This is a genomic window from Pseudomonas sp. NPDC087029 (assembly GCF_044745345.1).
In the GTDB taxonomy this organism is placed as follows: Bacteria; Pseudomonadota; Gammaproteobacteria; order Pseudomonadales; family Pseudomonadaceae; genus Aquipseudomonas; species Aquipseudomonas faucium.
This window is the reverse complement of the sequence record NZ_JBIVAB010000014.1, coordinates 1-57,098: the sequence shown is the minus strand read 5'-3', so window position 1 is coordinate 57,098 and position 57,098 is coordinate 1. Positions and strand designations below refer to the sequence as shown.

The 57,098-nt window shown below is 66.3% G+C and carries 46 protein-coding genes (1 of these 46 running past the window's edge); 26 read left to right on the top strand and 20 right to left on the bottom strand.

The features are described from left to right. Window positions 1-506, bottom strand: partial view of a DUF692 domain-containing protein gene (locus ACIPG5_RS20160; RefSeq protein WP_176515574.1) — the 5' portion only. The gene continues 328 nt to the left of window position 1, outside the view; only the first 506 of its 834 coding nucleotides appear in the window; its start codon is at window positions 504-506; its stop codon lies off the left edge, out of view. Between the two features lie 16 nt (window positions 507-522). Then, complete coding sequence (locus ACIPG5_RS20155) at window positions 523-801, bottom strand: DUF2282 domain-containing protein (RefSeq protein WP_176515572.1); 279 nt, start codon at window positions 799-801, stop codon at window positions 523-525. Window positions 802-993: 192 nt separating this feature from the next. Here ACIPG5_RS20155 and ACIPG5_RS20150 point away from each other — a divergent pair, with 192 nt between their 5' ends. The 3 genes from ACIPG5_RS20150 (at window position 994) to nhaA (ending at window position 3,674) form a co-directional block, all read left to right on the top strand. Beyond that, a complete protein-coding gene (locus ACIPG5_RS20150) occupies window positions 994-1,581 on the top strand; it encodes a sigma-70 family RNA polymerase sigma factor (RefSeq protein WP_176515570.1) in 588 nt (195 codons plus the stop codon). Further along, window positions 1,568-2,209, top strand: a complete 642-nt coding sequence (locus ACIPG5_RS20145) for a DUF1109 domain-containing protein (protein WP_176515568.1) — start codon at window positions 1,568-1,570, stop codon at window positions 2,207-2,209. The genes ACIPG5_RS20150 and ACIPG5_RS20145 overlap by 14 nt, the downstream gene beginning before the upstream one ends. Window positions 2,210-2,321: 112 nt before the next feature. Beyond that, window positions 2,322-3,674, top strand: coding sequence for a Na+/H+ antiporter NhaA (nhaA, locus tag ACIPG5_RS20140; RefSeq protein WP_286915216.1), 1,353 nt, complete (start codon window positions 2,322-2,324; stop codon window positions 3,672-3,674). A gap of 58 nt (window positions 3,675-3,732) precedes the next feature. Here the strand turns inward: nhaA and ACIPG5_RS20135 are convergent, their stop codons facing one another. The 3 genes from ACIPG5_RS20135 to ACIPG5_RS20125 form a co-directional block, all read right to left on the bottom strand. Then, window positions 3,733-5,247, bottom strand: a complete 1,515-nt coding sequence (locus ACIPG5_RS20135) for a nucleobase:cation symporter-2 family protein (protein ID WP_236237065.1) — start codon at window positions 5,245-5,247, stop codon at window positions 3,733-3,735. Between the two features lie 127 nt (window positions 5,248-5,374). Continuing rightward, a complete protein-coding gene (locus ACIPG5_RS20130; RefSeq protein ID WP_176515564.1) occupies window positions 5,375-6,733 on the bottom strand; it encodes an 8-oxoguanine deaminase in 1,359 nt (452 codons plus the stop codon). A 634-nt stretch (window positions 6,734-7,367) separates the two neighbouring features. Then, entirely contained in the window at window positions 7,368-8,684 is a 1,317-nt protein-coding gene (locus tag ACIPG5_RS20125) for an MFS transporter (protein WP_401377507.1), read from the bottom strand. Window positions 8,685-8,942: 258 nt separating this feature from the next. On the opposite strand from ACIPG5_RS20125, the gene ACIPG5_RS20120 reads away from it, so the two are divergent. Genes ACIPG5_RS20120 through gltS form a run of 3 tightly spaced genes read left to right on the top strand, consistent with a single transcriptional unit; the run spans window position 8,943 to window position 11,878 of the window. Further along, window positions 8,943-9,668 (top strand): IclR family transcriptional regulator, encoded by a 726-nt coding sequence (locus tag ACIPG5_RS20120; RefSeq protein WP_176514023.1) that lies wholly within the window; start codon window positions 8,943-8,945, stop codon window positions 9,666-9,668. Between the two features lie 18 nt (window positions 9,669-9,686). Then, window positions 9,687-10,625: a formimidoylglutamase gene (gene hutG / locus ACIPG5_RS20115; protein ID WP_176514021.1), complete on the top strand. Its 939-nt coding sequence runs from the start codon at window positions 9,687-9,689 to the stop codon at window positions 10,623-10,625. 44 nt (window positions 10,626-10,669) lie between these two features. Beyond that, window positions 10,670-11,878 (top strand): sodium/glutamate symporter, encoded by a 1,209-nt coding sequence (gene gltS, locus ACIPG5_RS20110; protein ID WP_236237061.1) that lies wholly within the window; start codon window positions 10,670-10,672, stop codon window positions 11,876-11,878. A gap of 52 nt (window positions 11,879-11,930) precedes the next feature. On the opposite strand, the gene ACIPG5_RS20105 is transcribed toward gltS, so the two are convergent. After that, entirely contained in the window at window positions 11,931-13,157 is a 1,227-nt protein-coding gene (locus ACIPG5_RS20105) for an MFS transporter (protein WP_401377502.1), read from the bottom strand. A gap of 160 nt (window positions 13,158-13,317) precedes the next feature. After that, entirely contained in the window at window positions 13,318-14,817 is a 1,500-nt protein-coding gene (locus tag ACIPG5_RS20100; RefSeq protein WP_401377499.1) for a transglycosylase SLT domain-containing protein, read from the bottom strand. 196 nt (window positions 14,818-15,013) lie between these two features. On the opposite strand from ACIPG5_RS20100, the gene hflK (ACIPG5_RS20095) reads away from it, so the two are divergent. The 8 genes from hflK (ACIPG5_RS20095) to betI all read left to right on the top strand — a co-directional run bounded on the left by hflK (ACIPG5_RS20095) (window position 15,014) and on the right by betI (window position 26,175). Beyond that, window positions 15,014-16,996: a protease modulator HflK gene (gene hflK, locus ACIPG5_RS20095; protein ID WP_401377496.1), complete on the top strand. Its 1,983-nt coding sequence runs from the start codon at window positions 15,014-15,016 to the stop codon at window positions 16,994-16,996. Then, a complete protein-coding gene (hflC, locus tag ACIPG5_RS20090) occupies window positions 16,993-18,048 on the top strand; it encodes a protease modulator HflC (protein WP_401377494.1) in 1,056 nt (351 codons plus the stop codon). The genes hflK (ACIPG5_RS20095) and hflC overlap by 4 nt, the downstream gene beginning before the upstream one ends. Beyond that, window positions 18,035-19,060 carry a protease modulator HflK gene (gene hflK, locus ACIPG5_RS20085; protein ID WP_401377491.1) on the top strand — a complete coding sequence of 342 codons (1,026 nt, stop codon included), beginning with the start codon at window positions 18,035-18,037 and terminating at the stop codon, window positions 19,058-19,060. The genes hflC and hflK (ACIPG5_RS20085) overlap by 14 nt, the downstream gene beginning before the upstream one ends. Window positions 19,061-19,118: 58 nt before the next feature. After that, window positions 19,119-21,080, top strand: coding sequence for a heavy metal translocating P-type ATPase (locus ACIPG5_RS20080; RefSeq protein ID WP_401377488.1), 1,962 nt, complete (start codon window positions 19,119-19,121; stop codon window positions 21,078-21,080). Between the two features lie 157 nt (window positions 21,081-21,237). Continuing rightward, the gene (locus ACIPG5_RS20075; protein WP_401377485.1) at window positions 21,238-22,728 is read left to right on the top strand and encodes an aldehyde dehydrogenase; all 1,491 of its coding nucleotides are present in this window, start codon (window positions 21,238-21,240) and stop codon (window positions 22,726-22,728) included. Window positions 22,729-22,740: 12 nt separating this feature from the next. Continuing rightward, window positions 22,741-23,925 (top strand): iron-containing alcohol dehydrogenase, encoded by a 1,185-nt coding sequence (locus tag ACIPG5_RS20070; protein ID WP_401377482.1) that lies wholly within the window; start codon window positions 22,741-22,743, stop codon window positions 23,923-23,925. 57 nt (window positions 23,926-23,982) lie between these two features. Then, complete coding sequence (locus ACIPG5_RS20065; protein WP_401377479.1) at window positions 23,983-25,425, top strand: purine-cytosine permease family protein; 1,443 nt, start codon at window positions 23,983-23,985, stop codon at window positions 25,423-25,425. 111 nt (window positions 25,426-25,536) lie between these two features. Beyond that, window positions 25,537-26,175, top strand: a complete 639-nt coding sequence (betI, locus tag ACIPG5_RS20060; RefSeq protein WP_314618986.1) for a transcriptional regulator BetI — start codon at window positions 25,537-25,539, stop codon at window positions 26,173-26,175. 45 nt (window positions 26,176-26,220) lie between these two features. Here the strand turns inward: betI and ACIPG5_RS20055 are convergent, their stop codons facing one another. The 4 genes from ACIPG5_RS20055 to ACIPG5_RS20040 all read right to left on the bottom strand — a co-directional run bounded on the left by ACIPG5_RS20055 (window position 26,221) and on the right by ACIPG5_RS20040 (window position 31,203). Beyond that, on the bottom strand, window positions 26,221-28,620 hold the full coding sequence (locus tag ACIPG5_RS20055; protein WP_401377475.1) for a TonB-dependent siderophore receptor: 2,400 nt from the start codon (window positions 28,618-28,620) through the stop codon (window positions 26,221-26,223). Between the two features lie 81 nt (window positions 28,621-28,701). Then, window positions 28,702-29,634 (bottom strand): FecR domain-containing protein, encoded by a 933-nt coding sequence (locus ACIPG5_RS20050; protein ID WP_401377663.1) that lies wholly within the window; start codon window positions 29,632-29,634, stop codon window positions 28,702-28,704. Window positions 29,635-29,696: 62 nt separating this feature from the next. Then, a complete protein-coding gene (locus ACIPG5_RS20045; RefSeq protein ID WP_176514001.1) occupies window positions 29,697-30,203 on the bottom strand; it encodes a sigma-70 family RNA polymerase sigma factor in 507 nt (168 codons plus the stop codon). Between the two features lie 82 nt (window positions 30,204-30,285). Beyond that, window positions 30,286-31,203 carry a LysR substrate-binding domain-containing protein gene (locus ACIPG5_RS20040; RefSeq protein WP_401377471.1) on the bottom strand — a complete coding sequence of 306 codons (918 nt, stop codon included), beginning with the start codon at window positions 31,201-31,203 and terminating at the stop codon, window positions 30,286-30,288. 133 nt (window positions 31,204-31,336) lie between these two features. Here ACIPG5_RS20040 and ACIPG5_RS20035 point away from each other — a divergent pair, with 133 nt between their 5' ends. Both ACIPG5_RS20035 and ACIPG5_RS20030 read left to right on the top strand, forming a co-directional pair. Then, window positions 31,337-32,635: an NAD(P)/FAD-dependent oxidoreductase gene (locus ACIPG5_RS20035; protein WP_401377661.1), complete on the top strand. Its 1,299-nt coding sequence runs from the start codon at window positions 31,337-31,339 to the stop codon at window positions 32,633-32,635. A 43-nt stretch (window positions 32,636-32,678) separates the two neighbouring features. After that, a complete protein-coding gene (locus tag ACIPG5_RS20030) occupies window positions 32,679-33,767 on the top strand; it encodes a polyamine ABC transporter substrate-binding protein (RefSeq protein WP_401377468.1) in 1,089 nt (362 codons plus the stop codon). A 191-nt stretch (window positions 33,768-33,958) separates the two neighbouring features. On the opposite strand, the gene ACIPG5_RS20025 is transcribed toward ACIPG5_RS20030, so the two are convergent. Further along, the gene (locus tag ACIPG5_RS20025) at window positions 33,959-34,729 is read right to left on the bottom strand and encodes a class I SAM-dependent methyltransferase (RefSeq protein ID WP_401377465.1); all 771 of its coding nucleotides are present in this window, start codon (window positions 34,727-34,729) and stop codon (window positions 33,959-33,961) included. Window positions 34,730-34,841: 112 nt separating this feature from the next. Next, entirely contained in the window at window positions 34,842-36,548 is a 1,707-nt protein-coding gene (locus ACIPG5_RS20020; protein WP_401377463.1) for a murein L,D-transpeptidase, read from the bottom strand. A gap of 484 nt (window positions 36,549-37,032) precedes the next feature. Here ACIPG5_RS20020 and ACIPG5_RS20015 point away from each other — a divergent pair, with 484 nt between their 5' ends. The 10 genes from ACIPG5_RS20015 (at window position 37,033) to ACIPG5_RS19970 (ending at window position 44,981) form a co-directional block, all read left to right on the top strand. After that, window positions 37,033-37,425, top strand: a complete 393-nt coding sequence (locus ACIPG5_RS20015; protein ID WP_236237039.1) for a hypothetical protein — start codon at window positions 37,033-37,035, stop codon at window positions 37,423-37,425. A 405-nt stretch (window positions 37,426-37,830) separates the two neighbouring features. Beyond that, window positions 37,831-38,298: a hypothetical protein gene (locus ACIPG5_RS20010; RefSeq protein WP_401377459.1), complete on the top strand. Its 468-nt coding sequence runs from the start codon at window positions 37,831-37,833 to the stop codon at window positions 38,296-38,298. 41 nt (window positions 38,299-38,339) lie between these two features. After that, window positions 38,340-38,777 carry an NUDIX domain-containing protein gene (locus tag ACIPG5_RS20005; RefSeq protein WP_401377658.1) on the top strand — a complete coding sequence of 146 codons (438 nt, stop codon included), beginning with the start codon at window positions 38,340-38,342 and terminating at the stop codon, window positions 38,775-38,777. Between the two features lie 157 nt (window positions 38,778-38,934). Next, a complete protein-coding gene (locus ACIPG5_RS20000) occupies window positions 38,935-39,378 on the top strand; it encodes an acetyltransferase (protein WP_314619590.1) in 444 nt (147 codons plus the stop codon). A gap of 58 nt (window positions 39,379-39,436) precedes the next feature. Next, entirely contained in the window at window positions 39,437-40,201 is a 765-nt protein-coding gene (locus ACIPG5_RS19995; RefSeq protein ID WP_401377456.1) for a hypothetical protein, read from the top strand. Between the two features lie 29 nt (window positions 40,202-40,230). Next, a complete protein-coding gene (locus tag ACIPG5_RS19990) occupies window positions 40,231-40,653 on the top strand; it encodes a hypothetical protein (RefSeq protein ID WP_286915354.1) in 423 nt (140 codons plus the stop codon). A gap of 48 nt (window positions 40,654-40,701) precedes the next feature. Then, window positions 40,702-41,367, top strand: coding sequence for a response regulator (locus ACIPG5_RS19985; protein ID WP_401377453.1), 666 nt, complete (start codon window positions 40,702-40,704; stop codon window positions 41,365-41,367). Next, window positions 41,343-42,686, top strand: a complete 1,344-nt coding sequence (locus ACIPG5_RS19980; RefSeq protein ID WP_401377451.1) for a sensor histidine kinase — start codon at window positions 41,343-41,345, stop codon at window positions 42,684-42,686. The genes ACIPG5_RS19985 and ACIPG5_RS19980 overlap by 25 nt, the downstream gene beginning before the upstream one ends. Window positions 42,687-42,921: 235 nt before the next feature. Then, window positions 42,922-43,245 carry a hypothetical protein gene (locus tag ACIPG5_RS19975; RefSeq protein ID WP_176513981.1) on the top strand — a complete coding sequence of 108 codons (324 nt, stop codon included), beginning with the start codon at window positions 42,922-42,924 and terminating at the stop codon, window positions 43,243-43,245. Between the two features lie 38 nt (window positions 43,246-43,283). Next, a complete protein-coding gene (locus ACIPG5_RS19970; RefSeq protein WP_401377449.1) occupies window positions 43,284-44,981 on the top strand; it encodes a phosphoethanolamine transferase in 1,698 nt (565 codons plus the stop codon). On the opposite strand, the gene ACIPG5_RS19965 is transcribed toward ACIPG5_RS19970, so the two are convergent. The 7 genes from ACIPG5_RS19965 to ACIPG5_RS19935 all read right to left on the bottom strand — a co-directional run bounded on the left by ACIPG5_RS19965 (window position 44,956) and on the right by ACIPG5_RS19935 (window position 56,891). After that, window positions 44,956-46,335, bottom strand: coding sequence for a UDP-glucose dehydrogenase family protein (locus tag ACIPG5_RS19965; protein ID WP_401377446.1), 1,380 nt, complete (start codon window positions 46,333-46,335; stop codon window positions 44,956-44,958). The genes ACIPG5_RS19970 and ACIPG5_RS19965 overlap by 26 nt on opposite strands. Before the next feature lie 86 nt (window positions 46,336-46,421). Continuing rightward, the gene (prpR, locus tag ACIPG5_RS19960; RefSeq protein WP_401377443.1) at window positions 46,422-48,047 is read right to left on the bottom strand and encodes a propionate catabolism operon regulatory protein PrpR; all 1,626 of its coding nucleotides are present in this window, start codon (window positions 48,045-48,047) and stop codon (window positions 46,422-46,424) included. 27 nt (window positions 48,048-48,074) lie between these two features. Beyond that, the gene (locus ACIPG5_RS19955) at window positions 48,075-48,848 is read right to left on the bottom strand and encodes an SDR family NAD(P)-dependent oxidoreductase (RefSeq protein WP_401377440.1); all 774 of its coding nucleotides are present in this window, start codon (window positions 48,846-48,848) and stop codon (window positions 48,075-48,077) included. Between the two features lie 17 nt (window positions 48,849-48,865). Further along, window positions 48,866-50,050: an acetyl-CoA C-acyltransferase gene (locus ACIPG5_RS19950; protein WP_176518127.1), complete on the bottom strand. Its 1,185-nt coding sequence runs from the start codon at window positions 50,048-50,050 to the stop codon at window positions 48,866-48,868. Between the two features lie 34 nt (window positions 50,051-50,084). Further along, window positions 50,085-52,187, bottom strand: coding sequence for a 3-hydroxyacyl-CoA dehydrogenase NAD-binding domain-containing protein (locus tag ACIPG5_RS19945; RefSeq protein WP_401377436.1), 2,103 nt, complete (start codon window positions 52,185-52,187; stop codon window positions 50,085-50,087). A 156-nt stretch (window positions 52,188-52,343) separates the two neighbouring features. Further along, window positions 52,344-54,131, bottom strand: coding sequence for an acyl-CoA dehydrogenase C-terminal domain-containing protein (locus ACIPG5_RS19940; protein WP_401377434.1), 1,788 nt, complete (start codon window positions 54,129-54,131; stop codon window positions 52,344-52,346). A 111-nt stretch (window positions 54,132-54,242) separates the two neighbouring features. After that, on the bottom strand, window positions 54,243-56,891 hold the full coding sequence (locus tag ACIPG5_RS19935; protein WP_401377431.1) for a LuxR C-terminal-related transcriptional regulator: 2,649 nt from the start codon (window positions 56,889-56,891) through the stop codon (window positions 54,243-54,245). Window positions 56,892-57,098 lie beyond the last annotated feature (207 nt).

Below are 57,098 nucleotides of genomic sequence, written 5' to 3'. Positions count from 1 at the left end.
GTGCAGCCGGTGCGGCGTACCAGTTCGTCGAGAAAATCGATTTCGTCCCAGTCATGGCCTTCGAGGTGCAGGTAGTGGCTGGGGTTTTCCAGGGCAATGCTGCGCCCCAGGGCATCCTGGGTGCGCAGGACGTTTTCGCTGATGCGGTTCAAGGCTTCATGGCTGCGCGGAAACGGCAGCAGGTCGGGGTGGTACTGGCCACGCCAGGTGGACCAGGCCAGGTGCTCGGACACCAGCACCGGCCCGACCCGCTCGATCAGTGCGCGCAGGCGGCGCAGGTGGCCGGCATCCGGTTCGGCGTCGGCCGCCAGTGACAGCGCCACGCCGTGCAGCGACAGGGCATGGCGCTCGGCCATGCGTTCCAGCCAGGCCAGGCGCGGCCCGCCGACCATGTAGTTTTCCGGGTGCACCTCGTACCACAGGCCTTCGGCATCGCATGCCAGGGCCTGGGCATAGTGCTCGGCCTTGAGCCCGAGCCCGGCGCCGAGGGGGTTGTTCCGGTTCATGGTCGGCGGCCTCCACTCAGGACTTGGCTGGGGTCAGCGAGCCCATGCCGTTGGGGGTCTTGATCGAGGTGCAGGTGCCGGCCGGGACGTTCTTCCAGTGCATGGCGTCGTAGTCTTTCTTGGCGCTGCCCGCGCAGGTGGTGCCGGCGCCGGCCTTGCAGTCGTTCTGACCGGCCATGGCGACGCCGTAGCATTTTTCCATGGCAGCACCGGTGCTCGGGGCCGTGGCGGCAACGGCGACACCGGCCAGCGAAGCGAGGGCCAGGGCGGCGGCGGAAAGGGCGAGGTTGTTCATGGTGATGACTCCAGGGTAGGGGGCCGCGGCGAATTACCGGCGGCTCATCGAGTAGTTCGCGGGGTTTGCGGTTACGGTTACAGCGCCGCGAAAAATTTTTTTTTCGCCGCCAGGCCAATCTCTCGGTGCGCTTGGCGCAGCGTCTATGGTTGGATAAAAAGAAATGCTTCCAAGGTGTAACCCTGGCGCGCCATGCAACGAACTAACTCACAAGACCTGCTCCGTGCTCGCGAGACGCACCTGCAAGCGCTGCTGCTGCGCGGGCTGGCGGGCGATGCGCGGGCGTACCAGGCGTTTCTCGCGGCGCTGGCTGCGCACCTGCGCGGGTTTCTGCGGCGGCGCCTGGCACAGCGCCCGGCCGAAGTCGAAGACCTGCTGCAGGAGGTGCTGCTGGCCGTGCACAACGCCCGCGACACCTACCAGCCGCAGCAGCCGCTGACCGCCTGGGTGCAGGCCATCGCCCGCTACAAGCTGGTCGATTACCTGCGCCGCTACGGCCAGCGCGAGGCGCGGCACGACAGCCTGGAGGAGGACAGCGAGCTGTTCGCCGCCAGTGACGAGGCACCCGCCGAGGCCCGCCGCGACCTCGGCAAACTGCTGGGGCAATTGCCTGAGCGCCAGCGCCTGCCGATCGTCCACGTCAAGCTCGAGGGCTTGTCGGTGGAAGAAACCGCGCGCATCACCGGGCTGTCCAGCTCGGCGGTCAAGGTGGGCATACACCGTGGGCTCAAGGCCCTGGCCAGGCGGATTCGAGGTGGTAACGACGATGAAGACCGATGAACTGATTGCCCTGCTGGCCAGCGGGGAAGGGCCGGTAGACCGGCACGTGGCGGCCCGCCGCCTGGGCCGGGCGCTGCTGCTCGGCATGCTCGGCGCACTGCTGCTGGCGGCGACCCTGTACGGGGTGCGCAGCGACCTGGCCGAGGTGGCGCGCACGCCCTTGTTCTGGGCCAAGCTGGCGCTGCCGGGCAGCCTTGCGCTGCTCGGGCTGTGGCTGACCCAGCGGCTGGCCAGGCCCGGGGTGCAGGGCGGCGCGCTGTGGGGCCTGCTGGGCGTGCCGTTGCTGCTGGTGTGGCTGGGCGCGGCCATCAGCCTGGCCGGCGCCCCGGTCGATGCCCGCGCCGAGTTGATCTTCGGGCGCACCTGGCGCACCTGCGCGCTGAACATCACGCTGCTCTCGGCGCCGTTGTTCGTCGCCGTGTTCTGGGCCTTGCGCGGCCTTGCGCCAACACGCCTGCGCCAGGCCGGCGCGGCCGGCGGCCTGCTGGCGGGGGCGACGGCGACACTGGCCTACTGCGTGCACTGCCCGGAGATGCAAGTGCCGTTCTGGGGCGTGTGGTACCTGCTGGGCATGCTGTTGCCCACCGCCCTGGGCGCGGCGCTGGGCCCGCGCCTGCTACGCTGGTAGAACTGCGGGGAGGTTTTCCGCTAGAATGCCGCCCGGGTGCTAGCTGCATGAAGCAGTGAAGCAGGTTAAACAGCTACGCAGGTCGGGCCGCCTTGCGGGAGTGCTTGCGCCCATGCAAAAACATGTCTTGCCCCGTGCCCAGCGAATCGCCCAGCGCGCGTTCGCCAATCTAGAGCGTTTCCTGCATATCGAGGCGGTCAGCGGCATTGTCCTGCTGATCGCTGCCGTAGCGGCCCTGATCTGGGCGAATTCGCCCGCTGCCGACAGCTACGATGCCCTCTGGCATGCCCCGGTGACCTTCGGCATCGGCTCGATGGTGTTCTCCCAATCCCTGCACTTCTGGGTCAACGATGGCCTGATGACCATCTTCTTCCTGGTGGTGGGCATGGAAATCCGCCGTGAAATCCACGAAGGCGCGCTGTCGAGCCTGCGCCAGGCCACGCTGCCGATGGCCGCGGCGGTCGGCGGGGTGGTGGTGCCCGCGCTGATCTACCTGGCGTTCAGCCATGCGCCCGCCGAACAGCAAGGCTGGGCGGTGCCCACCGCCACCGACATTGCCTTCGCGGTCGGGGTGCTGGCCTTGCTCGGCAAGTCGATCCCCTCGAACGTGCGGGTGTTCCTGCTGGCCCTGGCGATCATCGATGACATCATCGCCGTGCTGATCATTGCCTTCTTCTACACCGGCGGCCTGGATTACAGCGGCCTGGCGGTGGCCGGCGTCGGCCTGCTGCTGGTGCTCGGCCTGCAGAAGATCGGCATCGGCTCGGCCTACGCCTACGTGGTGCCTGGCGCCATCGTCTGGCTCGGCGTGCTGATGACCGGCGCCCACCCAACCCTGGCCGGCGTGATCCTCGGCCTGATGACGCCGGTCCGTTCGATGCCCCTGGGCCAGCGCCCGGTGGAGGCGATTTCCCGCGTAACCGATGAACTGCTGGGCCGCGCCCAGGAAAGCGACAGCAGCAGCCTGAACCACCCGTTGAAGCAGCTGCGCCTGGCCCAGCGCGAGCTGGTACCACCGGTGACCCGCGTGCAAACCAGCCTGCACCCGTGGGTGGCCTACGGCATCATGCCTGTTTTCGCCCTGGCCAACGCCGGGGTGAGCCTGGCCGGGGTCGACCTGTCCGCGCCCGGGCCTTACTGGGTGATGGTTGCCGTGGCGGTGGCGCTGGTGCTGGGCAAGCCGGTGGGCATCGTCCTGGTCAGCTGGCTGATGGTGCGCCTGGGCTGGGGTGCGCTGCCGGCGGGGGTGACCTGGCGCAGCGTCACCTTGATCGGCCTGTTGGCGGGTATCGGCTTCACCATGTCGATCTTCATCGCCAACCTGGCCTTCGCCGACCCAGCCGCCCTGGGCGCCGCCAAGCTCGGCGTGCTCTCGGGCTCGGTGATCGCCGCGGTGCTGGGCCTGGCGTGGGGCACCCTGAGCCTGCGCAAGGCAAGCAAGGCCGTGCACGCCGAAGCGAGTTGACCGCGACCCAACGCGGCCAGGCAAAAAAAAAGCGACGCTCAGGCGTCGCTTTTTTTATTCAGTGCGCTTGCTCCAGGCGCCGCTTGCGTGGGGCCGGCACGTCGCCATGGCCGTCGTCCTCCGCCAGCACCGGCACTTCGTTGCCGTCGCAGTCGAACAGCTTGCCATCGCGGAAGAAGTCACCGTCATTGAGCCCGGCGATATCGCGGTAGCGCAGGGTGCGCTCGCTGGCGGCGACGAACACCGACTGCTGGTCGGAGTTGCCGGTGCGCATGTGGTTGAACAGCAGGTTGAGCAGGATCGCCATGATCGCCGCCGAGCTGATGCCGGAGTGGAAGATGGTTTCGACCCAGGCCGGGAAGTGGTGGTAGAACCCAGGGGCGGCGATCGGGACCATGCCGAAGCCGATCGAGGTGGCGACGATGATCAGGTTCATGTTGTTGCGGTAGTCCACCTGGGACAGGGTGCGGATACCACTGGCCGCCACGGTGCCGAACAGCACCACGCCGGCACCCCCGAGCACCGAGGTGGGCACGGCGGCAATCAGCCGGCCCATCACCGGCAGCAAGCCCAGGGTCAGCAGGATCAGCCCGGCGCTCGCCACCACATAGCGGCTCTTCACGCCGGTGACGGCCACCAGGCCGACGTTCTGGGCAAAGGCGCTCTGGGTGAACGAGCCGGCGAAGGGCGCCAGCACGCTGGAGATCATGTCGGCACGCAGGCCATTGCCCAGGCGCCTTGAGTCGACCTTGGTGCCGATGATCTCGCCCACGGCGAGAATGTCGGCCGAGGTTTCGACCATGGTCACCACGATCACGATCAGCATCGACAGGATCGCCGCCAGCTCGAAATGTGGCGCGCCCAGCGGCAGCACCTGAGGCAGCGCGACGATCGGGCCTTGCCAGACTTGGGAGAAGTCCGTCATGCCGAAGGCGGTGGCCACCAGCGTACCGATCACCATCGCCAGCAGGATCGACAGGCGCGAGATGCTGGCGTTGCCGAGCTTGCTCAGCAGCAGCACGGTGGCCAGGGTGAAGGCTGCCAGGGCGATGTTGGAGGTGCTGCCAAAATCAGCCGCCTGGCTGTTGCCGCCCATGGCCCAGCGCGCCGTCACCGGCATCAGGGTCAGGCCGATGGTGGTGATGACGATGCCCGTCACCAGCGGCGGGAAGAACTTGATGATGCGCGAGAACAGCGGCGTTATCAGCAGGCCGATCAGCGACGCGACGATCACCGCGCCGAACACCGAAGCCAGGCCGCCACGGCCATCGCTGCCGATGATCGCGACCATGGTCGCCACCCCCGCAAAGGACACACCCTGCACCAGCGGCAGCTGGCAGCCGAAGAAGGGGATGCCCAGGGTCTGCAGCAAGGTGGCCAGGCCACCGGCGAACAGCGAGGCGGCGATCAGCAGGCCGATTTCGGCAGGGGTGAGCCCCGCCGCCTGGCCGATGATCAGCGGAACGGCAACAATGCCACCATACATCGTCAGCACATGCTGGAGCCCGTAGGCCACGTTGGCACTGACGCCGAGGTTCTCGTCTTCCGGACGAGGTGTAGCGGGAGAAGTCATGGTGAGTAGCTCGCTTTTTTTATATTTGATGCGTCTAACAGCACGGTCTCAGTCGCGGTGGGTGAAGCGGGGTAGCAGATAGGGGCAGGCCGTTGCCTCAAGGCGACGGGCAACGGCCTGGGTTGGGTTACTCGCCGATCACCAGTTGGTGTGCCAGCTGGTTGTGGCGCTCCAGCACGCGCGGCAGGTCGACGGTGGTGATGCGGCCGTCCTTGACCACCACGCGGCCGTTGATGACGCTGGTGTCGACGTGGGTCGGGGTGCAGAACACCAGCGCGGCCAGCGGGTCGTGCAGGGCGCCGGCATAGGCCACGTGGTTGAGGTTGAAGGCCACCAGGTCTGCGACCATGCCCGGGGCGAGGGCGCCGATGTCGTTGCGGTTGAGCACCTTGGCGCCACCCAGGGTGGCGATTTCCAGGGCTTCGCGCGCGGTCATGGCGTCGGGGCCGAAGCCGACCCGCTGCAGCAGCAGCGCCTGGCGCACTTCGCCGATCATGCTGGCGCCGTCGTTGGAGGCCGAGCCGTCCACGCCCAGGCCCACCGGCACGCCGTGGTCGCGCATCTTGCGGATCGGCGCGATGCCCGAGGCCAGGCGCATGTTCGAGCACGGGCAGTGGGCCACGCCGGTGCCGGTGCGGGCGAACAGTTCGATGCCGTGCTGGTCGAGCTGCACGCAGTGGGCGTGCCACACATCGTGGCCGACCCAGCCCAGGTCCTCGGCGTATTCGGCGGGGGTCATGCCGAACTTTTCGCGGCTGTAGGCGATGTCGTTGACGTTCTCCGCCAGGTGGGTGTGCAGCGACACGCCGTAATGGCGCGCCAGCACCGCCGCTTCGCGCATCAGGTCACGGCTGACCGAGAACGGCGAGCACGGCGCCACCACCACGCGCAGCATCGAGCCGTGGCTGGCGTCGTGGTAGTCCTCGATCAGGCGCTGGGATTCCTTGAGGATCGCGCTTTCCTTCTCCACCACCGAATCCGGCGGCAGGCCGCCCTGGCTCTGGCCCACGCTCATGCTGCCGCGCGCGGCATGGAAGCGCATGCCGATTTCTTCGGCGGCATGGATGCTGTCGTCGAGCTTGCAGCCGTTGGGGTAGATGTACAGGTGATCGCTGGAGGTGGTGCAGCCCGAGAGGATCAGCTCGGCCATGGCGGTCTGGGTCGATACCGAGATCATTTCCGGAGTCAGCCGGGCCCAGATCGGGTACAGGTTGGTCAGCCAGTTGAACAGCTCGCCATCCTGCGCCGCCGGCACCACGCGGGTGAGGCTCTGGTACATGTGGTGGTGGGTGTTGACCAGGCCTGGGATGACCACCTTGCCGGTCATGTCGAGGATTTCGTCGGCGTGCTGGGGCAGCTCGTCGCTGGGGCCGACCTGCTTGATCAGGTTGTCTTCGATGTACAGGCCGCCGCGTCTGATTTCGCGGCGTTCGCCGTCCATTGTGACCAGCAGTTCGGCGTTCTTGATCAGTAATGTCTTGGGCATAGGTGTTCCATTCCCGCGTGGGGTTCTGGTTGCAATTGAAGGTTTGCAGACACCCGGTTTTCGATTAGAGCCAAACCCTAGAAACCAGGCGCTGATCAGGGTTGGTCAGAGCAACGGCGCACGTGTCGACGGCGCCTGGGCACATGGGCTCGGCGTGGGGCGACGGGGGGAGTGGCGGCGCGGTGAAACAGCGGCGAATGCGGTGCTTCGCGCAGCGGGCTCGGGCGGGGCGAGCAGGTAGGGGTAATGCATGGCTTTAGCCTGTCGCAATACGCAGCGGCGATTACCGCTGTCGTAGGCGTGGGCTAATGTAACCAGAATTGTGTTTTTTTGTATACGAAAAAAATGCCTGTCTTGGGGGTTGTGGGGATGCACAGATCGAGCGCCGCCCGCGCGGCGCATCGCGGATAAATCCGCTCCCACATTTGTTGCAACGTGCCATGGCCTGTCAGGCCATGGTTGTCCGCTCTTGGTGCCCGCCGAGAAACCGCGTCGTACAAACAAGGCTGACAACCATGGCCTATCAGGCATAGGCACGTTGCAACAAATGTGGGAGCGGATTTATCCGCGATGCGCCGCGCGGGCGGCGCTCGATCTCACAGGCGCCAAAAATCCCAAGCCAACCCCCCCGCAGTTACACCGCCTCAATCCCCCGCGGCGCCATGAAGTACAACCACACCAGCGCCACGAAATACACCGCCGGAATCAGGGTGAACAGCACCGCATAGTTGTTGTGGGTAAGCGTCAGCACGCTCCCGACGATCTGCGTCATGAACATCCCCCCCACCGCCGCGCACATGCTGCCGAAACCGAACACCGTGCTCACCAAGTGCTTGGGCGTGTAGTCCATCAGCAGGCTCCAGATGTTCGCCGTCCAGGCCTGGTGCGCGCCCACTGCCACGGCAATCGCCAGCACCGCCAGCCACAGGCCGCTGGCGTGGGCGGCGAAGGTGACGCTGACGATGGTGCAGGCGAACAGCAGCATCGACACCAGCCGCGCGCGGGTGGCGCGCATGCCACGGCCAATCAGCCACGACGACAGGATGCCGCCGCCGATGCTGCCAAAATCCGCAGTCAGCCAGATCAGGATCAGCGGGATACCCATCTGGGTCACGCTGATGCCCAAGTCATACTGCTGGTTGAGAAACGGCGGCAGCCAGTACAGGTAGAACCAGAACACCGGCGCGGTGATCGCGAACGCCACGGCAAAGGCCCAGGTGCCGCGCATGCGCAGGATGCGGGTGAACGGCACGCGCACCGCTTCGGGCTCCACCTCCTGCTGGATGTAGGCCAGTTCGCTGTGACGCACATGGGGATGGTCCTCGGGGTTGTAGTACTTAAGCCCCCACAGCACCACCCAGGCAAGGCCCAGGCAGCCCATGGCGATGAACGCCGCCTGCCAGCCCCAGGCCGCCAGGATCACCGGCAGCAGCGCCGGGGTGATCATCGCGCCGACGTTGGTGCCGGCGTTGAACAGCCCGGTGGCGATGGCCCGCTCGCCGGCCGGGAACCACAGGCGCGTGGTCTTTACGCAGGCCGGGTAGTTGGCCGCCTCGGTCAGGCCGAGGATGAAGCGGCAGACCATGAACCCTGCAGCCGACGTGGCCAGGCCATGGGCGCCGGTGGCCAGGCTCCAGAGCAGCACCGCGACGAAGAACGCGCGCTTGACCCCGACCTTGTCGATCAACCGGCCTTGCAGCAGGAAACCGATGGCATAACCCACCTGGAACCAGAAGTTGATGTTGGCGTAGTCCATCGCCGTCCAGCTCATGTCCTTGGCCAGCATCGGCTGCATGATGCCCAGGGCGGCGCGGTCGATGTAGTTCAGGGTGGTGGCGAAGAACACCAGGGCGAGCATGCCCCAGCGCGTCTTGCCGACGGCGAAGGCGCCGCGCATCTTGCTGCCGATGGAAGCCTGGGGCAGGGGGCTGTCGATTTTCGAGGGCGTCATGGGCGTGTTTCTTGAGTTTCTTGAAATTGTAGTGAGCGGCTGATGGCTGCGGCCAGGTTCGGGGCAGGCGGGCGCGCAACGCCAGGGAATGGTGAGCAGCGCAGGCTCGAGCGTCAATGCAAGGTTGCGGGCAACGGTTCGATTATCGAACGGCATTGCTCATCCACGCCTTAAATGCACGATATTTCCCAACAGATGGGAATCGAATTTCACCCTTTGGGAAAACACTGTGCACCATGACGCACCTAGGAGGCACACATGACCTACAACAGCCCCACCGACCGCCTGCTGCAAATTCTCGTCGCCCTCGGGCAAGCCGATGAGGCGGTGGCGGCCAAGGAGCTCAGCCTGCAGCTGGCGCAACCCTTGAGCAGCACCTACCGGCACCTGAAGACTTTGCTGCGCTGGGGCCTGGCCGAAGACAACGGATACGGCCGCTACCTGCCAGGGCCGGCCTGCCTGCAACTGGCGAAAAAGTTCGACCGCCAGGCACTGCTGGTGTCGCAGGCGCTGCCCGAGCTCAAGCGCCTGGCCGAGCTGAGCCGTGAAAGTGTCGCCTTGATGGTGCCGAGCAACGGCCAGGCCATTTGCATCGAAATGATCGACAGCCCGCAGCCGCTGCGCTGCTGCTACCAGAAGGGCCTGGCCCAACCCCTGCTGGTGGGGGCTTCGGCGCGGGTGCTGCTGGCCCATATGGAGCCCGAGCGCAGCCAGGCGTTGCTCCACGAACAGGGCGTGGATGGCGCAGGCATTGCCCAGTACGCGGACAGCTTCGAGGCCATCCGCGCCCAGGGCTTTGCCGTCAGCCTGAGCGAAATCGATGACGGGGTGTGGGGCGTCAGCGCACCGGTGCTCGACAGCCGCAACCGCCTGCACGGGGCGATCAGCCTGATGGCGCCGGCCTTCCGTGCGCAGAAGAACAGCGAGCGCCTGACCCACTGGACCTGCGAAGTCGCCTTGCGCGTCGGTGCGCGGCTGGACTGAATGACACCTGGAGTTCTTATGACAGACCCTCTTTCCCTGCCGGTGTGGCAGGGTCGTATCGACGCGGCCGAAGGCGGCCTGGCCTTGCGCTGGCACCAATGGGTGCAGCCCTGGGCGGCCGAGCAAGCCCCAGGCTTTGCCCTGGTGGGCCTGGCCTGCGATGAAGGCGTGAGCCGCAACCAGGGCCGCACCGGCGCCCGGCAGGGCCCGCAGGCCCTGCGCAAGGCGCTGGCCAACCTGGCCTGGTGCGGCCAGCGCCCGGTCTATGACAGCGGCGATATCGCCTGCCAGGGCACCGACCTTGAAGGCGCGCAACACGCCTATGCCCAGCGCGTGGCGCTGCTGCTTGGCCAAGGGCACCTGCCGCTGGGCCTGGGTGGCGGGCATGAAATCGCCTATGCCAGCTTTCTGGGCCTGGCCCGCCACCTGCAAGGCCTGGAGCAACGCCCGCGCATCGGCATCGTGAATTTCGATGCCCACTTCGACCTGCGCAGCGCCGAGCAGAGCAGCTCCGGCACGCCGTTTCGGCAAATCGCCGAGTACTGCGAGCAAGCCGGGCTGGCGTTTGACTATTGCTGCCTGGGCGTGAGCGAAGCCAACAACACCCAGGCCTTGTTCGAACAGGCGCGGCGCCTGAACGTGCGCTACCGCCTCGATCGGCAGATGCAGCCGTGGAACATCGCGGCCATCGAAGCCTTCGTCGATCAATTCCTGGCGGGCATCGACCATTTGTACATGACGATCTGCCTCGACGTGCTCCCGGCCAGCCAGGCCCCTGGCGTCAGTGCGCCTTCGGCCCATGGCGTCGACCTGATGGTGGTCGAGCACCTGGTTCGGCGCGCCAAGGCCTGCGGCAAGTTGCGCATGGCCGATGTGGCCGAGCTGAACCCCGCGCTCGACCAGGATTCGCGCACGGCAAGGATTGCCGCGCGGTTGCTGGCGAGCCTGGTCGACTGACCCCACTCCCTCTCTCTCTACGTATAAAAACAAGAGTGTTTCCCATGCTGACGCTTAAACTCGATGCATTGACCACCGTCGCCCTGGCGCTATTGCTGCTGGCCATGGGCGCGCAACTGAAAAAGCACAGTTACTGGCTGCGCCAGCTCTGCGTCCCGGCCCCGGTGATCGGCGGCTTCGGTTTTGCCCTGGTGGTGTGGTTGCTGCGCAACCAGCAGTGGCTGGACATCACCCTCGACACCGCCATGCAAACGCCGTTGATGGTGGCCTTCTTCACCACCGTCGGCCTGGGCGGCAGCCTTGGCCTGCTGCGCCAGGGCGGCAAGATCCTGTTCGTCTACCTGGGCGCCTGCTGGGGGTTGGCGCTGCTGCAGAACCTGGTGGGCGTGGGGATGGCCAAGGCGCTGGGGATCGACCCGCTGCTAGGCATCATGGCCGGCGCGGTCTCGCTTGAAGGCGGCTTTGGCGCAGCGGCCGCCTTCGGCCCCATCGCCGAGAGCCTGGGCACTTCCGGTGCAACCACCGCGGCACTGGCTTCGGCCACCTTCGGCATGGTCGCCGGCGGCCTGCTGGGCAGCCCGGTGGCGCGCTACCTGATCGACCGCAAGAAACTCGCCGTGCAGGCCGACAGCGCCGACACCCTGGTAGCGCTGGAAAAAGCCCACGAAGCGCCCAGCGTTGCCATCGACGCCAAGGTGCTGCTGCGCCTGCTCACCTGCATGCTGGTGATCATGGTGTTGGGCTTCTGGATTGGCGATGCGCTGAAGGCGCACCTGGGCATCGTCTTGCCGGTGTATGTCGGCGCCATGTTCGTCGCGATCATTGCGCGCAACTTCAATGACCGTGCGCGCTTGATCGAGATCCCGGACAACGCGGTCAGCACCTTGGGCGACATCAGCCTGGGCATGTTCCTGACCATGGCCATGATGAGCCTGAAGTTCTGGGAGCTGGAACAGCTGGGCCTGCCGTTGCTGGTGATCCTGGTGGTGCAGGTGCTGATCATGGTGGCGCTGTGCGTGTTCGTGCTGTTTCGCCTGTTCGGCGGCAACTACGACGCCGCGGTGCTGTGCGCAGGCTACATGGGCCATGGCCTGGGGGCGACGCCCAACGCGGTGGCCAACATGGGGGCCATCTGCGACCACTACAAGGTGTTCTCCTACAAGGCCTTCATCATCGTGCCGCTGTGCGGTGCGGTGCTGATCGACATCGTCGCCTTGCCGGTGATCACCTGGTTCATCAACGCCTTCAGCTGATTGAAAGCAGCGCCTGCCACGCAGGCGCTGCTGCATCGAACCTGCCGTTACCTCAGCCGGGCTGAGCGGCCAGGCTGTTGCTGACGTTACGCCCCAGCACCAGCACCGTGACGAAGCCCACGCCCACCAGCGCCGTGGCCAGGCTCAGCAGCATCGCGCTGCCGAACTGGTCGACGATGCGCCCACCGAAGAACGAGCCCAGGGCGATGATTACCTGGAACATCGCGACGAACAGCGGCATGCCGCGTTCCACGTCCTTGGGCGCCACCACGAACATCCAGATGCTGGCACAGGCCGGGAAGGCGCCGAAGGCGAAGCCCCAGAGCGCGATCAGCATGGCCGCGCCGGTGAGGCTGGTGGCGAAGTAGGGGAACAGCGCGGTGCTGATGGCGATCAGCAGTGCCACCAGCATCAAGGTGTAGCGCACGCTCTGGTTGGCGGCAAAGCCCGCAAACAGGTTGCCGATGACCCCAGCCACGCCGTACAGCAGCAGCAACGAGCCGATGGTCGGCCCATCGAAGCCTGCGCTTTGCTTGAAGAACGGCGCCACGTAGGTGTAGGCGGCAAAGTGCGCCAGGCCGATCAGCAGCACGGCAATCAGGCCAACCCGCGCCAGTGGGTTGATGAACAGCGCCGGCAGGTCACTGATGCGGATGGCCTTGTCCGGGTTGAGCCGCGGCAGCAGCAGTACCTGCGCCAGCAACACCGGGATGCCCAGCAGGGCGGTGACCAGGAAGGTCATGCGCCAGCCCATCAGGCCGCTCAGCCAGGTGCCCACGGGCACGCCCAGCACCGTGGCCAGGGTCACCCCGACCATGATGATCGAGGTGGCCTGGGCCACGCCCACGCCCTTGGGCGCCAGGCGCCCGCTCAGGGCGATGGCCGTGGCCCAGAAGCCGCCGATGCTGATGCCCAGCAGCACACGGCCGAACAGCAGCAGGCTGAAGTCGCTGGCGTAGGCCACCACCGCGTTGGCGATGATCATGATCAGCGTCAGGCCGATCAGCAGGTAGCGCCGGTCCATGGCGCCGATGCCCACCGACAGCAACGGGGCGGCGAGGGCGGCCATGATGCCCGGCAGGGTCACCATCGGGCCGGCGTGGCCGGCGCTGATGCCCAGGTCGCTGGCCACATCGTTGAGCACGCCCACCGGGAGGAATTCGCTGGTGACCAGGGCGAAGGCGCCCACGGCCACCGAGAGAATCGCCAGCCACTGCTGTTTGACGCTTTGTTGGTTATGTTCGGGAAGGCCGTGAGAGGCCTGGCTGTCGCTTGGCATGGTGCAGGTTCCAAGGGGTATGTCGCCTGGGGCAGGCGAGGGGAAGGGAGAAAATTGAAGGCGATTATAAAAGTCGGTTTCGCCAACCTCACAGGCGGCCGGCTCGATAGTAATCATCAGTGCTATCGATAAGTCGCTCTAGGACGAGCGCTTGCGGCCATCAGGGCGCGGCTGTGCCGGCGTTCGATGAGGGCCTGTCGGCCACCAGTTTGTAGGCGACATAGTACTTGTAGATGTTGCCCACGTAATCCACGGTTTCCCGCCCGACCACCTGGGCCGCTGCCTGTTCGACATTGCCGAACCAGATGTCCTTGTCGAGCCCGGACTGCTCGGCCAGCGCCCGGAACTTGCGCAGGTTGCCGGGGCCGGCGTTATAGGCGGCGAAGGTCATCAGGGTCTTGTTCATCTCCGTCAACTGCGGGTCGTTCAGGTATTTGTCCGCGAGCAGGCGCATGTACTTGCTGCCAGCTTCGATGTTCTTGTCGGCGCTCTTGTCGATGCCGCTGATGGCCACCGTCGGGTCCATGGCGGTCCTGGGCAGCAACTGCATGACGCCGACGGCGCCGCGGGGGCTGTGCGCCTTCTGGTCGAGCTGCGACTCCTGGAAGCCCTGGGCCATGAGCATCAGGTAATCGAACCCGTAGGTACTGGCGTGGCGGCTGAACACCGCCACCATCTCCTGGAACTTCTTCAATTGTGCTTCAGAGGTGGCGTTGAGTACCCGTTTGCTGCTGTTGGTGACGTATTTGTTCTTAAGGCTGTTGCCGAAGGCGGTGCCGACCTTGTGGGTTTTCACGAATTCGGCCAGTTGGCTTTTCAATTGCGGGCTGCCCTTGCGAATGGCCCAGGCAAATTCCGAGTTGTCGTGCAGCACGATCGCCTCGTGTATCTGCATGTCGGTGTACAGCGGCGCCCAGATCCTGGCCAGGTAGCGGTCGACCACCGTGGCCTTGAGCAGCCCGGCGTTGACCATCTGCATCAGGTCTTCGGACTCCAGGTTTTCGTCGGCCGCCTTCAGCTCGATCGGCGCAATGCCCTTTGCCTTGAACGCGGCGTTCAGTGCCTGCAGGTGCTCGTAGTAACTGCTCGACGCCCTGACGGTGATTGCCAGGCCAGACAAGTCCTCGAGTTTTTCCAGCGCCTTGGTGCCGGGTGCGGTGACCAGGATTTCCGGGATGTTCACGGCAAAGGGGTCGGCAAAGTCCACGTTCTCAAGCCGCCCCTGCGTCACGGTCAGGCCACCGGCGGCGATATCGCCCACGCCTTCATTGAGCTTGCTCATCAATTCATTGCGCGCAGTAGGGATGAACATCACCCGCCATTGCATGGACTTGCGGGCGTAGGGCTGGGTCTTGTTCAGCCAGGCCTCCAGCCCCTTGCCCAGCTCATAGCTCAGGCCGCGCTGACGGCCGCGGTCCAGTTCGAAGAAGGTCTTGCTGTAGGGCACCAGCACGCGGATCAGCCGGCGCTCGCGCATGCCTTCGAAATCCCCGGCCCAGCTCTCGGGGATGGGCAGCACCAGGCGCTGCACTTCGGCTTTTTCGGCGGGCGTCAGCTCTACGGCGGGCAGCTCCGGTTGCGTGGCGGCCAAGGCGATGTTCAGCCAGCAAAGCAGGCTCAACAGGGCCAACTTGTGAACGCAAGGCCAGGCGATGTTCATGTTCGCGCACCGGGAGGGGCAGGGGAACGGGGCGTCTTTGAGTATGGCAAAGGCTGGGTCTTTTACCCCTGCAGGGTTTTCGAAATATTTTGAACAGATTTTTTACATCCATTGTTATAACGTTACGAACCGCGTTGCAGAGGACCGTGAACCCGGGGGGCACGGCACGCAGCGCCCGGTACTTCCTGGAGTCTTCATGAGCGTCGATCTGGACACCGAGGCAATAGACCTCGATGGGTTGCCCCGTTTTCAGCGTTCGCCGGTGCACACGCGCTGGCTGGTGCCGCTGACCTATCTGTCGGCGGCTGCCGCCCTGCTGTTGTGCTTGCTGCAAGGCGCTGTCGGGCTGTTCAGCCCGAACACCTGCTGGCTGGCCTTGTTGGCCGTCAATGCCGCCGCGCTGTGGCTGCTGGCTGCAGCGGCGCAGTCGGCCTGGTGGGTGGCGAGCTGGCGTGCCAGGGCCATGGGCAAGGCGCCCGCGGCGCTGGCGTTCTGGCGCGGCGCCGAGGTGGCGGCGGCCGAGCCTGGCTCGCTCAGCCGTTACGACCGCTGGTGCCAGGCGGTGGCGGCGGCTTGCCGGCGCCAACTGGGCAGGATCGGCGCGCAGCGGCTGTGGCTGTTTGGCCTGGCCGGGCTGGCGATGGGCTTGGTCAACAGTGCCTGGCGCTTCGATTTTGCCGTGCCGGCGCTGGCCGGCCAGGTGACCTGGTTTGCCGTCTGCCTGCTGGCCGCATCCGCGTTCGGCCTGGTGGTGCTCGAACGCCACCTGGTAGCCGAAGGCGAGGCGGCATGGCCCGAGGCCGAGCCACTTGCCGCCTTCATTCGGGTGGTCATTGCCGTGCAGGTGCTGAGCATCGTGTGCCTGGTGTGCATCGATGGCGAACGCTTGTGGCCGGCGCGGCTGGCGGCCTTGATCGGCCTGTTGCCGGGGCTGGCGGCGCTGGAGCTGCTGCTGCGCACCGGGTTGTCGATGTTCCGCCCGCAGCGCCCGCGTGCAGAGCCGACCCTGGTGGCCCGCAGCGTGGTGGGCGGCCTGCTGCAATGGCCGCCCCGGCCAATGGCGGCGCTGCACGACGAACTGCAGCAGCGCCTGGGTATCGACCTGCGTCAGGTCTGGGCGTTTTCGTTCATGCGCCGGGCGTTCCTGCCGGTGGCGTTGCTGGTGGCGCTGGTCGGCTGGCTGCTGACCGGCATCGTCGAGGTGCCGATGAACGGGCGCGGGGTGTACGAACGCTTCGGCAAGCCCGTGCAGGTGTACGCACCGGGGCTGCATGCCGGCCTGCCGTGGCCCTTTGGCAAGGTGCTGAAGGTGGACAACAGCGTCATCCACGAGCTGGCCACCTCGGGCGCCGATAGCAGCGCAGACCCACTGGCGGCCGCCGAGGGGCCGGCGCCCGGCACCTCCAACCGGCTGTGGGATGCCACCCACCTGAGCGAGAACTCGCAGGTGATCGCCGGCAGCGAGGGCGGCCGCCAAGGGTTCCAGATCGTCAACATGGATGTGCGCTTCATCTACCGCATCGGCATGAGCGACGCGGCGGCGCTGGCCGCCACCTACCACAGCGCCGACGTCGCGCAACTGCTGCGCAGCATTGCCAACCGCGTGCTGGTTCATGACTTTGCCGGCCGTTCGCTGGATGGCTTGCTGGGCGCCGAACGTGAAGCGCTCGGCCGCGACATCGGCCGCGCAGTGCAGGCAGACCTGGACCGCATGGACAGTGGCGTGGAACTGCTGGCGACCTCGGTGGAGGCGATCCACCCGCCTGCCGGCGCCGCCAATGCCTACCACGCCGTGCAGGCGGCGCAGATCACGGCCCAGGCGCTGATCGCCCGCGACCGCGGGCAGGCCGCGCAGCAGGCCAGCCAGGCCCGCCTCACCGCCACCGGGCTGACCGACCAGGCCACGGCCCAGGCCCACGAGACGGCCACCGGCGCCAGCATCGCCGCGCTGCGCTTTGCCGCCGAGCGCACCGCCTGGCAGCAGGCCGGCCAGGCTTTCATCCTCGAGCAGTACCTGGACAAGTTGTCGCAAGGGATGGCCGGGGTGAGCAGCCTGATCATCGACCACCGCCTGACGGCGGGCCAGGCACCCACGCTGGACCTGCGCAGCTATGCGCTGCCGGTCGACCCCACCCCGCAAAAATCCGTATCTGGACGTAGCCAGGAGCGTAACCTTTGAGCGCCAACACCCCCCACGCCCACCACCATCACGCTTCCCACGACCACGACCACGACCACGACCACGACCACGACCACGACCACCATCACCATGTTCACGCCCAGACCCCAGGTCACGCCCGCCCGGCCTGGCGCCGCATCGGCGTGGCGGCGCTGCTGGTACTGGTGATGGCCGCAACGGCCTGTTTCGTCCAGGTCCGTGTCGGCGAGGCAACGGTCATCACCCGTTTCGGCAACCCTTCGCGCGTGCTCACCGAACCCGGCCTGGCCTGGCGCTGGCCGGTGCCCTTCGAGGCCGCGGTGCCGGTAGACCTGCGCCTGCGCACCACTTCCAGCGGCCTGCAGGACGTGGGCACCCGCGATGGCCTGCGCATCATCGTGCAGGCCTACATCGCCTGGCAGGTAGCGCCCGACGCGCAGAGCATCCAGCTGTTCATGCGGGCGGTGCAGAACCAGCCCGACGAGGCGGCGCGGCAGATCCGCACGCTGGTGGGGTCGGCGCTGGAAACCACCGCCAGCGGTTTCGAGCTGGGCGACCTGGTCAATGTCGAGGCGAACAAGGTGCGCATCGATGACTTCGAGCAGCGCCTGCGCGAGCAGATCGAGCAGCAGCTGATCAAGACCTATGGCGTGCGCGTGGTGCAGGTGGGGATCGAGCGCCTGACCCTGCCCAAGGTCACCCTCGATGCCACCGTCGACCGCATGCGTGCCGAGCGTGAAACCATCGCCACCGAGCGCACCGCCGAAGGCAAGCGCAAGGCCGCCGAAATCCAGTCCGCTGCCGAGCGCGACGCCAGGATCGTGGAGGCCGATGCCAACGTGAAGGCCGCCCAGATACAGGCGCAGTCGCAAGTCCAGGCCGCGGACATCTACGCCAAGGCCTATGCCGGCGCGCCCGAGCTGTACACCCTGCTGCGCTCGCTCGACACGCTGGGCTCGATCATCAACCCCAGCACGCGCCTGGTGCTCAGGACCGATGCCGCGCCGTTCCGCGCCCTGGTCGACGGGCCGCTGCTGCCACCAGCCAGCGGAGGCGAACATGGCCACAAGTGAGCGCCGCGCTGGCCCCTGGTTGCAGGCCGGGCGTATCGGCTTCGTTGCGCTGTACGCGGTGACGCTGCTGGCGGCGCTGGGCTGGCTGTTCGGCAATGTGCGCGAGGTGGGGCCGCAGAACCGCGCCGTGGTGCTGCGCCTGGGCGCTGAACAGCGCATCCAGAATGCCGGCCTGTTGCTGGCCTGGCCGCAGCCGTTCGAGCAGGTGGTGATGCTGCCATCGGCGGGGCGTGTGACCGAGCGGCGGGTCGAGCTGCTGCTGCGCTCGGCGCTTGCGCAGAAGTCCGACAAGGACGGCACCCTGGCCAGCGATGCCACGGCAGGTTCCGGCTACTTGCTGACCGGCGACGCCGGCACCGTGCAGCTGGACGTGCGGGTGTTCTACAGCGTCACCGACCCCTACGCCTTCGCCCGCCAGGGGCCGCATGTGGAGCCTGCCCTGGACCGCCTGGTGGAGCGCAATGCGGTGCAGGTCTGCGCCTCGCGCGACATGGACGCCATCCTGGTTGCACGCCCCGAGCTGGTTGGCGGCGACGCGCAGCTGGCCGAGCGCCGCGAGCGCCTGCGCGGTGACCTGCAGCAGGGCGTCAATGCCAGCCTCGCACGGCTGCAGGCGGCTGGCGCCGGCCTTGGCATCGAGGTGGTGCGGGTCGATATCCAGTCGTCGTTGCCCTGGTCGGCGGTCGGCGCCTTCAACGCGGTGCTCACCGCCAGCCAGCAGGCCGAACAGGCCGTGGCCAAGGCCCGCAATGACGCCGCCCGGCGCCTGCAGGAGGCCACCCAGGCGGCTGACCGCACCTTGCAGATGGCCGAGGCGGCGGCGACCGAGCGGCTGTCCCGCGCCCATGCCGACACCGCCACGATCGTCGGCCTGAGCCAGCAGCAGGATCCGCAGCTGCTGCTGCGCCTGTACCGCGAGCGGGTGCCGGCGATCCTGGCCCGCGCAGGCTCGGTCACCACCGTCAATGGCGAGGACACGGGGCGGATGATCCTGCAGGGGCCCAAGCCATGAGCATGCCCCTTGCTGCACCTGAACGTTCGGCTCACCTACCTTGCTGGAGGTACTCGCGATGAGTGCTCATCATTGCCACGGGCATCAGCATGCCCACACCCACCTCACCGCCGGCTTGCTGACCCAGAGCGAGCGGCGTACCGCCGCCCGCCAGCTGAGCCTGGCCATGCTGGCCCTGGGGCTTTTGGCCCTGGGGCTGGTGTGGCGCTGGCTGGCCCCGGAGCAGGAGGGCGTCAGCCAGTTGCTGCTGGGCGCGGCCTCGCTGCTGGTGGCCGTGCCGGTGCTGCGCTCGGCCTGGCACAGCCTGCGCCAACCCAGCCTGCACGGCATCACCGACCAACTGATCGGCCTGGCCATGCTCGGCGCCTGGGCAACCGGGGATCTCGCCACCGCGGCGCTGCTGCCGATCATCATGATCTTCGGCCACATGCTCGAAGAGCGCAGCGTGCTGGGCTCGCAAGAGGCCATCGAGGCGCTGGGGCGGCTGACGCGCAGCCACGCGCGGCGGATCGGCGCCGATGGCCAGGTCGAGGAAGTGGATAACGCCAGCCTTGCGCCGGGCGACCAGGTGGAGGTGCGCGCCGGTGACCGGGTGCCGGCCGATGGCCGCGTCCTCGACGGCCAGGCCAGCCTGGACACCGCGCCGATCACCGGCGAGGCGGTGCCGCTGGAAGTGGCCAAGGGCATGGACATCTACGGCGGCTCGATCAACCTCGACGGGCTGTTGCGGGTGGAGATAACCCGCGTCGGCGACGATTCCACGCTGGGCAAGGTCATCGCCCTGATGCAACGCGCCGAGCAGGCCAAGCCGCCGATCACCCGGCTGCTCGAACGCCATGCCGGGCGCTATTTGGTGCTGGTGTTGCTGATTGCCGCGGTGACCTGGTTCATCACCAGCGACGCCCAGGCCATGCTCGCCGTGCTGGTGGCCGCCTGCCCCTGCGCCTTGGTGCTGGCCGCGCCGGCAACGGCGGTGGCGGGGATTGCCGTGGCCGCCCGGCATGGCATTTTGATCCGCGGCTCGGCCTTCCTTGAAGAGTTGGCTGACCTGTCTTCGCTGGTGATCGACAAGACCGGCACGCTGACCTACGGCGAGCTGCGCCTGCACAGCGTGGTCGGCCTTGCGCAGGATGCCTCGCAGCCTGCAGCCCTGCGCCTGGCCGCCAGCCTCGGCGCGGCCAGCAGCCACCCGGTCAGCCGCGCCTTGGCGGCCCTGGTGCCCCATGACCAGCATCTACCCGTGGCCGAGATTCACGAGCGCCAGGGCTTTGGCGTAGTCGCAAGCACCGCCGAGGGCGATGCGGCGCTGGGGCGCCCGGAGCTGTTCCGGCAATTGGGGCTGAATGTGCCCGCCGTGCCCGACCACGATGGCCCCATCGCCGGGCTGGCGCTGAACGGCCGCTTCCTGGCCTGGCTGCTGCTGGCCGACAACGTGCGCGCCGAATCGGCCGAGGCCATGCAGCAGCTGCGCGAGCTGGGCCTGCAGCGCCAGCTGTTGCTGACCGGCGATCGCCGCCGGGTGGCCGAGGCCATTGCCGCGCAGGTCGGCATCAGCCGGGTGGTGGCCGAAGCGTTGCCGGAAGACAAGCTGCGGCAGGTGAACCAGGAGCTCGAGGTCGGCTTCCGCCCCCTGGTGGTGGGCGATGGCATCAACGATTCGTTGGCCCTCAAGGCCGGTGTGGTCGGGGTGGCGATGGGGGCGGGCGGTGCCGACATCGCGCTGGCGGCGGCGGATATCGTGCTGATCAACGGTGACTTGCGCCGGCTGGGCACCTGTATTCGGCTGAGCCGGGAATGCCGGCGCACGCTGCAGGTGAACGTGCTGATCGGGCTGGGCTGGACGCTGGCGATCGTGCTGGCGGCCGCCTTCGGCCTGCTCGGTGCGGCCGGGGCCATGGTGGCGGCGCTGTTGCACAACCTCAGTACGTTGTTGGTGCTGACCAATGCCGGGCGCTTGTTGCGCTATGACGAGCGGCTCGTGGAGGGGGCAGCACCAGCGACTTCCAGGGAAATGAGTTAGCCCGACGCACCGGCGCCGGTTTTTATCAGGGGGTCAGCAAGTCGCGACCTCTCTTTACTGAAAAATAGTTCAATAAATGCCGAGCACTCTATTGAATGGTTTTTCAGTATGCCCTAGCATCCCCGGGCCTTGATAAAAACAACATGAGGGGATGCGCATGCCGCAACTCAAAGATGCCGCCTATTGGCGTGCACAGAGCACCGACCTGCTGGTGGAGGCGCGTGCGTTCATCGCCGGCGCCTATGTAGGGGCCAGCGATGGCGAGACCTTTGCTGTGCACAGCCCGATTGATGGGCGCGAGCTGGCGCAGGTTGCGTTGTGCCGTGGGCCTGAGGTGGACCGCGCCGTGGCTGCCGCCCGTGGGGCATTCCAGGGTGGTGGCTGGGCCGAGCTGATGCCACGCCAGCGCAAGGCCGCCCTGCTGCGCTGGGCTGCGTTGATGAGGGCGCATGCCGAGGAGCTGGCGCTGCTGGAAACCCTGGACACCGGCAAACCCATCGGCGATACCACGGCGGTGGATATCCCCAGTGCCATCTACTGCCTGGAATGGTTTGCCGAGCTGGTCGACAAGGTCGCCGGCGAGGTGCCCGCCTGCGATCCGCAGTTCCTCGGCACGGTGACGCGCGAGCCGGTCGGCGTGGTGGCGGCGATCGTGCCCTGGAACTACCCGCTGCTGATGGCGGCCTGGAAGTTCGCCCCGGCCCTGGCCGCTGGCAACAGCGTGATTCTCAAGCCTTCGGAGAAGAGCCCGCTGAGCGCCTTGCGCATTGCCGGCCTGGCCCGCGAGGCGGGGATCCCCGAGGGCGTTTTCAACGTGGTGCCGGGCGATGGCGAGACCGGTCGCCTGCTCAGCCTGCACCCGCACATCGACTGCCTGGCCTTCACCGGCTCCGGCGCTGTCGGCCGGCAGATCAGCCGCAATGCGGCAGACAGTAATCTCAAGCGCGTCTGGCTGGAGCTGGGTGGCAAGTCGGCAAATATCGTCATGGCCGACTGCCCGGACCTGCGCCGTGCGGCGCAGGCTGCTGCGGCTGCGGTGTTCAGCAATATGGGCCAGGTGTGCAGCGCAGGTTCGCGCCTGCTGGTGCAGCGTTCTATCGCCGAGGCCTTCATCGCCGAACTGCTGGAGGCCGCGCGCGCCTATCTGCCTGGCGACCCGCTGGACCCGGCCAGCGTCACCGGCAGCCTGATCGATGATGCCCAGTACCAGCGTGTGCGCCACTACATCGAGCTGGGCAAGCGCGAAGCTCGCCTGCTGCTGGGCGGCGAGGGCTGCGCGGTGGTCCCCGGCGGTCACTACCTGCAACCGACCATCTTTGCCACCGACGCCAGCTCGCGCATCGCGCGTGAAGAGGTGTTCGGGCCGGTGCTGAGCGTCATCGAATTCGATGAGCTGGACGACGCCATCGCGCTTGCCAATGCCAGCGAATACGGCCTGGCGGCGGCCTTCTGGTCAGCCGACCTCGGCGCCATCCGCCGTGCCTCGCGAGGCCTGCGTGCCGGCACCGTGTGGGTGAACTGCTACGACGAGCTGCTCGACATGAACTTCCCGTTCGGCGGCTTCAAGGAGTCCGGCAATGGCCGCGACAACTCCGTGCACGCCCTGGACAAGTACAGCGAACTCAAGTCGACCATCATCCGTTGCTGAAGGTGCATTATCGTGATTGACAACCTTTCCCCCCTGTCGCGGCAGAGCTGGAGCCTGCCACTTCCCATCGAGTACGGCCCAGGCGCGCGGACCGCGCTGGTCGAGTTGTGCAAGCGCCATGGCATTTCCCGGCCGCTGATCGTCACCGACCAGGGCTCGCTGCGCCTACCCTTCGTGGCCGAGCTGCAGGCCCTGCTGAACGAGGCGGGCCTGGCCTGCGGCCTGTTCGGCGAGATCGAGCCCAACCCCAGTGACCTCGCGGTGCTCAAAGGCGCTGCGACGTTCCGCGAGTGGCACGCCGACGGCATCATCGCCCTCGGTGGCGGTAGCGGCCTGGACGGCGGCAAGGCCGTGGCCCTGGTGGCCCGGCAGACACACCTGCCGTTGTGGGCGTTCGATTTCGACAAGCCGGTACCCGAAGGCTTGGTCGCCAGCGATTTCCCGCCGGTGATCTGCATCCCGACCACGGCCGGCACCGGCGCCGAGACCGAGAGCACGGCAATGCTCACCGACAGCGAGCGCGCTATCAAAGGTTGCGTCTGGCATCCGCTGGCGCGCCCCCAGGCGGTGATCCTCGACCCCGAACTGACTCTCAGCCTGCCACCGCACCTGACCGCCTGGACCGGCCTGGATGCGGTAATCCATGCCCTGGAAGCCTACTTTGTGCCGACCTTCAATCCGCTCTGCGACGGCGCGGCGTTGCAGGCGCTGGAGCTGCTCTGGGGGTCACTTGAGCAAGCGGTGGAGCAGGGCGACGACCTTGAAGCACGCGCACGCATGCTGATCGGTTCGTGCCTGGCGGGCGTGGCTTTTCTCAAGGGGCTTGGCCTGGTCCATGCGCTCAGCCACATGGTCGGCGCCACCTACAACAGCCACCATGGTTTGACCAACGCGATGATCCTGCCCAGGGTGCTGCGCTTCAACCGCGCGGCCATCGAGCCGCGCCTGGGGCCGGTGTGCCGCGCCATGGGCCTGGCGGGCGAAGACTTCGAGAGCTTCCAAGAGGCGATCTGTGCGCGCCTGGACCGCCTTGGCATCCCGGTTTCCCTGGCCTCGCTGGGCCTGCGCCGCGACGATATTCCAGCCATTGCGCGCAAGGCCATGGGCGACCCGGCGCGCCAGACCAACCCGCGCCCAAGCAGTTTCGAAGACCTGCAAACACTGCTGCACCTGGCCCTGGAAGAGGAACGGGCCTAGTCGCGGGAAGCGACGACCTTGCTGTGCTCACAACAAAACAAATAAAGGTACAAACCCATGTCAGCTCCCAAGACTGCCTCCGCCAGCGGACGGCTGAATCTGGAAACCCGTTCCATCGACTATGTGCCCCTCGCCGAGCGCCACGGCAAGGCCTGGCATCTGTGGCCAATCTGGTTCTGTGGCGAGGCGCACCTGACCACCTTGGCGGTCGGCATCATCGGCATCGGCCTTGGCGCCAACCTGATGTGGTCTGCCATCGCCATCTTCCTGGGTTGCGCCTTCGGCACCCTGTTCATGGCCGGGCACTCCACCCAGGGCCCGCAGATGGGCTTGCCGCAGCTGATCCAGTCGCGGCCGCAATTCGGCTACCTGGGCGCGCTGCTGGTGTACGTGGTGGCCATCGTCACCTACGTCGGCTACAACGCCTTCAACCAGCTACTGGTAGGGCAGACCCTGCACGAACTGTTCGACGCCCCGCAGGAGCCGTCGGCGATCCTCTTCTCGCTGGTGGCCATCGCCATGGCCATTGCCGGCTACAACACCTTCCACAAGGTACAGCGCTGGCTGGCGTTCCTGCTGATCGCGGTGATGGCGGTGTTCACCGTCGGCCTGTGCGTCTACGTGAAACTGCCGCAGGAGCAACTGACCCTCAGCGGTTTCAAGGCAACGCCCTTTCTTGCACAGTTTTTCGTTGCCGCGGCCTACCAGTTGAGCTGGGCGATCTATGTGTCGGACTACTCGCGCTACCTGCCGCCGAATGTCAGCGTGCGCTCGTCATTCTGGTGGACGTACCTGGGCGCGATGATTGGCGGCGTGTGGATGATGCTGCTCGGCGCCTTGGCCGCCGCCCTGAGCCCCGGCCAGAATCTTGCCAAGGGCTTGGTACTGCTGGGCGACATGGTGTTCCACGGCTTCGGCCAATTCGTCCTGATCCTCGCCGTGCTGAGCCTGGTGACCAGTGCCGCACAGAACTTCTACGGCGCATCGATCACGCTCTTGAGCATCGTCGACACGGTGAAGACCCAGACCTCGACCCTGCTCAAACGGGTGCTGTCGATGCTGGCGGTGGGCGGCGCGGCGATCGCTATCGCGATGACCGCCTCGGACAACTTCGTCAAGGACTTCGGTGATTTTCTGGCCATCCTGTTGTACCTGTTCACGCCGTGGACGGCGATCAACCTGGTGGACTTCTACGTCGTGCGCCACGGCCGGTTCTCCATCCGCGAGATTTTCAAGCCCAATGGCCTTTATGGGCGCTGGAACTGGCGGGGCATCGGTGCCTACCTGATCGGCTTCGTGGTCATGCTGCCATTCTCCGCAACCGGCCTGTACACCGGGTACGTGGCGCGGCAACTGGACGGCGCCGACATCAGCATGCCGATCGGCCTGGCGGTATCCGCGCTTGCCTACTGGTGGCTGTGCCGCTCGCAGAACATTCACCAGGAACTCAGCCAGGTCGGCCGCCTCGACCACGACCTGGAAAACGGCGCCACGGCTTGAGCTGGCGCTTGAGCACCTGCGCGCAGCGGTAAATCTTGCTAGATTGACGCCCCCGCCCGCTGCGCTGCAGCGGGCGGGTTTGCCATTTTAGTGAGAGAAGCGGATTCAGCCATGAGCGTGGACAGCCCGAACGATAAGCCCCGAAAGCGCAGGACCAGAGTCGATCCAGAGACACGGCGCAAGGCCATCGTCGAAGCCACCATGCGCTGCATCACGCGCTTCGGCCACGCCGGCACCACGATCGAACGTATCTGCGACGAGGCCGAGGTGTCGGTCGGGCTGATCGGCCATCATTTCTCCAGCAAGGACGAACTGATGCTCGCCACCTATCAGGAGCTCACCAACCAGTTGCGCGAGGAGACCCGCCGCTATCTGCAAACCAAGGGTGGTACGCCTGTGGAGCGTCTCACCGCGATCATCCGCTCCTCGTTCCGAGGCAGCATCTTCAACGAGTTCATCCTCACCACTTGGCTCGGCTTCTGGAGCGCGGCGGTGTCTTCCGAACAACTGCGCGAGCTCAATCGCAAGCTTTACGCCGACTACCGCAAGGAGCTTGAAGGGGTGTTCAAAGCCATCGCGGCCGAACGAGCCCTGGCCCTGGATGCCAAGGGCAGCGCGCTGATCATCACTGCCCTGATTGATGGCTTCTGGCTGGAGTGGGCGCTGGACCACAAGGCTTTCAGCGCCCGCAAGGCCGAAAAGTGCTGTTTGCAGACGGCGCAGCTGTTGATTGGTGCACAGCCTGGCTGAAACACCGCAACGGCAATCGTACTCAAGGCACGCTGCGCGCGAGCGTCAGAAGTTGTACCGGATACCCGTCATGATGTTTCTTGGCGCGCCATACATGCCGTGGTCGCCGGCATAGCTGAGGTATTGGCGGTCGAACACGTTGTTCAGGTTCACTGACGCACTCAGGTGCGGGTTGAAGTCGTAGCGCGCCAAGAGGTTGGTCACGGCGTAGCTGCCCTGGGTGAAGGTGTGCAGGTCGGCACCGGTTTTACTCTGCCAGTTCACGCCGCCGCCAAGGGTGACCTTGTCCAGAACTCCTGGCAGGCGATAGCTGGTGAAGGTCTTCAGGCTGTGGCGGGGCAGGGTGGTGACGATGCGCTGGTCGTCGGCGTCGGTGCTGACCGCATAGGCATAACCGGCAGACGCCTGCCAGCCTTCGACCAGCTCGCCGTCCAGGGTGAATTCCGCGCCCTTGGTCGTGGTGCCCTGTTCCGACTTGTAGGTGTTGCCGCCTGGGGTGTCGATCCAGATCGCCAGGTTGTCCTGTTCGATCTTGAACAGCGCGACGCTGGAGTTCAGCCTGCCGTCGAAGTGGCTGCCTTTCACACCCACTTCATAGCCGGTGCCTTCCATGGGGTCGAGTGGCTTGTTGTCGATGTCGCGCACCCACGACGACTGCGGGTTGAAGATTTTCGTGTAGCTGGCATACAGCGACCACGTGTCGTTGACGTCATACACCACGCCGGCATACGGGATGTAGACACCGGTTTCCGATTCCTTGGTCTTGGTCTTTTCGGCGTTGTAGGGTTTGTCTTCGATGTCGCGATGCCAGTCGATCACCCGGCTACCTAGCAAGACACTGAGGTTGTCGGTGGCGTGCAGGCGCGTGGCGAGGTAGGCGGCGTACTGGGTTTCGTCGGCGGTGGATTTGCCCGTGACGTCGAACGAAGGTTTCGCCGAGTTGCCGTTCCAGTTCAGCAGGTTGTCGATCGCGCCGGCCGGCGAGCCGGAGTAGTCGTATTTCCAGCCGCCGTAGCTTGGCACGTTCTCGTAGGCGTTGGACAAGGTCACGCCGGCGATCAGCTCGTGCTCTCGGCCCAGCAGGCCGAACGGGCCGGTCAGGTAGGCATCGATGTTGTTCTGCCGCGGGATACCGGAGAAGCGCACGGGCAACTGCGTGGTGCCGCTCCCGTCCGGGGCGAGGCCGCCGTTGACGTAATTGAAGACTTCGTCGAACTTGTTTTCCGAGTGGGTCAGTTCGACCTTCCCGCTCCAGCCATGGGCGAACTGCTGTTCGATCGAGGTGAAGAAGCTGGTTTGTTCATGGTCGTTGTAGGACCAGGTTTGCGCCGAATTGAGCGAGCGCTTGAGATTGCTGCGTGAGCCGTCGGTAAAACGCGTCGGCAGGCCGGAGCGCATCGGCGAGTCGACGTCCGTGCGCTGATAGCTGAAGCCCATGGTCAGCAGGGTGTCCTCAGTCAGGTCGAACTCGGTGATGCCATAGACCAGTTGCGAGTCCTGCTTGTAGCGGTCCACCCACGACTTCTCGGTCTTGAAGTCGGCAACCAGGCGCCCGCGTACATTGCCGGTTTCGGTCAGCGGGCCGGACACATCGAAGCCGGTGCCGTAGCGGTCCCAGTTACCGGCTTCTGCCCAGACGCTGGCCTGAGCCTCGACGGTCGGGCGCTTGCGGATCAGGTTGATCGTCGCTGACGGGCTGCCCAGGCCGCTGATCAGGCCGGTGGCACCGCGCACCACCTCCACGCGGTCATACATGGCCATGCTCTGGGTGTAGTTGTCCATGCGCTTGACGGTGGGCACGCCATCGATCTCGAAGTTCTGGATCTCGAAGCCGCGCGAGAAGTAACCGTCGGATTCGGCGCCCAGCCCGTCGCGCAACACGATGATGCCCGGCGTGGCATCGAGGGTATCGCTGAGGTTGGTCAGGCGCTGGTCATCCAGGCGCTGGCGGGTCATGACGGTCAGCGACTGCGGGGTTTCCTGGGGCGTCAGGTTCAGGCGGGTCGAGCTGCTGGAGGAGTAGGTGGTGTAGAGCCCCGTGCCTTCTGTGGTCGACCCGGGCGCCTTGCCCGAAATCGAAATGCTCTGAAGCTCGATGCCAGTAGTGGCCGGCGCCGGCTGCAGGGTGTAGCGCCCATCCGGCAGGCGCACCGCAATCAGTTGGCTGCCCGCAAGCAGTGCCTGCAAAGCACCCTCGACCGTGTAGTCGCCGCTCAGGCCCGGGCTGCTGTGCCCGGCAATCAAGTCGTTGGGGAACGACAACAGCAAATGGGCTTGCTGGCCCAGTTGATTGAGCGCAGTACCCAGCGGCGCCGGGGGGATTTCGTAGTGCTGCACGCTGCTGTCGGCGGCGGCCCACACGGGCGATGAAGTGGCGAGCAGCACCGCTGCGGCGCAAGCCGCGAGCGAGGTGTTGTAGCAGGACGAAAGACGGCGGTGGCGCATGCGAAGGTTCCCGATGATTTTTGATGTATGGCCTATGAGTCTCGCCAGAAATCAAAACGGCTCATCGAGGACGAAAAAACGTCAAACGTTAGCTGGCGGGGGGCGCAAATTGACCCACAGGCGCGTGAAGCGTTGTACATCCAGCTTCAGTGTCTGGGCCACGGCCTCGATGATCCGGTCACTGTCTGCCAGCGGGTAGGTGCCCCACACTTGCAGGTTGGCCAAGGCGGCGTCGCACCCCAGGTGGCCATGGCGATAGCGGCCAAGTTCATCGAGAAACGCCTGCAGCGGTTGCCCGTCGGCGACGATCATGCCCTCGGCCCAGGCGGCAGTGGAGGCTTGCACTGCACGCTGATCGAGCACTCCCACCTGCCCGAAACGTGCCTGTTGCCCTGCTTGCAGGGGCGTCCAGTCGCCAGCCTTGATGGGCGTGACTTGAAGCGAGCCCCGATAGACCGCCAACTGGGTCGAGCCATTGTCGAACTGGCGCACCGTGAACCGCGCCGAGGGCGTCTGCGCGCGAACCTGGGCGGTGTCGACAGATACCGCCGGGTTCAAGGCTGTGTCGATCAACACCTCGCCGCTGAGCAGCCGAAGGTGCCAGCGATGCTCAGTCGCCCGAGCGTTCAATGCACTGCGGGTATTGAGCTCAAGCGACAGGCCCGGGGCCAGCGCAACAGCTCGCTGCTCGCCCACGCCGGTGGTGTAGTCGGCACTCATGCGCGACACCATTTCGCTGTCGCGACTCGCCCATGCGCCGGCGCTTGCAGCCAGCAGCAAGGCCAGGCCCTTGATTGCTCGGCGCCTGCTCAGCCCTTCCTGGGAGGGCAGCAGCAGGGCCTGGCGGGCCAGGTTGGCATCGCCGCGGGTGCGCAGTGAATCGAGCTGCTCGCCCAGCGCCAAGGCTTTTTCCCAGGCCAGCTCATGCAAGGGGTGTTCACTGCGCCATGCCATGAAAGCGGCCTGTGCCGATGAATCGAAAGGGGCCTCCTGCATATCGAGCCACCACTCCATCGCCTCCTCGCACATTTTCGGCGATAGCGCAGGTTCCCTGGCAAGGGCATTGGTGGCGATGGTCATTGCAGCGGGCCCGCAACCAGCATGCATCGGGCGCCCGCCTTGATGATGTGGCGTTTGACGGTAGCGATTGAAATACCCAGGCGCTCGGCAATTTCCCCATGGCTGAGGCCGTCGAGTTGCGACCAGAGAAACGCCTTTTTGACGGCGACATCCAGTTCGCAGAGCGCTTCGTCGAGGCGTACCAGGGTCTCGAAAACGATCAACTGGGTCGCCAGATCCGGCAGCACGCCTGGGTCTTGCGCCTGCAGCGCATCCAGATAGGCTTTTTCCAGGCGTGCGCGGCGGTAGTGGTTGCACAGGACACTGCGCGCCACCTTGGCCAGGAAGGGCCGAGGCTGGCGGATTTCGAACGCCTCCTGGCTGACCAACAGGCGCATGAAGGTGTCCTGCATCAGGTCGGCAGCGCGGTGTGAGCAGCTCAATTGCCGATACAGCCAGCTACGCAACCAGCGGTGTTGCTGTTCGTACAGAGCGGTGAACTGAGCGGTATCGACGGATGCCATGGGCGGTCACGGTATCGATGCAAATGAGACGTAGTATCATATTTAACTAATCGAGTGCCGACAAGAACGTTGAAGATGGCTGTTAGCCAGCCTCGCCTTCATCCCAGGTCATCTCCAACTGCTCCTCGAACCAGCGCAACACCGCCGTGCACGCCGGGTGCGCGACGCCGCTGTCGCGCAGCCACAGCGCATACACGGCCCCGGTCTTCAGCGGCTGGCCAAACGGCACCACCAGGTCGCCGCGCAGCAGCGCATCATGCGCCAGCATCCGGTCGGTCATCGCCACCCCCAAGCCCCGCGCAGCCGCATCCAGCGCCAGGTCGTCGAGGTTGAACATCAGGTGCTTGTAGGCCCGTTCAGGCTGATCGTGATGGGCCTTCAACCACAGGTTCCACTCATGCCGCCCGGTCGACCCATGGATCAGTGCGTGGTGGCCCAACGCTTCGAGCGAGCGGGGCAGGGGCTGGCCATCGCCCAGGGTCGGCGCGCACACAGGCACCAGGTACTCATCGAACAGCACCGTCAGCGGGCGTTCATCGAGCCCTTCGCGCAAATACAGCACATAGGCATCGCAATCGCCGCTGGTCTCCACCACCTCGCCACTGACGGTCTCGATCGACAGGCACAGCTCGGGGTTGCGCGCATAGAAGCTGCTCAAGCGTGGCAGCAACCAGCGCACCGCCAGCGACACGAAGATGCGAATCCGAAACGGCCGGTCCTGCGGCTCGGGCGAGAGCCGCTGGGCCAGTGCACGTGTTTCCTCGAGCATCGCCTTGGCCACGCCATACGCATCCCGGCCCTGGTCGGTCAGTGCCACGCGGCGGCTGGTGCGGTCGAACAGGGCCACGCCGTAGTGCTCCTCCAACTGCTGAATCTGCCGGCTGATCGCACTCTGGGTCAGGTGCAGCTGCCTGGCCGCTTCGGTAAAGCTGCTGCTGTCTGCCACATACACCAGTGCCTGCAGGGCCTGGAGCGAAGGCGGGCGAAAGAATTTATCCATGCGTTTTGGGAATGGCTGAATGAAATATTAGCGTTAGAAACACGCCTGAGGCCCCCGTAGATTGAGCCCCATAAGCGCATTCCGATTTAACGTCGATAACCCGTGCGCATTGATTGTGGAGGAGCTGATGGCAATCGACAACCGCTGTGGATGGATCGCGCTGGCGGGGGAGTCCGCCGCGCATCCGCGTCTTCAAGGCCGGCAGGCCAGCGACTGGCTGATCATCGGCGGTGGCATCACCGGGCTTGCGGCCGCGCACACCCTGGCTGCGCGCTTTCCCGGGCAGCGCATCATTCTGCTCGACCGGCAACGCGTCGCCCAGGGCGCTTCGGCGCGCAACTCGGGGTTTGCCGTGAGCCATGAAATGCCTGCCCCCGGCGAGCTGCTCGGCAAGCCCGGTTTTGCCGGCTTCGAGGTGGCCTCGCGCATTGGCGTGGCAGCCGGCCTTGAAGTGCGCAAGCGCATGGGCGAACTGGCGATCGACTGCGAATACGACGATGCGGGCTACCACTTCGCCGTGCACCAGCCTGCGCACCTGCAGCAGATAGATGCCGTGCTCCACACCCTTCAGGCCGTAGGCGCCAGCGCCCAGTACCTGGAAGGCGAGCCCCTGCAGCAGCGCCTGGGCAGCGCCTTCTACAGCCGCGCCATCCATTGCGCCGGCGGCAATGCCTTGCTGCAGCCGGCCAAGTACGTGCGCGGCCTGGCCGACAGCCTGCCGGCTGGGGTCGAGGTGTTCGAGCACAGCGCAGTGCTGAGCCTTCGCCGTGCAGGCCAGGGCTGGCAAGCACGGACCGAGGCTGCGGAGGTGGTTGCCGGGCAGGTGCTGGCCTGTGTCGGCGCCTTCCTGCCCAGGGTGGGCGTGCACCACAGCGGCACTTTCGCGCTGGAGCTGAGCGCCAGCATCACCCGCCCGCTGAGCGAGCCCCACTGGCAGAGCCTGTTCGGCGAACGCGCCTGGGGCGTGCTCTCGACCTTGCCGGGTGGCGCCACCCTGCGCCTGTTGCCGGGCCGCCGGCTGCTGATCCGCAACACCGTGGAGTACCGCCAGCGGGACCTCCAGCCGGCGCAGTTGCAGCTGCGCCAACAGCAGCATGTGCAGGGCTTGCAAAAGCGCTTCCCCGGGCTGGGCGCCCAGGACATCGAATACACCTGGACCGGCCACCTCAGCGGCACCCGCTCCGGCGAACCCTGCTTCGGCCGCATCGACCAGGGCCTGCATGCCGTCGCCGGCTGCAACGGCTCGGGCGTTGCCCGCGGCACCTTGTGGGGCCGCCTGCTGGTCGAGATGGCCAGCGGCGCCGAGTCGCGCTTGTTGGGTGATGTCCTGGCCCAGGCGCAGCCGGGCTACCTGCCGCCACGCCCGTTCTTCGACATCGGCGCTTCCCTGCGCATGGCTTGGGAAGTGCACCGCGCCAAGCACGAACGTTGACCCCGGCGCCCCCGTGCGCACACTAATAACAACAGAGGGCAAGATGATGAAACGCACCCGCATGGCCGTGTTCTGCACGGCGCTGTTCAGCCTGGCCGCCCAGGCCGCCGACTCGGTGAACATCGCCAACTGGAGCGGCTACATCGCCGACGACACCCTGGCCGAATTCACCCGCCGCACCGGCATACAGCCCACCTACGACCTCATCGACAGCAACGAGACCACCGAGGCCAAGCTGATGACCGGCGGCAGCGGCTACGACCTGGTCAGCCCGTCCAACCACTTCCTGCCCCGGCTGATCAAGGCCGGCGCCATTCAGGAGCTCGACCGCAGCCGCCTGCCCAACTGGCACAACCTCGACCCCAAGCTGATGCAGCTGCTGCAGGCCAGCGACCCCGGCAACCGCTATGCCGTGCCCTACATGTGGGTGACCACGGGCATCGGTTACAACGTCGACAAGATCAAGGCGATCTTCGGCAACACCGATGTCACCCAGTCCTGGCAGCTGCTGTTCAACCCGGAAAACATCCGCAAGCTCAGCGCCTGCGGCGTGGCCTTCCTCGACAATCCGACGCAGATGGTGCCGATCACCCTCAAGGTGCTGGGGCTGGACCCGCACAGCCAGAACCCTGAAGACCTGAAGAAGGCTGAAACGGCGCTGCTGAGCATTCGCCCGTCGATCAGCTACTTCCACCAGTCCAAGTACGTCAGCGACCTGGCCAACGGCAATATCTGCGTGGCGGTCGGTTTCAGCGGCGACGTGCTGCAGGCGATGACCAGCGCCCAGCAGGCGAACAACGGCGTGCACCTGGGCTACAGCATCCCCCGCGAAGGCTCCACGGTGGCGGTCGACATGGTGGTGATACCCAAGGCCGCGCCGCACCTGGAGGCGGCCTATGCCTACCTGAACTACCTGCTCGACCCGCAGGTGATGGCGCACATCACCAACGCGGTGAAATACCCCAGCGGCAACGCGGCCGCGCTGCCCTACGTGGACCAGGCGCTGCGTGACAACCCGGCGGTGTACCCGCCCCAGCAGGTGCTCGACACGCTGTTCCCGATCCAGACCCTGTCGCCCGCCGGCATGCGCATGAGCACGCGGTTGTGGACACGCGTCACCAGCGGCACCTGAGCATCGTGCTGCCCCTCAGAGCAATTGCCTCACAATGCCTGTGGGAGCGGGCTTGCCCCGCGAACACCGGCGCAGCCGGTGCCATCCAACACGTCGCCTGTTTCGCGGGGCAAGCCCGCTCCCACAAGTGGTCCGCTGTACCTGATCAGTCGGCGTACCTGTGGGCGGTGGATCCTTGAACGGGCGCAACCTCAGCCAAGTCGCTGGCAGAGGTACGCCTGGGTCTGATAGGGAAACGCGAGGGTTTCCACGCCCCGCAGCGCCGGGTGCGTCTGGATCAGTTCGCGCAGTTGCCGGGTAACCTCGGCCTTGTCCGCAGGCGGCAGGCTGGCGATGAAACTGACCGACAGAAACCGCTCCATGATCACTGTTTCGACGCTGCCGATGTGAGCATGCTCGAAGCAGGTAAGTTCAGGCTTAGAGAAACCAGAGCCGTCGAACGCGTCGCGCCATCGGCCGGTATGAAAGCGCGGTGTATCGCCCTCGTAAGGGGCAATGATGCGGGTGATCGCCGCGACCCAATCGACCGATTCATCCCTAACGTTCCACACCAACCCCAGGCGCCCGCCAGGGGTGAGCACCCGATGGATTTCCGCCAGTGCCTGGGCGTCTGCGAACCAGTGGAAGGCCTGGGCGCACAGCACCACCTCGGCGCTGGCGGTGGGCAAGGGCAGTGCCTGTGCCGTTCCGGCAAGCACCTCTATGCCGGGCACACACTTGGCGAACTCCTGGCGCATCGCCTCGACGGGTTCGACGGCAATCAGCCGGTCGGTCAGTGGTTGCAACAGGCGAGTGAACTTGCCGGTGCCGGCGCCAAGGTCGATGACGCGGGTTTGCCCGTCGATCATCAGCGCCTGGTGCAGCCAGGTGGATAGCGCTTGGGGGTAGGTTGGCCGGCCCTGGGTATAGGTCTGGGCCTGGCGGGAGTATCCGGTCTGGGCAGCGTCATGGACGTGAGGCATGACGGTGGGCTCCTGGTAGGGCTGGGGATGTGCGGATTATAGGAACTGTGCAGGGGTGTGAAGATGAAGATGTCCCTGCAGGCGTCGCGAATTCCAGTTGCGCATGGGGTGCCTAAATCTGGCTTTGCCCTGTGACCACCCTAGTCGTTTCTGCCTGCGGCAACGCCAAGGCGGGCAGTACTGAAGGCAAATTCAACTGCCGCAATAGCGGCGTGTCGTAGCCATAAATGTCGGGCTTGAACGTCACCCGCCCCTCGGTGCTCAAGTCGACCGTCCAATAGGCCAGCAACACCGGTACCTTGACCGGAAGCTTGATGTTCTTGGTTTTGCCATTGGCCAACTGCTTTTGAATCCCCTCGCTGTTCCAGCGCACCGGGTCGTTGAACAACAACTCGACCAACTGCAGTGGATTCTCCACCCGAATACATCCGGAGCTGGTGGTGCGCACGGGATTGGCGAACAACTCGCGATGCGGCGTGTCGTGCAGGTAAATCGCATAGTCGTTGGGGAAACGAATGACCACCTGCCCTAACGAGTTGGTAGGGCCGGCGTCCTGGCGCAGCGTGAGGCCGCGCGCGTTGTACCAGTCGACGTTCGCCGGATCGAGTTCGTTGCCAGCACGATCAAGGACCCTGATCCGGCTGGCTGCAAGGTAACCCGGGTTCTGCTGAATCTTTGGCAGCATATCCTTGACCAGAATCGTCGGCGGCACAGTCCAGGTGGGGTTGAAGGTGATGTAGGTGATCTCGGACTGAAACACCGGGGTGCTGCGCACAGGCTTGCCGACCTGTACTCGGGAACGCCAGATGGGTTCGCCGTCGCGGTAGAACGCCACTTTGTAGCCGGCGATATCGACAACGACAAAAGTGCCATGGAGTTTGTAGAGCAGCCAACGCGCCCGTTCCATGTTCACCCGGACCTGATCAATCCGTGCCTCGACAGGCACATTCAGCGCCGCCAGGGTCGCCGCCCCAGCCACGCCATCCACGCCAAGATACTGATCGACCTGATACTTCTTCACCGCAGCAATGACTTTATCGTCGTAAGCATTGCGTTTGCCCTTATGCGGCTGCAGATAACCACCGGCCACCAGACGAGCACGCAACTGTGCGACCACAGCGCCGTCCATCCCCGGCTTGAGTGACTGCCCTTCGGCGACTTTCGGCCAACCACCGGCATCGCGAACCTGACGCAACTGCGCCAATGCCTCACGCATGCTGCTATAAAGCGCCTCTTGCGGCGGCGCCTGGGCGAACGCACGGGCCACATCGTGAGCATCCAGGGCAGCAAAGAAACTGTTCACATCTTCACGGGGATCAACACCGATCGGGTCGAAGTTCCAATGAAAATCCAGCCGCGACGGATTGACCTTGCCGCGCCGCAATTGCAGGAGCGCGGTGATGTAGGTGCGGGTCAGCGCGATATCAAAAGCCGCCGTTTGTGCTGGCGTCGAGGAGGCCTGCAAAAACGATTGAGCCTCGGCCAGCTCGTCGCCCCGAAAGTCCGCAGGGTTCAGGCCGTCAGCTTGTATGTCATTCAGGCTCTTGAGCAACTGGGTGATATCGCGCCCGTCTGTCCAGGCAGCGCGATAGCTGCGATGGGAGTAGAAATCAAGAACAACGCGATTGATGTCCGCGCGTTGATGTTTACGAGAGGTAATCAAGGGAGGAAATGACGATGCCAGGGGTTCAAGTGCGGCCTGGATCCCTTGTCCAACGATGTCGTCAGGCGCTGCAGCCGCCGCACTGACCTGCGCAGACACCGACAAACCGATCTGCGACGTTTCACCCAGCGCAGTGCCACTGATCAGAAAGACCATAAACAAAGCACGGCTTATGACGAATACCCTTGATAACTGCACCTTGGATAATCCTTGAATCTCTCGCAACTCATAAAGCTAGCGTCCAAACCGCTGCCAGGCTCGACATATTCTTGATGAGATTTACATATGGCGCTACATAGTGATCGGTAGTGATCGACTGTGGGATGGGTAACCGACCGCCTCTGCCTATTTCTGCCCTTCGCGAGCGGCCGCTTTGGGTCGATAGCTGTCAGTCGCGACCGGCCGCTATCGACCCACAGCTGCCGTTTACCTTGACCGCGGCCAGGAGCTACCAACCAACAAGAGTCTGCGAATTTAGGGGGCGATTCAGTAGGCGCCGTCGCCGGGGCGTAGGGTGTCGCGGCGCCACCATTCGCAGAAGCTAGCTGGGCTAGAATCAAGAGCAGGTATCGAGTAGGTTATTTCCTTGATGTCATATTGCCTCTATAGTGTTCCAGGTCTCAGTCAAGGAGTGGGTGATATGGGTCTGTTTAGTTCGTTAGACGAATTCTTCTTTGGCCCTCCAGGTGTTGCTGGCGGCCTTGTGGGCGATGTCGTAGATGCGATTTCTGAGAATCCGGGCAAAACCATTGCTGTCGTCGCTGCGACCGTAGCAACCGGAGGCGCTGCGTTGGTTGCAGCTCCGGCGATTGCTGCAACAGCTGGTGCAGCAGGGCTGCTGGGTGCGGCAAGCACAGGCACCGCGATCAGCACACTTTCCGGCGCGGCATTGACTAACGCTTCGCTCGCAGCGCTTGGTGGGGGGGCAGTTGCTGCCGGTGGTGGCGGAATGGCAGTCGGTACTGCCGTTGTTGCCGGCACAGGGGCAGCCGTAGGTGCGGGCGTATCAGGCACGATTGCAGCAAAGAGCTGAATGGCGCCCAAGGTCTGGTGAAGTAAGAGTGCGACCTCTACTGAGCCAGGCCTTTTGCTGGTCCAGACCAGACGGCACCTATTAACACACCCGTTTATACCCATTTCCGCGCGCTCTTCCAGTTATTGAGGTCACTCAACCTCCAAGCCACGACACGCGCTCGCCGCCCATCTTCTTCAGCACTTTAGTTTCGGTCGATCTCGGCCAAGTTAGTTTCTGAAAGCATGGGGTCACCTGAACCACGGTTGCCGCTGGCATATGCTGAGGGAAATGGCAGGACCGTCCGCTTCGGGTCTATAGCGGCCACTCTCGACTGACTGCTTTCGACGCAAAGCGGCCCTCCACGGAGGACAGCAAACGGTCAAAAGCTGCTTCTCATCAAACATGCGTTCATGCCGGTCGAGTATGATGTTGATCACGGGGTGCCTAGGAGCACTCAATGGTGCGAACAGTCGAAATTTGTACGGTGGAAAAATGCTTTCAAGTCGAACGGTCGCTTTCCTAAAGGAGTTGGCGGACTCATCCCACCTCGCTTATCCAGAAGGCGGTTTGTTGTTCCGTTACCAATATGACTTCAAGCAGGCGCATAGATTTCTGAAGATATCAATGCAGGATGCATTGCATGTCGATGAGCTCAACAATCTGGCTCGATTTTTTCAGGGTGCCCTTGGAGACCCTATGGAAGATTCAGCGAAGGATCACGCAGTCCTATCTGCTGGTTGCCTGATTGAACATTTGAGAGAGGACTTACAATACGACTTAATTGAGCTTGTTGTGGAGGAAGGTAACTACGATATGACTGCAACCTTCGAAATGGCAAGCAGGTTACGGAATGACTACTCAAGGCTGGAGTTATTCTGGTCTGTCGATTGAGCCTGAACCACCAGCAACGGATCGCATCGATCGAAATCACCATGCACCCAAACAAAGCCTGCCCAATCCTGCTCTCACCCGAATCACCGCCCAAGCTCCTGCTGTTCCGCCACCCACTGGCCGGCGTGCAACTGGTGAAGGGCACCATCGAGCCCGCAGAAGCCCCGCGCGCTGCGGCATTGCGTGAGTTGGCGGAAGAGTCCGGCATCAGCGACGCCCAGGTGCAGGACGACCTGGGCTGCTGGGATGCCGGCCACGCAGGCCAGGTGTGGTCGTATCACCTGTGCCGCGTCGAGCGCGCACTGCCGGCTACCTGGACGCACCAGACGCTGGATGACCACGGCCACTGCTTCGCGTTCTTCTGGGCTTCGCTCGACGCTTTGCCCTACGCCGATTGCCACCCCGTCTTTCAACGCGCGCTGGCATTCGTCTGCCAAGCCCTTAAGGCGCGGCAGGGCAGGGTGGTTCACGGCTCCTGAACAACCGATTAGAATGCCGCCTCCTTCCTTTTCGGCCACTGTGCCGTGCTCCGCCCAGGCGTTGATTCGCGAAGCGGGCATACACCATGCCGACGTCCACAGGCTCGCCCTCTACGGCGTGCCACGTTTCCATCAACCTGTGAACGAGGATGATTCGATGATCATTCGCCAGGGCATTGCCGCGGACCATCCGCTGCTGCTCGACATCTGGCTGCGCGCGGTGCGCGCCACCCACCACTTCCTGCAACCTGCCGATATCCAGGCGCTGATCGCGCCGCTGCGCGACAGCTACTTGCCCGCTGTCGCGCTGAGCGTCGCGGTCGATACCGATGACACCCCGCTGGGTTTCATCGGCCTGAGCGACGACCACGTGGAAATGCTCTTCGTCGACCCCGACCTGCATGGCCAAGGCATCGGCCGGGCGCTGCTCGACCATGTGCGCGCCTCACGCCAGGCGCTGAGCGTCGACGTCAACGAGCAGAACCCGCAGGCGGTGGGCTTCTACCTGCACTACGGCTTCGTGCAGACCGGCCGCTCCCCGCTGGACGGCGAAGGCCGGCCATTCCCGCTGCTGCACATGAGCCTGCTCAGGCCCAGCTAAGTTTCGCCCGGTAGCGTGCCTCCTTGAATCCACCTCAGGCACCAAGGAGGCACCCGCGATGCACGCGCCAAGCACTGGCTGGCTCAACAAAGTCCCGGAAGTGACGCTGTCCTTCTGGATCATCAAGGTCATGTCCACCACCGTGGGCGAGACCTTCGCCGATTTTCTCGCCGTCGACATCGGCTGGGGCCTGGGCACCACCAGTGTGGTGATGGCCCTGCTGCTGGCCGCCGCGCTCACCTTGCAGATGCGCAAGCGCGAGTGCGAGCCCTGGATCTACTGGCTGTGCGTGGTGCTGGTGAGCATCCTCGGCACGCAGATCACCGACATCCTCACCGATGAACTGAACATCAGCCTGTACGCCAGCACGGCGGCCTTCTCGCTGTTGCTGATCGGCAACTTCGCCGCCTGGTACGCGCTGGAGCGCACCCTCTCTATCCGCCGCATCGTCACTGCCCGGCGCGAGTTGTTCTACTGGACCACGGTGCTGTGCACCTTCGCCCTGGGCACCGCCGCAGGCGACCTGGCGACCGAAGCGCTGGGCCTGGGCTTCGACCTCGGCACCTTGATTTTCAGCGCCCTGATCGCCGCGTGCCTGCTGGCCTGGCGCCTGGGCGTGAACACGGTGCTGGTGTTCTGGGTCGCCTACATCCTCACGCGCCCGCTCGGCGCCTCGCTGGGCGACCTGCTGACCCAGTCCCGCGACTACGGCGGCCTGGGCATGGGCGCCAGCTGGACCAGCGCGATCTTCCTCTGCGTCATTTTCATCCTGGTCGCCGTTGCCCAGTTCGGCGCCGTCCAGGCCAAACGCGTCGCACCTTGAACCTGCTCCCCGATCACGAGGTAACCCCCATGGCTATTCGTCACAAACTGCTCACCAGCCTGTCCATCGCCTGCCTGGCCGCCGTGCTCGGCGCAAGCCAAGGCTGCTCCAAGGCCGATGCCCCGCCAGCAGGCGCCGCCGGGGTGCATGCGCCCAGCAAGCTCGGTGACCTGAGCGCGTTTCGCAGCATCGCCGACGATGTCGCCGCCAAGGTCCAGGCCCAGGACCTGCCCGGCGCCAAGGTGCGCATCAAGGACCTGGAAAAGACCTGGGACGATGCCGAGGCCGGCATCAAGCCGCGCGCCGCCAGCGACTGGCACGTGCTGGACAAGGCCATCGACCGCGCGCTCGACGCCCTGCGCGCGAGCCAACCGCAGCAGGCGGCCTGCAAGGCGGCGATGGATGACCTGCTCAAGGCCTTCGACAGCTTGCAAGGCCCGCGACAAGGCTGACCCTGGGAGGCTATCGTTGCCTCACCGGTTCGCGCCCCTGGAGGCCGCATGCGCATATTGTTGGTCGAAGACGACGGGATGATCGCCCAGGCCCTGCAGGCGGCCCTGCAGGCCGCGGGCTATGCCGTCGACTGGGTCGCTGATGGGCTGACGGCCGAAGCGGCGCTGCGCACCCAGGCCTACGACCAGGTGCTGCTCGACCTCGGCCTGCCCGGCCAGGACGGCCTGCAACTGCTCGAGCGCCTGCGCGGCGCCGACAACCCGGTGCCGCTGCTGATCATCACCGCGCGCCCGGGGCTGGAGGACCGCCTGCGCGGGCTGGACGGCGGCGCCGACGACTTTCTGCAAAAGCCCTTCGAGATGGCCGAGCTGCTGGCGCGGATGCGCGCCGTCATGCGCCGCAAGGGCGGCTGTGCAGCGCCGGAGCTGGGCAATGGCCGGGTCAGCCTCGACCCTGCGCTCAAGCGCGCGTGGGTGCAGGGCCAGCCGCCGGTGCAACTGTCTGCCCGCGAATTCGCCTTGCTCCAGGCCCTGCTGGTCAGGCCCGGGGCGATCCTTTCGCGCGGCGAGCTGGAAGACCGGCTGTACGGTTGGGGCAACGAGGTCGAGAGCAACGCCGTGGAATTTCTCATCCATGGGCTGCGGCGCAAGCTGGGCAAGGATGTCATTGGCAATGTCAGGGGGCTGGGATGGATGGTCTCGAAAGGCGACTGAAGCATTCGCTGCAACTGCGCCTGTCGCTGGCGCTGGGCCTGGCGATTTTGCTGGTGGCCACGCTCTCGGGCGTGTTCAGCTACCTCTCGGCCTTTGATGAAGCTCTGGAGTTCCAGGACAACAGCCTGCGCCAGGTCGCCGCCTTGCACACCCGCCAGGGCCTGGGCTTCCATTATCCCGCTGCCACGCCGGGCGCTGCCGAGGACGATGAGGAAACCCGCATCGTGATCCAGTACCTGGCCGATGGCGCCAACGCCGTGCATGGCGATGACAGCCGCCTGCCACTGCCCATTCCCGCGTCCGTGGCCGACGGCCTGTCGACGGTGGACGTGGGCCATGAACCGTTTCGCGTCTGGGTCGGCAAGGACGCCTCGGGCGCGCGTTTCGTGGTGGCCCAGGAAATCGGCAGCCGCAACCGTGATGCGCGGGGCAGCGCCTGGCGCGCCTTGCTGCCGTTCGCCATTTTGTTTCCGATCCTGTTGCTGGTGGTCGCCGACCTGATCCGCAAGCTGTTCAAGCCCGTGGCCACCCTGGCCGCCGCGCTCGACCGGCGCGAAGACCACGACCTGCGGCCGATCGATGACCAGGCCATGGCCTGCGAAATTCGCCCGTTCGTGCAGGCCATCAACCGCCTGCTCGGGCGCGTGTCGCGCAGCGTGGAGGGGCAAAAACGCTTCGTCGCCGATGCCGCCCATGAACTGCGCACGCCGCTGACGGCGCTGTCGCTGCAGGCCGAAGCGCTGGAAGCCGAGCCGATGCCCGCCGCTGCCCAGGCGCAAGTGCAGCAGTTGCGCCGCGGTATCGGCCGCAGCCGCAAGCTGGTCGAGCAGTTGCTGGCCCTGGCCGGTGCGCAACTGGCCGAGCCGCTGGCGGGCAATGTGTCGGTGCACGCGGCTTGCCGCCGGGTGCTGGAAGACCTGATGCCGCTGGCCACGCGCAAGCAGCTCGACATCGGGGTCGAAGGCGAGGATGCCAGCTTGCCGCTGCGCGAACTGGAGCTGCGCGCGGTGATCAAGAACCTGGTCGAAAACGCCATCAACCATGCCCCGCCAGGCGGGCAGGTGGATGTGCGCATCCTGAGCACGCCGCAAGCGGTGGAAGTCGTGGTCAGCGACGACGGCCCAGGCGTTGCGCCAGAAGAATGGGGCCGCGTGTTCGACCCGTTCTATCGCGGCCAGGGCCACCAGGTGCCGGGCTCGGGGCTGGGGCTGTCCATCGTGCAGACCCTGGTGCAACGCTCCGGTGGGCAGATCGAGGTGGGCTTCAGCGATGCCGCCAGGCGCTGCGGCTGGTCGGTGCGCCTGCGCTGGCCCCGGTGAATTTGCCTCCAGTTACTGGCGCTCTGGAGCAGCGCTGCTAAAGTCACGGGCCTCACAACTTTCACGAACCGGACAAGGAACGTCTGCTCATGTCTGCTCCATACCCCTGCGCGCTCGTTACGCCAAGGCCCTGTGCGGCTGCCCCTGAATATCTTCAGCACGCTTTATTAACAAATATTTCATCCACGGCCCTTTAAAAGGGTGGCCATGCGTGCTCGTGCGCGGAGGGTGGGCCATGCCTGATTCCATGTTCGCCTATCGGTTGCTGTTTCTCATGCTGTTCATGGCATCGATCGTGACCTGGGTGTTTCTCTGGCTGGTGGGCTACATCCGCCACCATCCCTTCACGCGCACGCATCCTGGCAACCCCGGCTCCGTTTCGTTGGCGGGGGTGCTGCTGGTGCTGCTGTGCGCGGCATTCGATTTCTTTCGGCTGGTCGAGCGCAATACCTTGCTGCTCGCCCTGGTCACCATCGGCCTGGTGATCCCGTGGGGTGCGGTGCTGATCATCAAATGCCATGCCTACGTGCGTCATCGCAAGTTTCCAACACATAACTAGAACGTGTTTTGCCAACCTGATTGTGGAGCGGTAGGTCAATGAACAAGGACGCGGTAACTTCCCAGGCGCTCAGCCGGGAAAGCAAGGGCATCAACCCCCTGGGGGTCATTCTGCTGGTGGCGCTGTGGATGACCGTGGCGGTCAACGCGGTGTTCTGGTCGAAGGTCTGGCGGGCCATCGATGGCTTCGACAACGGCAACCCGCTGTTTCTGATCAGCCTGCCGCTGTTCGTGCTGGCCTGGCACTTCATCATCCTCTGGGCGCTGTGCTGGGGGCGCCTGCTGCGCCCGGTGCTGGCGTTGCTGCTGGTGGTGGCCTCGGTCGCCAGCTACTTCATTTCCCGTTACGGCATCGTCATCGACGCCTCGATGCTGGCCAACCTGCTGCAGACCGACCCGGCCGAGGCCCGTGACCTGCTCAGCAGCGGCATGCTGGTGTGGCTGCTGGCCACGGCGCTGCTGCCCATCGTGGTGCTGTACCGCCTGCCGCTGCAGCGCCCGCGCTGGCGCCGCCAGGCCATGTGGCGCGTGGGCAGCCTGGTGGCGGTGCTGGCCATGGTCGGGGTGATCCTGGCGACCCAGTACCAGTCCTACGCCTCGCTGCTGCGCAACAACCGCGAAGTGCGCCTGATCCTCACCCCCTCGAACGTGCTGGGCGCCATGCACAGCTATGCCAAGCAGAGCCTGGCCAAGCCCAAGGCATTCATCCAGGTCGGCCTGGACGCCCACCAGCGGGTCGACGCCAGCGCCGATGGGCGGCGCAAGCTGCTGGTGCTGGTGGTGGGCGAGACGGCCAGGGCGATGAACTTCTCGCTCAACGGCTACCCACGCCAGACCAACCCCGAACTGGCCCGGCGCGATGTGCTGAGCTTCGCCGAGGTCAGCTCCTGCGGCACCGCCACGGCGGTGTCGGTGCCTTGCATGTTCCAGGACCTGGGCCGCAAGGAGTGGAAAGACCAGTACGGCAGCCACCGCGAAGGCCTGCTCGATGTGCTGCAGCGTGCCGGTGTCGGCGTGCTGTGGCGCGACAACAACTCCGGCTGCAAGGGCGCCTGCGACCGCGTGCCCAGCCAGGACATGTCCCACGCCGGCATCGGCGCGTTGTGCATCACCGGCGAATGCTTCGACGAAGTGCTGCTCGCCGGCCTGCAGGACCACCTCGATAGCGGCACGGGCAACACCGTGGTGGTGCTGCACATGAAAGGCAGCCACGGCCCGGCCTACTACAAGCGCTACCCGGCCGCCTTCGAGCGCTTCACCCCGGTGTGCCGGGACAACCAGCTCGACCAGTGCGAGGACCAGGCGATCCGCAACGCCTACGACAACACCGTGCTCTACACCGACCATGTGCTGGCCCAGGTGATCGACCTGCTCAAGCGCAACGACCGCCACTACGACAGCGCCATGCTCTACGTCTCCGACCACGGCGAATCGCTGGGCGAGAAGGGCGTGTACCTGCACGGCCTGCCTTACGCCATGGCGCCGGTGGAGCAGACCCATGTGCCGATGGTGCTGTGGCTGTCCCGGCAGTTGGCCGCCAGCCGCGGCATTTCCCAGCCGTGCATGGCCCAGCGCACCGGTGCGAGCTTGTCCCACGACAACCTGTTCCATTCGGTGCTTGGCCTGATGGATGTGCAGACTGCGGTATACCGCGACCAGCTGGACCTGTTCCGGCCCTGCCAGGCAGGCCAGCTGGTGGGTGAGGCGGCGGCTATCGGGCCAGTGGCAGAGCAGTAAGGCGCGGGGCATGCTGCGCGGCCAGCCAGCGCGGCGGCACCTGCCCGCGGCCGATGCCGTAGTAGGTCAGGCCGGCGGCGGCCATGTGCTCGGGCTCGAACAGGTTGCGCCCGTCGAACACCACGCGGTCGGCCAATAGCTGCGGCATCTGCTCAAGGTTCAGCACCCGGTAGTCCTGCCACTCGGTGGCGATCACCAGGGCGTCGGCGCCGTGCAGCGCCTCGTCCTTGCCGGCCATCAGTTGCAGGTCTGGGCGCGGGCCGTAATGCCGGTGGATCTCGTCCATGGCCTGGGGGTCGTGGGCCTGCACCCGGGCGCCGGCGGCCCACAGCGCTTCGAGCAGCACGCGGCTGGGGGCCTCGCGGATGTCATCGGTGTTGGGCTTGAACGACAAGCCCCACAGGGCGAACACCTTGCCCCGCAGGCCGCCGGGGTAATGCCGCTGGATCTTGTCGAACAAGCGCTGCTTCTGGCGCTGGTTGACCGTTTCCACCGCCTGCAGCAACTGCGGCTCGAAGCCTTCGGCCTCGGCGCTGCGGCGCAGGGCCTGCAGGTCCTTGGGGAAGCACGAGCCGCCAAAGCCACAGCCGGCGTAGATGAAGTCGTAGCCGATGCGCGGGTCCGAGCCGATGCCGCGGCGCACCATCTCGATGTCGGCGCCCAGGTGCTCGGCCAGGTTGGCCATCTCGTTGATGAAGGAAATCTTCGTCGCCAGCATGCAGTTGGCCGCGTACTTGGTCAGCTCGGCGCTGCGCGCATCCATCACCATGAGCTTTTCCCGGTTGCGGCTGAACGGCAGGTACAGCTCGCGCAACAGCTCCACTTCAGCCGGCGCGGCGCCGCCGATGATGATGCGTTCGGGGCGCATGCAGTCATCCAGGGCCGTGCCTTCCTTGAGAAACTCAGGGTTGCTGATGACCTGGAAGCGTTCGCCGTCGGCCACGGCCTGGGCGATGCGCGCCTTGATCCGGTCCACCGTGCCGACCGGCGAGGTGGACTTGTTGACGATCACCTTGGGCTCGCTGGCGTGCGCCAGGATGTTGTCGACCACGGCGAACACCTGGCTCAGGTCGGCGCTGCCATCGGCTTGCGGCGGGGTGCCCACGGCGATGAACAGCAGGCGGGCGTGGTTGCTGGCAAGGCCCGGGTCGGTGGTGAAGCGCAGGCGCCCGCAGGCCAGGTTCTTTTCCAGCAGCGGCGCCAGGCCCGGCTCGAAGATCGGGCAATGGCCCCGGACCAGGGCCGCGACCCGCTCGGCATCGACATCCATGCACAGCACCGAGTGTCCCACCTGGGCCAGGCACACTGCCTGGGTGAGGCCGACATAGCCGGTACCGAATACCGTAACCTTCATTTGACAGCTCCGTGATCGTTTCTAGGCGAATGCGGCTAGCTGAAAAAAAATGTCACGTTTGTGTTTAGTAATTGTGACCGGGCCGCTCAGCCGAGCCTGCGCACCCGCCGCCACACGGTGCTGCGGCTGACGCCCAGGCGGCGTGCGGCCTCTTCCATGTCGCCAGCGCAATGCTCCAGCACCTGGCGCGCATGGGCCGTTTCGGCGGCCTTGCCCAGGCTGCGCAGGTTGTCGGCCGGGGCTGCGAGCGGGGCGGGCGGGGTGCCGGCCGGGTACAACTCGGGGAACAACGCCGCCAGCTCGACACCCTCGGCGAGCGTGCCCAGGCACAGGGCGGCGCGTTCAGCGATGTTGTCCAGTTCACGGATATTGCCCGGCCAGGCATGGCGCAGCAGCAGCGCCGGCAGGGCCTGCAGGTGCTCGGCGCTGACCGGTGGCAGGCCACTGGCGCGGCTGTGGCGCGCGAGCAGGGCATTGAACAGCGGCACGATGTCCGCCAGCCGCTCGCGCAGTGGCGGCACGGCCAGGCGCAGGATGTTCAGGCGGTAGTACAGGTCCTGGCGAAAGCGCTGGTCGGCGATGCGTGCGGGCAGGTCGCAGTGGGTGGCGGCAATCACCCGGATGTCCACCGGGGTTGGCTCGCAGGCGCCCAGGCGCAGCACCTCGCGCTCCTGCAGCACGCGCAGCAGGCGGGTTTGCAGCGCCACCGGCATGTCGCCGATCTCGTCCAGAAACAGCGTGCCGCCGTGCGCCAGCTCGATCAGCCCGGGCTTGCCGCCCTTGCGCGAGCCGGTGAAGGCGCCGTCTTCGTAGCCGAACAGTTCGCTTTCCAGCAGCGACTCGGGCAGCGCCGCGCAGTTGATTGCCACGAACGGCGCGTGCTGGCGCGCGCTCTGGTTGTGCAGGCTTTGCGCGAGCAGCTCCTTGCCGGTGCCGCTTTCGCCGGTGATCAGCACCGTGGCGTCGGTTTGCGCGTAGCGCTGGGCCAGGTGCAGGGTGGCGCGAAAGGCCGGGGCGTCGCCCAGCATCTGGGCGAAATGGTGGCGGGCCTTGAACGGGCGCGCATCGGTCTCGCGAGGCCGCCGTGGCGGGCGCCGCGAGGGAGTTGCAAGCGGCTTGGCGGCCAGGGTCACCAGGCTGTCGAAGGTGTGGCGCAGGCTTTGCGCATCCAGCGCCAGCACCCCCTGGGCACCGGCATCGTCGGCCAGCTGGCACACGGTGGGCGAGCCGATGATGACCTCGAACCCATCGGTGACCAGGCGCTCGACCTGCTCGCGCGCCTGCTCAAGGCAGGTGTAGGTGTGCTCGCGAATCTGCAGGGTGAACAGCGCCTGCATCGCGGCCAGCTCCGGGTAGGGCTGGGCGAAGCTGAGGATGCCGACCTTGCTGGCCCGGTCGCGGGCCTGCACCAGGGCGCGAATCAAATCGAACTCGCCCAGGTGCAGGGTGCGCACGGTGGTGCACAGGTGCTGGCGCAGGTAGTCGGCAGCGGCGCCGGAACACAGGATCACATCGGCCTGCTGGCGGCTCTCGAGCCGGCGCGCCAGCGGCAGCAGGTCGGCCAGGGTGGTTTCGATCACCTCGATCCGCGCCTGCTGGCGGTAATCGGCGCTTACCTGCTCGATCAGTTGCGCCATGCGGCTGGGCGCGGCGGGGCGGTGCAGGTGGGTGACCAGCGCGACCACCCGGGGCAGGTAAGCGGCAACGGACATACAGGCTCCTTGGGTAAGGCGAAGGCGTTACAGCGGGTTTACCAGATGCCCGCCATCCACCGCGACGATGCTGCCGGTCATGAATGCACCGGCATCACTGGCCAGCAACAGCAGCGGGCCGTCCAGTTCGTGCAACTGCCCCAGGCGGCGCAGCGGCACCTGGCCCTTGATGTAGGCCTGGCCGGCTTCGCTGTCGAAGTAGTCCTGGTTCATCTCGGTCTTGAAGTAGCCCGGGGCGATGGCGTTGACGCGGATCTGATAGCGCGCCAGCTCCAGGGCCATGGCCTTGGTCAGCTGCACCACGGCGGCCTTGGCCGTGCAGTAGTGGCTCAGGCCACTGCCCACGCGCAGGCCGAGGATCGAGGCGATATTGACGATGCTGCCTGGCTTGGCGGCCTTCACCAGGCGCTGGCTGGCGCACTGGGCCACGTGGAACACGCCGTCGAGGTTGGTCGAGAGCATGCGCTGCCAGGCCTGCTCGCTCAGCTCGAGAAAGCGCCCCGGGTCGCCGATGCCGGCATTGTTGATGACCACGTCGACCACGCCAAAGCGCGCCTCGGCCTGGTCGAAGGCCTGTTCGACACTGTCGCGGCGGGTCACGTCCAGGGCCACGGCCAGGGCTTCACCGCCGCTGGCCTGCAGCGCTTCGGCCAGCGCCTGCAGGCGCTCGGCACGGCGCGCCGCCAGCACCACGCGGGCGCCGGCGGCCTGGGCCAGGCGGGCGAAATGCGCGCCCAGGCCGCTGGAGGCACCGGTAACCAACACGGTCTTGCCGGCCAGGGAAAATGTGTTTGCATGCATGGTATCGGTCCTTGGTTTCAGAGCACTTCGAACAGGCCGGCGGCACCCATGCCACCGCCCACGCACATGGTCACCACCACGTAGCGCACGCCGCGCCGTTTGCCTTCGAGCAGGGCATGCCCGACCATGCGCGCGCCGCTCATGCCGTAGGGGTGGCCGATGGCGATGGCGCCGCCGTTGACGTTCAGGCGCATCGGGTCGATGCCCAGCGTGTCGCGGCAGTACAGCACCTGGCAGGCGAAGGCTTCGTTGAGCTCCCACAGGCCGATGTCGCTCACCTTCAGGCCATGCTGGCGGAGCAGGCGCGGCACCGCGTAGACCGGGCCGATGCCCATCTCTTCCGGAGCCAGGCCGGCCACCGCGATGCCCCGGTACAGGCCGATGGGCTGCAGGTTGCGCTGCTCGGCCAGGCGCGCGTCCATCAGCACGCAGGCGCTGGCGCCGTCGGACAGCTGGCTGGCGTTGCCGGCGGTGATGCAGCCGCCGTCGAGCACCGGTTTCAGGCCGCTGAGGTCGTCCAGGCGGGTTTGCGGGCGGTTGCCTTCGTCCTGCGCCAGGGTCACCTCGCGGTAGCTGACCTCGCCGGTCTGTTTGTCCTTGATCAGCTGCTGGGTGGTCAGCGGCACGATCTCGGCGTCGAACAGCCCGTCGCGCTGGGCCGCGGCGGTGCGCAGCTGCGACTGCAGGGCGTAGGCGTCCTGGGCCTCGCGGCTGATGCCGTAGCGCCTGGCCACGTGCTCGGCGGTCTGCAGCATCGGCATGTAGGCGTGGGGCACGCGCTGGATCACCTGGCTGTCCTGCTCGGCCAGCGCCCATTCCAGGTTGCGCGCCTGCACCGCGCTGATGTTTTCCTGGCCGGCGCCGATGGTCGCCTGCATGCCATCGACGATGATCTGCTTGGCGGCGGTGGCGATCGCCATCAGCCCGGAGGCGCACTGGCGGTCCAGCGTCTGGCCGCTGACCGACACCGGCAGGCCGGCGGCCAGCGCACTCATGCGGCCCAGGTTCCAGCCGGCGGTGCCGGAGGGCATCGCGGTGCCCATCACCAGGTCTTCGATTTCATCGGGCGCGATGCCGGCGCGCGCGACGGCGGCCTGGATGGCGTGCGCCGCCAGGCTTGGCGAGCGGGTGTTGTTCAGCGCACCGCGAAAGGCCTTGCCGATCGGCGTGCGAGCGGTGGAAAGGATGACGGCTTCTTTCATGTTCGGGGTTCCTTGTGGGCCAGAGGTGAGCCGGTCAGAGGCTTGCGCTGCGCAGCTTGCTGCTGGAGGCCAGGCGGCGCAGCAGCGGGGCAGGTTGCAGCCACATGTCGCCATAGGCGCCGAGCTGATGGCGTTGCTGCTCGATGCCGGCCAGCACGCGGTCCATGCCCAGTTCGCGGGCGTAGTGCAGGGGGCCGCCGCGCCAGGCCGGGAAGCCGTAGCCGTTGGTCCACACCAGGTCGATGTCGCCGCTGCGCAGGGCGATGCCTTCATCGAGCAGCTGCAGGCCTTCGTTGATCAGCATGAACAGGCAGCGGTCGTGGATTTCTGCGTCGCTGATGCTGCGCCGGGTGATGCCCAGGCTGGCCGCCAGTTGCGCCGCGATCTGCTCCACCTCGGGGTCTTCGATGCGCTCGCGGCCTTCGTAGCGGTAGAACCCGCGCCCGCTCTTCTGGCCGTGGCGGCCCAGGCGGTAGAGCTCGTCGGCCAGGCGGAAGTAGCTCGGGTCGTGGGCGATCTCGCTGCGCCGCGCCTGGCGCACCAGGTAGCCGACGTCGATGCCGGCCAGGTCGTACATGGCGAACACGCCCATGGCCAGGCCAAGGCCGGTGAGCACCTTGTCGACCTGCGCCGGGGAGGCGCCTTCGAGCACCAGGCGGTGGGCTTCGCGGGCATAGGGTTCGAGCATGCGGTTGCCGATGAAGCCAAAGCACACGCCGGACACCACCGGCAGCTTGCCGATGCGCTTGGCGATCTTCAGCGTGGTGGCCAGCACGTCCGGCGCGGTCAGGCGGCCGCGCACCACTTCGAGCAGGCGCATGACGTTGGCCGGGCTGAAGAAGTGCAGGCCGACCACATCCTGCGGGCGCTGGGTGCAGGCGGCGATGCGGTCGACGTCCAGGGTCGAGGTGTTGCTGGCCAGGATCGCCCCCGGCTTGCATACGCGGTCGAGGGTGCGGAACACCTGCTGCTTGATCGACAGGTCTTCGAACACCGCCTCGATGACCAGGTCGGCGTCGGCCAGGTCGGCGTAGTCCAGGGTGCCCTGCAGCAGGCCCATGCGTTGTTCGAGCTGCTCGGCGCTGAGCTTGCCGCGCTGGATGCTGCTCTCATAGTTCTTGCGGATTTGCGCAAGGCCCCGGTCCAGGGCTTCGGGCTTGAGCTCCAGCAGGCGCACCGGGATTCCGGCATTGATGAAGTTCATGGCGATACCGGCGCCCATGGTGCCGGCGCCGATCACCGCCACCTGGGCAATGTTGCGCAGCGCCGTGCTGGCGTCGATGCCCGGCACCCGCAGCGCTTCGCGTTCGGCGAAGAACTGGTGGCGCAGGGCGGTGGCCTGTGGGTCTTGCAGGGCTTCGCGAAACAGCGCCTGCTCGCGGGCCAGGCCCTCGGCCAGTGGCAGCTCGCAGGCAGCGCGTACCGCGGCGAGTACGCGCAGCGGGGCGTGCTGGCCGGGTTTGCGGGCGGCCAGTTGCGCTTCGCGGCTGGTGAACAGGTCGCCTGCCAGCGCGTCGCTCAAAGAGGGGCTGGCCGGGCTTGGCGCGGCAGGGGCGGCCAGTTGCTCGCGGGCGAAGGCGCAGGCGGCTTCGAGCACGCCCTGGCCGGGTTCGGCGAGGCGGTCGACCAGGCCCAGGGCAAGGCCCTGGCGGGCGTCGATCGGGTCGCCGCCAAGCATCATGTCCAGGGCCGGGGCCACGCCGATCAGGCGCGGCAGGCGCTGGGTGCCACCGGCGCCGGGCAGCAGGCCCAGGCGCACTTCGGGCAGGCCCAGGCGGGCATTGGCGCTGGCCACCCGATGGCTGCAGGCCAGGGCCAGCTCCAGGCCGCCGCCCAGGGCCACGCCGTCGATGGCGGCAATCAGGGGTTTGCCGATGCGGGTCAGGGCATCGAGCAGGTGCGGCAGTGCCGGCTCCTCCCAGGTCTTGGGGCTGCCGAATTCGCTGATGTCGGCGCCGGCGCTGAACGGCAGTTGCTGGCCGTGCAGGATGATGGCCTGTACCTCAGGGTCGGCGGCGGCCTGGCTGCAGGCCTGCATCAGCGCCTGGCGCAGGGCGTGGCCAAGGGCGTTGACCGGCGCATGGCGCAGGCCGATCAAGGCCAGTTGGTGGTCGCGGCGATAGTCGATCAGCTGCATGGGAGGGAACCTTGTTGTTATTGGCCGGGGGAGGCGTTGCAAACCTCGCCTTGGCTAAGACGAATGAAAAAACCAGGTGGCGGCCCGTAGCGCGGGCCGCCACCCGAAAAGTCCGCTGCCCGGAGGGAACAGGCAGCGGAAACCAGCTCGGTGGTATCAGCGGGCGAAGGCGGCCTCGCTGATGTCCATCAGGTTGTCGCTGCCACTGCGGATCAGCGTTTCATGCAGGCTGGCGCGCGGCAGCAGGCGCTGCAGGTAGAAGCGCGCGGTTTCGCGCTTGCCCTGGTAGAACGCCACCTCGTCGCTGCCGGCGGCCAGGGCGCGTTCGGCCGTGCAGGCGGCGCGCAGCCACAGGTAGCCGACCAGGGTGTAGCCGCTGAGCATCAGGTAGTCGAAGGCGCTGGCGCCGATCAGGTTGGCGTCGCTGGCGCTGGCCTCGCGCAGCCAGGCGCTGAGTTCGCGCCAGGCGATCACTTGCTTGAGCAGCGCCTGGGCCAGGTGGGCCGGGGCCGTGCAGCTCTGGATGAAGTCTTCGATCTCGCCCAGCAGTTCGGCCAGGGCCTCGCCGCCATCGGCCAGTACCTTGCGGGTCAGCAGGTCGAGGCCCTGGATGGTGTTGGTGCCTTCGTAGATCGCGGTGATGCGCACATCGCGAGCGATCTGCTCCATGCCCCACTCGCGGATGTAGCCGTGGCCACCGAACACCTGGATACCCAGTTGCGCGGCCTCGTTGCCGGTTTCGGTGAGAAAGCCCTTGGCAATCGGCGTGAGCAGCGCCAGGCGGCGCGCCGCGGCCTCGCGCACGCCGGCGCTGGCGCCGTGGTGCAGTTGGTCGACGCCCTTGGCGCAGGTGTAGGCGAGCATGCGCCCGCCCTCGGCGTAGGCCTTCTGGGTCAGCAGCATGCGCCGCACATCGGCGTGGCCGATGATCGGGTCGGCCGGCTGGCCCTCGCGCAGGCGCGGCGTGGCGCGCATCTGCACACGTTCCCGGGCATAGGCCAGGGCGCCCTGGTACGACGCCTCGGCGTGGGCCTGGGCCTGTTGCGACACCGCCAGGCGCGACTCGTTGATGTAGGTGAACATGGCGTTCAGGCCGCGGTTGGCCTCGCCCAGCAGGTAGCCGGTGGCGCCGTCGAAGTTGAGCACGCAGGTGGCGTTGCCGTGGATGCCCATCTTGTGCTCGATCGAGCCGCAGCTCACGCCGTTGGGGGCGCCGAGCTGGCCCTGGGCATCGACCTGGATCTTCGGCACGGCGAACAGCGAAATGCCCTTGACCCCGGCCGGTGCGCCTTCGATACGGGCCAGCACCAGGTGGATGATGTTCTCGGTCATGTCGTGTTCACCGGCAGAAATGAACATCTTGCTGCCGCTGACCTGGTAGCTGCCGTCGGCCTGGGGCTTGGCGCTGGTGCGCAGCAGGCCGAGGTCCGAGCCGCAGTGGGCTTCGGTGAGGCACATGGTGCCGCCCCAGCGCCCGGCGATCATTGCCGGCAGCAAACGCGCCTGCAGGGCCGGGTCGGCATGTTCGCTGAGGGTGCTGATGGCGCCGCCGGCGAGGTTGCCGTACATGCCCCAGGCATGGTTGGCGCTGCACACCATCTCGTAGTTGACGAAGCCCAGCGACGGCGGCAGGCCCTGGCCGCCGAAGGCCGGGGCCTTGTCCAGGCCCAGCCAGCCGTTGTCGGCGAAGCGCTTGTAGGCCGCGGCGAAGCCGGGCGGGGTGGTGACCTTGCCGTCCTGCCACTGGCAGCCGTGCTGGTCGCCCACCGCGTTGAGCGGGGCCAGCTCCTGTTCGGCGAACTTGGCACCTTCCTCGACGATGGCGGCGAAGGTCGCTTCGTCCGGGGCTTCACAGCCAGACAGTTGTTGGTAGTGGCGGCTCAGGTCGAGCAGCTCCTGGGCAACGAAGGTGATATCGCGCAATGGGGCGGTGTAGCTGGGCATGCCGAACTCCTGGCTGGGTGGACTCGGCATGTTGTAGCAGGCAGGCCTCGGCGCCGCGTCCACCCAGGGGGTGGAATGGCGGGTGGATTCGGCGCCGGGCCCAGGTGGAGGTCAGCTCAGCAGTTGCAGTTCGCGCGCCGCGCACAGGGCGCTGTCGCGGTCGGCCACGTCGAGCTTGCGAAACAGGTTGTTGATGTGGGTCTTGACCGTGCTCAGGCTGATGAACATGGCCTCGGCGATCTGCCCGTTGTTCTGCCCGCGGGCCATGCGCTGCAATACCTCGAGCTCGCGGCGCGAGAGCGGCACCAGCAGCGCGCCTTCGGCGTTTTCCCGGCTGGCCAGCAGCGGGCGGAACAGCGCATCGAGCTGCTGGTGCGAGGGCGCAGGGGCGGCAAGGCCCAGGCGCTCGCGCACCGCGGGCAGCAGCAGTTGGCGCAGGGCCTCCAGGCTTGCATCGCCCTCGTACTGCAGCAGCTGCCCCAAGCCTTGTGCGCAGGCCAGTTGCAGCGCCTGTTCGAGGCTCTGCAGGGCGTCGTCCTGGTCCTGCTGCAGGGCTGCTGCGAGCAGCAGGGCGTCGAGCAGCAGGCGGTGGTTGCCTTGCGCCTGGGCCTGGGCCTGCAACGCCTGCTGGATCTGCCGGGCCTTGTCGCGCTGGCCAAGGTGGCGCTGCACCCAGGCATAGGCCAGCCATTCTTCGGGCAGCAGCTGCTCGCCATACTGGCGCCGGCACCAGTGCCATTGGTCGAGCCAGTCGGGCAGGTAGTCCTGGTCGTTGTCGCGCAGGGCCAGGCGCGCCAGCCAGGCGCCGGCCTGGCGGTAGAGGGTGAACAGGCGGTATTGCCGGGCGAGCCGGCGCACCTCCATCCAGCGTGCCTTGGCCTGGGCGGTTTCGCCCAGCGCCCAGTGCAGGCACGCCTGGTGGTGGAACACCCAGGGCAGCGCGGCGCTGTGGGGGAAGCCCAGGGCCAGCACCTCGGCCTGGGCCAGGGCGTGGCGCGCCGGGGTCAGGCGGTTGGCCTGCAGCAGTGCCAGGCCCTTGCCCAGGTGGCGGAACAGTTCATAGAAGCGCCCCGAGCTGCCGGTGGCGGGCACCTCGGCCATGCCTTGCAGGCGCTCCCAGGCGGCGTCGTTGGCGCCCTGGGCCAGTTCGATCTGGGCCAGCAGCAGGTGCAGCAGGTTGGTGTAGCCGCTCAGGCCAAAGCCCTGCAGCTCGCGCAGGGCGCGGCTGGCTTCGGCGTGGGCCTGCGGCAGCTGGCCGAGCGCGGCCAGGCAGTTGGCGCGGTCGAAATACAGCACCGAGCGCGCCGCGTTGTGCTGGGGGAAGGCCTGCAGTGCCCGCGCCGCCAGGGCCAGGGCGTGGCCCAGGTTGCCGCCCAGGTAGGCCAGGCGGCTGCGCAGGAACATCACCGTCTGCTGCACCCGCTCGGGGTGGCGCGGCACCGCCTGGCGGCGCTGCAGGGCGTAGAGCTGGCGCAGGCACTGGCAGGCCTGGGCCATGTCGTTGGTGACCATCACTGTGGAGGCTTCGGTCACCGCCAGGGTGAAGCTGTCGTTGCCGGTGTGGCCGGCAACCTCGTCGAGCACATCGACCAGGGTGTTGACCTTGCCTTCGCGCAGCAGCTCGAAGCCGTGCCGGTCGACGATGCTCAGCACCGCATCCAGGTCGCGGGCGCGGCCGAACTGGTAGATGGCCTCGGTGTAGCGGCGCTGGCCCAGCAGCCAGTCGGCGGCCTGGCGATGCAGCTGGCGCAGCTGCTGCGGGTCGCGTTGCTCCAGGCGCTGGTAGAGGCCGTTGCGCAGGGCCGGGTGATAGCGGTATTCGGCGTGGCTGCCCTGGGGCACCTCGATGATCAGGTCCAGGCGCTGCAGCTGGCGCAGTGCGGCGGGCACATCGGCCTTGGCGGCCAGCTCGCGGGCAAGGCCAGCATCGAAGACCTGGGCCACGGCGGTGTGTTCGAGGAACGCGCGCAAGGGCGTCGGCAAGCGCTGCAGGCACTCTTCTTCGAGAAACTGCCGGGCATGGGCGTAGGCCTGGCGGGTGATCGGGCGCAGGTCGGCGGGCGCCTGGCCGGTGCCGAGCAGGGCCTCGCGGTAGGCCTCGAGCCAGAACAGCACGCCACTGGGCCAGCCTTCGCTGCCGGCGCGCAGCTGGTACAGCGCATCGCTGCCCAAGTGGGCCTCGCGGGCCAGCGCCAGCTGCTGCGTCTCTTCGCTGTCCAGGGCCAGTTCACGGGCGCCCAGCACGCTCAGCCGGCCGTCACGGCGCAGGTGCGCCAGCGGCAGGGAGGGCGGGCCTTCGCTGGCGGCGACCAGGCGCAGCGCCGCTGGCGGGTGGTGCAGCAGCGTGTCGAGGTAGTGCCAGGCGGGGGCGGCGGTGAGCAGGTGCAGGTCGTCGAGCAGCAGCGTCAGGGGGGCTTGGCGGGCTTCCAGGTCGGCCAGGATCAGGCTCCACAGCGCGTCGGCCGGCTGCGTGTCGCGCTGCTCGGCGGGCAGTTGCAAGGCCGCGTGCAGGTGCAGCAGCAGCGCCAGGGGCTGGTTCTCGGCGCGGGTCAGGCGCAGCCATGCCCAGGGCTCGGCCTGGCGGCGGGCGAACTGGCCCAGCAGGGTGCTCTTGCCGTAGCCCAGCGGCGCTTGCAGCAGCACGACGCCGCCCGCGCCCAGCGAGGTGGCCAGTTGGTCGAGCAGGCGTGCACGCAGTACCCCCTTAGGTGGCTCGGCAGGGGGGCGCAACTGGTTTGGTTTGAGCGTGGGACGGTGCATGAAGAGCAGGTTCCATCGGGTCGGCCAGACATCCTAGCCGAGCATGGGAGCGGGGCGTGTGGATTTTTGTTGGTGTATGGGGGGCTGGCTTGGGAGTTGTGTGAGGGCGACCATCGCGCGCCGCCCGCGCGGCGCATCGCGGATAAATCCGCTCCTACATTTGTTGCAACGTGCCTATGCCTGATAGGCCATGGTTGCCAGCCTTGT

Coding starts and splice junctions, on each gene's coding strand:
- ACIPG5_RS20025 (WP_401377465.1), bottom strand. CDS start 34,729: ATGCCTCACGTCCATGACGCTGCCCAGACCGGATACTCCCGCCAGGCC.
- ACIPG5_RS20120 (WP_176514023.1), top strand. CDS start 8,943: ATGACCTACAACAGCCCCACCGACCGCCTGCTGCAAATTCTCGTCGCC.
- hflK (WP_401377496.1), top strand. CDS start 15,014: ATGAGCGTCGATCTGGACACCGAGGCAATAGACCTCGATGGGTTGCCC.
- ACIPG5_RS19970 (WP_401377449.1), top strand. CDS start 43,284: ATGAACAAGGACGCGGTAACTTCCCAGGCGCTCAGCCGGGAAAGCAAG.
- prpR (WP_401377443.1), bottom strand. CDS start 48,047: ATGTCCGTTGCCGCTTACCTGCCCCGGGTGGTCGCGCTGGTCACCCAC.
- ACIPG5_RS20155 (WP_176515572.1), bottom strand. CDS start 801: ATGAACAACCTCGCCCTTTCCGCCGCCGCCCTGGCCCTCGCTTCGCTG.
- hutG (WP_176514021.1), top strand. CDS start 9,687: ATGACAGACCCTCTTTCCCTGCCGGTGTGGCAGGGTCGTATCGACGCG.
- ACIPG5_RS20080 (WP_401377488.1), top strand. CDS start 19,119: ATGAGTGCTCATCATTGCCACGGGCATCAGCATGCCCACACCCACCTC.
- gltS (WP_236237061.1), top strand. CDS start 10,670: ATGCTGACGCTTAAACTCGATGCATTGACCACCGTCGCCCTGGCGCTA.
- hflK (WP_401377491.1), top strand. CDS start 18,035: ATGGCCACAAGTGAGCGCCGCGCTGGCCCCTGGTTGCAGGCCGGGCGT.
- ACIPG5_RS20130 (WP_176515564.1), bottom strand. CDS start 6,733: ATGCCCAAGACATTACTGATCAAGAACGCCGAACTGCTGGTCACAATG.
- ACIPG5_RS20065 (WP_401377479.1), top strand. CDS start 23,983: ATGTCAGCTCCCAAGACTGCCTCCGCCAGCGGACGGCTGAATCTGGAA.
- ACIPG5_RS19980 (WP_401377451.1), top strand. CDS start 41,343: ATGGATGGTCTCGAAAGGCGACTGAAGCATTCGCTGCAACTGCGCCTG.
- ACIPG5_RS20135 (WP_236237065.1), bottom strand. CDS start 5,247: ATGACTTCTCCCGCTACACCTCGTCCGGAAGACGAGAACCTCGGCGTC.
- ACIPG5_RS20125 (WP_401377507.1), bottom strand. CDS start 8,684: ATGACGCCCTCGAAAATCGACAGCCCCCTGCCCCAGGCTTCCATCGGC.
- ACIPG5_RS19935 (WP_401377431.1), bottom strand. CDS start 56,891: ATGCACCGTCCCACGCTCAAACCAAACCAGTTGCGCCCCCCTGCCGAG.
- ACIPG5_RS20150 (WP_176515570.1), top strand. CDS start 994: ATGCAACGAACTAACTCACAAGACCTGCTCCGTGCTCGCGAGACGCAC.
- ACIPG5_RS19990 (WP_286915354.1), top strand. CDS start 40,231: ATGGCTATTCGTCACAAACTGCTCACCAGCCTGTCCATCGCCTGCCTG.
- ACIPG5_RS19955 (WP_401377440.1), bottom strand. CDS start 48,848: ATGCATGCAAACACATTTTCCCTGGCCGGCAAGACCGTGTTGGTTACC.
- ACIPG5_RS20040 (WP_401377471.1), bottom strand. CDS start 31,203: ATGGATAAATTCTTTCGCCCGCCTTCGCTCCAGGCCCTGCAGGCACTG.
- ACIPG5_RS19950 (WP_176518127.1), bottom strand. CDS start 50,050: ATGAAAGAAGCCGTCATCCTTTCCACCGCTCGCACGCCGATCGGCAAG.
- ACIPG5_RS20010 (WP_401377459.1), top strand. CDS start 37,831: ATGATGTTGATCACGGGGTGCCTAGGAGCACTCAATGGTGCGAACAGT.
- ACIPG5_RS20075 (WP_401377485.1), top strand. CDS start 21,238: ATGCCGCAACTCAAAGATGCCGCCTATTGGCGTGCACAGAGCACCGAC.
- ACIPG5_RS20005 (WP_401377658.1), top strand. CDS start 38,340: ATGCACCCAAACAAAGCCTGCCCAATCCTGCTCTCACCCGAATCACCG.
- ACIPG5_RS20015 (WP_236237039.1), top strand. CDS start 37,033: ATGGGTCTGTTTAGTTCGTTAGACGAATTCTTCTTTGGCCCTCCAGGT.
- ACIPG5_RS20100 (WP_401377499.1), bottom strand. CDS start 14,817: ATGAACATCGCCTGGCCTTGCGTTCACAAGTTGGCCCTGTTGAGCCTG.
- ACIPG5_RS19945 (WP_401377436.1), bottom strand. CDS start 52,187: ATGCAGCTGATCGACTATCGCCGCGACCACCAACTGGCCTTGATCGGC.
- ACIPG5_RS20020 (WP_401377463.1), bottom strand. CDS start 36,548: ATGGTCTTTCTGATCAGTGGCACTGCGCTGGGTGAAACGTCGCAGATC.
- ACIPG5_RS20055 (WP_401377475.1), bottom strand. CDS start 28,620: ATGCGCCACCGCCGTCTTTCGTCCTGCTACAACACCTCGCTCGCGGCT.
- ACIPG5_RS19995 (WP_401377456.1), top strand. CDS start 39,437: ATGCACGCGCCAAGCACTGGCTGGCTCAACAAAGTCCCGGAAGTGACG.
- ACIPG5_RS20105 (WP_401377502.1), bottom strand. CDS start 13,157: ATGCCAAGCGACAGCCAGGCCTCTCACGGCCTTCCCGAACATAACCAA.
- ACIPG5_RS19985 (WP_401377453.1), top strand. CDS start 40,702: ATGCGCATATTGTTGGTCGAAGACGACGGGATGATCGCCCAGGCCCTG.
- ACIPG5_RS20000 (WP_314619590.1), top strand. CDS start 38,935: ATGATCATTCGCCAGGGCATTGCCGCGGACCATCCGCTGCTGCTCGAC.
- betI (WP_314618986.1), top strand. CDS start 25,537: ATGAGCGTGGACAGCCCGAACGATAAGCCCCGAAAGCGCAGGACCAGA.
- ACIPG5_RS20145 (WP_176515568.1), top strand. CDS start 1,568: ATGAAGACCGATGAACTGATTGCCCTGCTGGCCAGCGGGGAAGGGCCG.
- ACIPG5_RS20050 (WP_401377663.1), bottom strand. CDS start 29,634: ATGGAGTGGTGGCTCGATATGCAGGAGGCCCCTTTCGATTCATCGGCA.
- ACIPG5_RS20030 (WP_401377468.1), top strand. CDS start 32,679: ATGATGAAACGCACCCGCATGGCCGTGTTCTGCACGGCGCTGTTCAGC.
- ACIPG5_RS19965 (WP_401377446.1), bottom strand. CDS start 46,335: ATGAAGGTTACGGTATTCGGTACCGGCTATGTCGGCCTCACCCAGGCA.
- ACIPG5_RS19940 (WP_401377434.1), bottom strand. CDS start 54,131: ATGCCCAGCTACACCGCCCCATTGCGCGATATCACCTTCGTTGCCCAG.
- nhaA (WP_286915216.1), top strand. CDS start 2,322: ATGCAAAAACATGTCTTGCCCCGTGCCCAGCGAATCGCCCAGCGCGCG.
- ACIPG5_RS19975 (WP_176513981.1), top strand. CDS start 42,922: ATGCCTGATTCCATGTTCGCCTATCGGTTGCTGTTTCTCATGCTGTTC.
- ACIPG5_RS20045 (WP_176514001.1), bottom strand. CDS start 30,203: ATGGCATCCGTCGATACCGCTCAGTTCACCGCTCTGTACGAACAGCAA.